This is a genomic window from [Scytonema hofmanni] UTEX 2349, assembly GCF_000582685.1.
In the GTDB taxonomy this organism is placed as follows: Bacteria; Cyanobacteriota; Cyanobacteriia; order Cyanobacteriales; family Nostocaceae; genus Hassallia; species Hassallia hofmanni.
In genome coordinates this window covers 318,993-376,663 of record NZ_KK073768.1, presented here as the reverse complement: position 1 = coordinate 376,663, position 57,671 = coordinate 318,993, and the positions used below count along the sequence as shown (strand labels likewise).

Below are 57,671 nucleotides of genomic sequence, written 5' to 3'. Positions count from 1 at the left end.
CGGTTTGCTCGATTCTCGGTCTACCTGTTGCTACTTACCAACTTACTGCCCATGATGGAGTGCGACTATCACGGGATTTAACGCTGCGTCAAGAAAGCTTTCAACGCCTTGTGCGTAAGCATGAATCTATTTTTAAAGCGCATCCAAAGATGTTCGCCAGTTTTGTCTACGAACACGCTCTAAAATCCTACGAACTCGGTCAACGTCGTGCAGCTTTCTTCAGCTTATGCTGGGCAATGCAAATAGCTCCGTTTCACACATTTACTCAATTTGCTCCACAATTTTCTCAAAGTTTCTTAAAAAAGTTGTTAGTCCAATAAAAGACATAATATTCAACTTAGCAGGGTAATTTGACACATAGCATCTCATTATTGTAATTGTTGTCAAAAATAGTTTTTTAATCACATTGAAGGAAATACAGATGCAAAAACTTGTTTCAGTAATCATACCCTGCTTTAATGCTGAAAGATGGTTGGCAGAGGCAATTGATAGCTGCTTGCAACAAACTTATGCAAACATCGAAATTATTGTAATTGATGATGGCTCAACTGATAAGTCTTTAGAGATTATCAAAAGTTATGGAAATAAAATTATCTGGGAAAGTCTGCCTCATCAAGGAGGAAATCATGCCCGAAATAGAGGCTTTGTTTTATCAAGAGGAGAGTATATTCAGTATTTAGATGCGGATGACTATATTTTGCCGGAAAAAATAGAAAGGCAAGTTCGTTTTCTAGAGGAAACCGGCGCAGATGTTGTTTATGGTGATTGGAGGCATAAACGCCATTTGCCTAACGGAACAAGTTTTTTGGATAAAATAGAGGTTCCTAAAGCACAAGCAGATATCTTAGAGTCATTACTAGCAAATTGGTGGACAGCTGTTGCTTCTTTACTTTATAAAAGAAGCGCAGTAATAAATAGTGGTGGATGGGATGAAAGTTTTCTTGCTGCACAAGATAGAGATTTTTTTATCTCAGTGGTAATGAATGATGCCAAAGTTGTATATCAACCAGGTTGCTATTCAGTTTATAGACGATACGGTAATGTAACAGTTTCTAGTTCTTCTAAAAGTCTATGGGTAAAAAGCCACTGTTTAGTATTAGACAAGGCAGAAAAAAAACTATTACAGTTGAACAAACTTTCAATGAAGTATCGCTATGCTTTAGCTAGATGTTGTTTTGAATTGAGTCGAGAATCTTTATTTGTTGACTATTCACAGTATTTACAATTATTAGAACAAGCTTTAACTATCTATCCTGATTTTAAGGCAAATAGTTCAAGACCAATTTATAAATTCGCTCAAAATATTTGTGGCTTTCGCCGAACCGAAAAAATTGCCTGTCGTTTCTTGTTTCTCAAAAGATTCGTCAATTCAATTAGCGATCGCCTTTTTGACTCTAAAAAAAAAATTAGCGTCACACTGTCGCAAAGCACAAGAACAAACTTCCTGTAAAGCAAAAATCCCACGTTTAATAAAAACTTGGGAATGTAATTATTTACGTATTTTTACTAATTAAAATCTTAAACCGACACCACCTTGTAATGACAGAGCAGTGCCACCACCATTGCGGTAAGCATCAAAGGCAATGATTGCGTTACCAAAAATCACCGTGTTGCTATTTGGGACGACGTAATCAACTCCTGGTTGCAAAGCAAAGCTGATTTTATTGCCCACCGGTGAAGGTGTATCACCACCAGCTAGCACCAAACCAGCACCCAAATAAGCGTCAGTTTGCCAATTTAAGGGCACATCGTAGGAAACAGTGGGCACAACGGCTGTACTTTGACCAATTAAAGCTTGGGCACGAAAGGAAACTGGACTTTCTAGAAGCTTGTAGCGGACAGCAAGAACTCCACCAATTTGACCACCGTCTGAAAGACCAACAGTTGGACCGACACCGATATAGCTACCATAAGCTACTTGAGCTTGTGCTGGTTGGGCAGAACTCACAAATGAACTAGCCAGAACTACTGACACTAAACACGGAAGATACTTCATTTTCCCACTCCTCATATCACTTTAGATTATCGATGTGAAGTTTGATATTGACAAGCCTTGTCTTAAAAATAGCTATCTAACTCAAGGAAAGCTATGCGAGGAAGATTTGTTAAGTTGGTTACAACAAATTTCTGATGGTACGCAGTCTCAATAAAAGATGTTGCGGAAACTGTACAACGATCGCATCTTATAGTATTCTTGTACTATTGTTCATCTGGTTTACATGCTCCACTGCGATCGCTTGATTATACACAGGCGATCGCTTTTATTCAATGGTCAATTAAGTTTGGACTTTGGACAAGAAGAGAAAACGCCTACTTTAAATATTAATTTATTCTTGCCCAGCTAGTACCTTTCCAAATACTAATAAACAAAGCACTAGCAACTAAAGCCCCCAAATTCCATTTTACAGAAGACTTAATTAAACTTAAACCTCGCGAAGACTGGGTAACTTCAGCTTGAGTTTTAATTTGTTGCTTCGCTTGAGAAACTTTAGATAATACTTGAGTTTTTAATTCCTCAGGATTCTTGCCATCTAATGAGCGTCCTTGGCTTTTGAGAAAATTATCAATTTGTTGCGGTGTGGCTTGGTTTAATTGCTTTTCAACCTGTTCAGCTTGAGATAGTTGTTGCTTGGATAAAGTGCTAATTTGAGCAGCACTTTGATTATTGAGCCGGAGAGTGTTACCAACTCCTAAAGGAATTAGTAAGAAAAATAATAATGCAAATAACAAAGTTAACCAAGATAATAACTTTAATATAGGAAATTCCCATTTGGAACGCGAATTCATTTCTCCAAAAAAAACCAGCACTAAACCGATTAACGGCACGGGTACTCGTTCAACCAGCGCTCCAAAAGTTTGAAATTCCCAAGCGGGGTTCATAAAGTTGGGTGGAACAAACATCTCAACGATGTCAAAAAATGCTAATAATAGCAGACCGTAGCCAAGCGATCGCAAAATATTCATCGACCCTTGCTGGCTAAAAGCAAACGCTTGTAACTCTTGTAACAAAGGAGTAAATCTATCACTATTTGATTTAGTCATGTTGTAAATTGTTGGTTGTTAGTTGTTATTTGTTGGTTGTTAGTTGTTGGTTGATTTTATTTGACTACTATCAACTATCCCCTAACAACTTTAAAGTTTTGGAAAGCGGGGCTGCCACCACTGATGCCAAGAAAACCAGACGTTTTCCAGTTTTTTGTAAGCAGCTTCTGGGGTAGAATTATTGACAGAAATGGACAAATGTGCCCATAAACAACGTTTATCTTCGATTGGCTTTTTGCCCAGTAACCAAGGTAATAGACGCTGTTGGGGGCGATCGTATAAAGAGCGATTTTGGTTAAACTGTTGAGAGGTGAATGTAGTGCTTCCTTGAGGATTAATACAGGCACTTAAATATGCTCGTCCTTTGTCAACCCCAAGCCCGTAATAACCTACTTTCTCTCGCTGACGCACCTCAGGAGAAGATGAAATCGAAGTGTATTTCCTAATGAGTTGGTTAACATCAAAAATTGTCACATAGCGCATTTCTATATCTAGATTCACATTTTTTTGAATATATTGATAATGCTTTTGGGCAATGAAATTAGAATCTTCTTTAGTTGATGTTGGCTGGGAATATTTTGTATTTAACTGCCATTCTGATAAAGGTACTGTTTCGGGGAAAATCAAGGGGGTAAGGGTGTATTTTTCGGTGTTGGGTTGCACAATAACTTTTCCCAAAACCAAAAAGACACTACTAAAGGTGAGAGCCAAAAGTGGAAGGCGAAATTGTTTCCAAATAATCATCACCTTATTGAGGACTTGTGCTGTTTATTTTTTGTTTCATTGATATTTAGTAAAAACCAGCAAAATAAACCAAATAGTATGACGGCAATCATCGAAAAAATTAAAGAACCATCTCCATGATGCCAATATTCAAATGCTTCCTGATTGCCTTTTGCGACTATGACACCCATGAGAGCAACGCGGACACCATTGACGACAAATCCCAAAGTTGCGGCTACTATGGGTGCAAGTATTTTTTGCTGCCGATTTAAAGGAAACATTAAAAGAAAAATTATTGCTAAACCCAATTGTTGAAATATAATTTCTATCCCAGAACAGCCACTAGCTACTTCTATACTTCCTGTTGGTAGATAAATGTTTACTCCAGAGCGAATAACTTCAAAACCTGTATACCAAAGGATAATAGCAGAAAGTTTTGCCGTGAGTAAAGTAACCTTACTAATCAGGAATGATGGTAATAGTTTGGGTGCGGCAAGAAAAGACAGTGTTAGCAATTCTCCTTTGTATTGTTTTAATCCCGGAAAGCCAGAAGCTAGCAAGGCAATACCGACGGCAACAATCAAAGGAAAGAGAAATAAAAAGCCACCAAAACTTGTTAGAGATGCACTTTTGAGAAGTAAGATTCCAATGATTGACAGACCTAAAAAGCTGGAGAAAACTCCGCTTTCTAGATTTAAGCTGTCGCGTTTTTCCCAAACGAGAGAAGAGATAGCAATCCAAAATAAAAGACTGGTTCCTAATAGGCTAGGATTGTCCGATTTCCAAATTAGGGTTATGTGAATCGCAATTAAACCGGCTGCGATCGCTAGTAGCCAGAATTGGGCATTTTTTAAACGACTGACTGGTGTCAAGTGGATGGATTTCATTTCAATGTGGCGGCAGTTTCAGCAAATATTTGATAGGTAGGCGGAACAAAACATAACTATAGGGCGTCTGGTAATGGGTAATGGCAATTACTAATTACCGATTTGCTTTTTTAAGTAATGTTTAATTCCGCCTAGCTGCTTAGGTTAGACTTTGGCAGCTTCTTTTTCTTGCTGCTGACGCTTGCGACGTAATGCTACACCAATACCACCGGCAGTTAATGAACCTAAGATAGTAAAAGGTTCGGGAACGGGTTCGGAACCACCAGGTCTGGCGGAACCTATGGTTATATTGTCAAAGCCAATCTGGTTAACAGTTCCGCCGAAATCCACGGATTTAGCAAGACCTGAAAACGATACACCAATCGGGACAAATGGGCTAAATGGTCCAGTTGGGTCAGGAGCACCGTTAAAGGGGGTTGTTGGTAAATTTAAAGTTGCGAGTATGTTCCCGCTTGCGTTGAGACCATCATATACATTGATAAATCCTGGACTATTAATCGCTGAATAGAAGAATGAAAATCCATCAGTGAATCCGTTCGCGGCGTTCAACGTTGCAGCAGGTCCATCTAGGAAGTATAGAGTCGTACTTGGACTGGGTTCACCGCCAAAATTGCCCGTGCCGCCAGCATCGGCATCGACAAGACCCAATGCATTAGGTGAGAAAGTGATGTCAAAGTCGTGGGGAGCTGTATCGTAGAAGTTCCCTACAGGATTATTGTTTCCAACTCCTTCAAAGTCAAGAACGACTACAGCTGCTTGCGCTTGTCCTGTACTAAACGCTGCTGCTCCCACAGCAGTAAATGTTGCTACGAAGCCAGCCTTAAGCAACTTCTTTCTCAGAGAAAACCCAGTTAATGTTTTCCCTGTAGAAGCCTTCAGTAATTTCTTTCTAACTTGAAATTTTGTCATTGAATTCACTCCGGTAAATTAGGTAAAGGTTGATGGTAGATTTACCTGGTAGTGAGATTCGCTTTTTATCTCAAAGTTGCACGCACAAACCACCACAAGACGCATTTACGCTGGGATAACTGAGTGCTGCTTGTCACAATAAAGCGCAGATATGACTTAAGTCTTTAATCTGGCTTTGACTTCGAGTTGCTGGCGATGTCTTCAGTATTTACTCTCGAACTGCACAGTAATCAGTCTTGCTGGTTAGGTAAAATAAATCAATTAGTAAAGGCTTGTCTTGATGGAATCTTTAAACTAGTGATTGTTACTTTTAGATATTTTCACCTACCAAAAGTTAGATTTTAGAAGGGTTGCAGGCTAAATCTAGTAGTTTGTTGTATAAAATTTATGTGAATACTCTTGAGATTGTAGGTAATTACTTACTAATGGGACTTCCAAAAAATAAAATTAGCCATAAATAGAATGATAATAATTTTTAATTCCAGGTTTTCGGCAAAGTTCCCTTGTTAACCGCTCCGTTAACGTAGTATAACAATATTGTTATAGCTTCTAAAGTGTAGTGCCTGAAACACACGTTGTTTTCTATCAAGATGAGGATGGAGAAATTCCCGTCCTTGAATGGCTGAAGCAACTTTTGAAACAAGACCGGAAAGGATATGCCAACTGTGTTGCTCGTATTAAACAGCTTGCGGACAATGGGTACGAACTCCGCCGACCTGCCGCAGACTACCTACGCGATGATATTTATGAGCTTCGAGCAAAGCATGTTCGCGTACAATACCGCATTTTATATTTCTTTCATGGACGAAATATAGCAATCCTTGCCCATGCCATTACGAAAGAAGAAGCCGCAGTACCAGATATTGATATTGAACGGGCAATAGAGCGAAAGCGTTTGTTTGTAGAGAACCCAGAAACTCATATCTATGTAGAGGAGGAAGAGGATGGCGAAAACTAACGATGCCATTAAAATCATCAATAAAATGAATGGTAACGATTCTCAGCTTCAGGAAATGATCGCAGCAGCTTCGATTAATGCAGAAGTAGCACAGCTTATTTATGAAGCAAGAATAAAAGCAGGACTAACACAGAACGAACTTGCTGCGTTAATCGGTACAAAGCAACCTGTGATTGCACGACTTGAAGATGCTGATTATCAAGGACACTCTCTTTCAATGCTCCAAAAAATTGCTCAAGCCCTCAATAAACGGGTAGAGATTATTCTGACTCCAATAGAACACGAGAAACATGTTTAGAAGCCCTACATAAACAAAGTCTGCCTACGCAGGCTAATCTGAAAAGAGGGTTTAGAATTTCATCTGGTGAGAGTAATAAAAGAGGGTTAAGCACTGAAGTGCTTACTACGAAAAAATAAAGGTGGGATATTATACCCCACCTTAGATAATCAGAACCCACACACAACTAAAGACTCAGCTGTTATTTATGATGACTACCCAACCATTTAGCTGCCGCGATTCCCAAAACGGCTGCGACGACGGGGTTGCTGAGAAACTTGAGAATACCTGGTTGCTCGGCTAGGACTTCTTTGAAGATGTCGGGATGGTTGTGATATGCGAAGGATGCGAGTTTGCTGACGTCATCAGCGCTCATGTGATTTGCGTTATGAGTGGAAAGCCCAATCTGTTGCTCTAGATGACGCTCGTCCAATCCTCTTTGCTTGAAGTGTTTGAAAAACGATCGCGCTACATCATCGCGTTCGTTGGGTTTGATTTGTGCGATCGCTTTCTGCAATTCTGGTTCCATTTGGCTGGTTGGAATGCGATCGGGATGCAAAGATTTACCAAACATCTGACGACGTTCGTCTGTAGTTGTCCGTTGGGCAAAATCGTCGAAGCTTTGATATTGCTTTGATGGATCAACTGGAGCGTCATCCAATGATTCTACATTCCCTTGAGCCAAGTCGTTCATTATTTGACGCTTGTACTGTTCGCTATTTGACACTTTATTCTCCTCCGTTAACTAAAAGCTCATGGCTTTCTTCATTAAATTTTCAAGAGCAACTAATTAACACGTATTTAAGTTGCTTATCTTTAGTAATTAGTAATCCAAAAATTTATTACCAATTACCTCAAACCAATATTGAGTAATTACGCGCTATACTCAATCTTATTAGTCTGAACATCATACTTAGTGGTCAAAATCAATTGCTTATCAGGCGCATAGACCAAAACTGTTAAGTCTTGATTTGGGAAATTCTTCCGGAAACCTTGGGCTAAAGATTTTGCTAGGTCTTTTACTTCATTAGGGCGAACTTGAGGAGAAATAACAATGCCTAGTTTGTTATTATCACGCACGTAAGCATCACGAATTAATCCCTTGGACGATTGCACAACCCAGTCAGCAAAGGTTTGTCCTGTGGGGGTATTTCCTCGCTCTAATTCGGCGTAAGCTGTACTTGTACCAATTGCTGGTTGATTTGTTGTGCGGTCAAGTTGCGCTACATTACCGTTACTGCAAGCAGTACTTATTGTCAAAACTAAAATCAAGACGAAAGCTGTCAAGATTCGGCGACCCCGCTGAATCAGAATCATTTCTTTATCCTCCCAAAAATTACATTTGCAATCAGACAAAATATAGTAATCCCAGCGTTGTTGATTGATGGGATGAATTTTGATGTAGAGACGTTGCATTGAAACGTCTCTACAAAATTTTGAAATAACGTAAAATTATTTTCATGCCCTTAATTCAGCAACACCGCGATCCCATTCAAGGTTTTTAAACCCATTTTGCATGTATAGCAACAACACTATATTTACTATTCTTTCAGGATTGCTATATTTGTTATTCTTTAACTGTTATTATTTTGCAGGTCTATTAATTACAACAATTTTCACATTAATAAATTGGATTCCTGCCGTAGAGACGTTTCGGTGAAACGTCTCTACAATAATCTATTTATCTGAAAATCGCTGTTGGGAGTAAACATTCCTTAATTTTTTAATTTAGCCTGCATATCTATCAATTACACCTTTATCCCCCATTCAAGGGGGATAAAAGGAGTGTCATGATTTACGTTTTTCAGCTATCCAGTCAGGGAATTCACCCCAATTATCCTAGAGACTTTCTGCAAAAAGCATTTTGCTTAGTCAATTGCTTTTTTGACGTCATCTTTGACGTTTTCAACACCGTGACGTACTTGGCTTTCGGCTTGCTTTGCTTTGCCTTCTACTTTATCTTCTGGATCGCCGGTAACTTTTCCTAGAGCTTCTTGAGCTTTACCTTCGATGTTTTTAGCAACTGCTTTAGCGCGATCTTCGATACTCATTTTTCTTTTCCTTAATTAGATAGTTTTTATTTCAAAGCTTGTTTGTAACTTTGAAATTGTTTATTCTTACTTCTACAAAGTAACTTAACGTTGTGACTGTAGCCTTCTGCCACAAGATATATTAGTTGTCTATGCTGAAAGAGGGAGATAAAAGAATTAACAAGAACTAAAGTACTAATAAAGCAAATAGCTAAAAAAAATATCCCCGACAACTTTTGTGAAGTCGGGGTTCTAAATAGGTGTCAGTTCCTAATTATTGACTATTAGACACGCGAAAATGGAAATGAATGTAGAGACGTAGCAGTGCTACGTCTCTTGGGATCAGATAACGCATGATTAATTTCCACATCGGTTGTCTATTAGCTATTTTAGGACTTACGCACTCGTTACGAAAAAACAAGACTTTGAGATTGCTTCCTTACGTCGATAGGGACGGAAATTCGTAGTCCGTGCGTAAGTCCTGTATTTAATAAAAAAACCCGATTATACATATAAACCGGGTTGATATTCGCTCGTATTATTTTTGTTTAATCCAGAAAACCCATTATACTATCTGGATCGTCAATCATATTTGATGCTACTGGACGATTCCCCATTGCGGAGTAAGTTTGCGAAATTACTAGTCCACTTGAAGCGATTGGACGAATCCCAGACTCGTAAATACTTTCAACGACTTGCATTGTATTGGCACCAATTGGACGAATTCCTGAAGAATTCATTGTATGAGCAACTTCCAAATGACTGGCGCTGATTGGGCGTACATTAGAAATAGCTAGTGTCTCATGAGCTTCAACATTTGGTGACTCTAGCAATACTTGCTTATCATCTTGCCCTGCTGCATCTATATTCAAGCTATTATCCTGGTTATTTTCAATTTCCACTGTCGTATCTCCCTTTAAATTGGCAGGCTTTTGCCCTTGACTGATTGTTCTACCAGTACTACTAGTCTGTCAAACTCCTAAATGACGGTTAGAGAGACGCGATAAATCGCCGTCTTTACAGAAAACTTATCCGTTAATTAGTCCTTGACAGACTACTACTAGCGCTCATGACCTAACCCACCCTCGATTGTTAAGTAAATTTTACAATAGTTAGGGTAAAATAAATTTTTCCTTAATATTTAAAGTGTAACCTTAAAAAAGTTGCTCTGGATATATTTTTCTTCAAAAGACACATATTAAAAAGAGGAGGAAAGGCGTTGTAATGACGTTCGGTTAGTACTCAACGTAAAATACAGCGCATTCGCTACCATGAGATAAGGTATTTATAGTACATTTGTATGACAGAATTTTGTCTTCAAGCACCATTTGTGCCGACAGGAGATCAACCACAAGCGATCGCCCAACTTACCACCAGTATCGAAGCTAACAACCATTATCAAACTTTACTGGGAGCGACGGGAACAGGCAAGACATTTACAATCGCATCAGTAATTGAGAAAGTCGGGAAACCCACACTGGTGCTAGCGCATAACAAAACTCTAGCAGCACAACTTTGTAACGAGTTGCGGGAATTCTTTCCCCACAACGCAGTGGAGTACTTCGTCAGCTACTACGACTATTATCAGCCAGAAGCTTATATTCCCGTCAGCGACACCTATATTGAAAAAACAGCTTCGATTAACGATGAAATTGACATGTTGCGTCACTCAGCCACGCGATCGCTTTTTGAACGTCGCGATGTCATCGTCGTTGCTTCCATCAGCTGCATTTACGGTTTGGGAATTCCTTCAGAATATCTCAAAGCTGCCATTCGCTTTCAAGTAGGTATGGAAGTTAATCAACGCCAAATTTTGCGAGATTTAGGATCAATTCAATATAGCCGCAACGATATAGAAATGGGTCGCGGTAAATTTCGCGTTCGAGGTGATGTTTTAGAAATTGGTCCGGCTTACGAAGATAGAATTATTCGCGTTGAATTCTTTGGTGATGAAATTGACGCAATTCGTTACGTCGATCCGGTGACAGGGGAAATCATTAAAAGTATAGAAGCGGTAAATATCTATCCAGCGCGTCACTTTGTCACCCCAGAAGAAAGATTAGAAATAGCTTGTGATGATATTCAAGCAGAATTAAAAGAACGCAAAGTTGAATTAGAAGAAGCAGGGAAATTATTAGAAGCGCAACGTATAGATCAGCGGACGCGCTATGATTTGGAAATGTTGCGCGAAGTCGGTTATTGCAACGGTGTAGAAAACTATTCTCGCCATTTAGCCGGCAGACAAGCTGGAGAACCTCCAGAATCTTTAATTGATTATTTTCCGAAAGATTGGCTGTTAGTAATTGATGAATCTCACGTTACAGTGCCACAAATTCGCGGCATGTACAACGGCGACCAGGCAAGAAAAAAAGTATTAATTGAGCATGGATTTCGTTTGCCTAGTGCTGCTGATAACCGTCCTTTGAAAGCAGAAGAATTTTGGCAAAAGGTCAATCAGTGTATTTTTGTTTCTGCTACACCAGGAGATTGGGAATTAGAAATTTCCGAAAATAATATAGCACAACAAATAATTCGCCCAACGGGAGTAATCGACCCAGAAATTAATGTGCGTCCGACAGAAGGACAAATTGATGATTTGTTGGGAGAAATTAAAGATAGAGTTGACCTTCACGAACGCGTATTAATTACCACATTAACTAAGCGGATGGCGGAAGATTTAACTGAGTATTTGGAAGATAATGGGATTCGGGTGCGCTATTTGCATTCTGAGATTAATTCAATTGACCGAATTCAGATAATTCAGGATTTGCGCGAAGGTAAATTTGATGTGTTGGTTGGTGTAAACTTGCTGCGGGAAGGTTTGGATTTACCGGAAGTTTCGCTGGTGGTAATTTTGGACGCAGATAAAGAAGGGTTTTTGCGTGCAGAGCGATCGCTCATTCAAACTATAGGTAGAGCAGCGCGTCACATTCGCGGCAAAGCGATCATGTATGCTGATAATCTGACAAAAAGCATGATTAAGGCAATTGACGAAACTGACAGACGGCGTGGTATTCAAACTGCATATAACAAGTTGCACAATATTACACCGCAACCGATTGTGAAAAAATCGACTAATGCGATTTTATCATTTTTGGAAGTATCGCGGCGCTTGAATGCAACTGAGTTAGAAATAGTTGATGAACATATGGATGAATTACCATTAGAACAGATTCCAGATTTGATTACTTTGCTAGAAGGACAGATGAAAGAAGCGGCAAAGAAACTGGAATTTGAAGAAGCGGGTAAATTGCGCGATCGCATTAAGCATTTGCGCGATAAATTAGTGGGACGTTAGATATTAGACACGCGAAAATGAAAATTGTAGAGACGTTCCGATGGAACGTCTCTAGGGATTCTGGATAACGCATATTTAGTTTATACCAGATGTCATATCATGACCGACAAATCACATATATTGTAGAGACGTTCCGATGGAACGTCTTTACGATGGAATGTCTTTACGATGGAACGTCTTTACGATGGTTGCAGTGTTTTTATTAATGTTAATTAGGGGGACATGATGTCAATTTTATAACTACGCCCCAGGGTAAGCGCAACCTTATAGAATTGGTATAAGGACAAAACCTCACTCTTAAAGCTTATGAACGCTATTACTTTGAATATCCCCAATCTGGGTATCGAGGGGTTTTATGAACTTTGTCAAGCTAATCAAGATTTGCAGTTAGAACGTACTGCAACTGGAGAAGTTATAATTATGCCTCCAACGTATCCGTGGACGGGTAAGAAAAATTTTAGCCTAATTGGTCAACTTGCCGTCTGGATTGAAAAAACCGGACTTGGTATCGGTTTCGACTCCTCCAGTGGTTTTACATTCCCTAATGGTGCGGTTTACTCACCGGATGCTTCTTGGGTTAGTAATGAAAAATGGGAGGCTTTAACTCAGACTCAACAAGAAGAAGAATTTTCTCCTCTCGCACCTGATTTTGTCGTGGAATTGCGTTCTAGTAGTGATTTTCTGAAAAAACTCAGAGAAAAGATGCAAGAGTATATTAACAATGGTGTTCGTTTAGGTTGGTTGCTTGACCCGAAGAATAAAACAATAGAAATTTTTCGTTTAGGGAAAGAAGTAGAAATATTAGAATCTCCTACAACTGTATCCGGTGAAGATGTTTTACCTGGGTTTGAATTGAATTTAAATAAAGTATGGTAAAAAGCGCACTCTTCTACTTTTCATTAATTTGTGTTATCCAAAACCATTGTAGAGACGCGAAATTTCGCGTCTCTACATTCATTTCCACCAAATGTATATTGTTGCAGACACTTTATTTAATTCTTCCCTGGAAGCGGATAAACCCGTAAGAACTAGTTGGTGTACCTGGTGTGATCGCATTTGGTAAATTTCCCAACTTCACAACTACAACACCATTGGTATTCGTCCCATCGCATTTGATACCGGGGTACTTAATCATCGGGTCAACACCTGGGGATAAATATTCTGCTGTATCGTCATCGCTGATATTAGTTAGGGATTCAGTTACATTATTGTTTTGCCAAATGATACCGCGATCGCCAGTTGGAAGACCAGTTGTATTTTTGGTGGGGAAACTATTAAATGCAGTCGGGATGAAAGTGGCATTTTCGGGAATGCGATCGCATATCAATACATTATTTGCGGTAGTGTCACCTGTGGATAAATAATATATGGTGTACTCGATTTCGTCACCGGGACGCACATTACCACCATTGATACCACCAATTAAATCGGGTTCACCGTTATTATCTGCATCCACCCATTTATCAGTATCAGCGGGAGTAGTCGGTGGATTGGGACTTGTGACAGTAATTTGGTTATCATCGTAGGGATTACTCACCTCGTCTTTGTAGACTGCCAGGTTATCACCGCTCCTGGTTGTCGTACTATTGTTGATACTGGTGATACGTTTGACCAGCAGCACATTGGGGTTAGAGGCAACTGCTGGAAGAATATTTGCCCCAATAAAGCTGAGAATTTCAGTGTCACCATTGTCGTTAAAGTCATCATCACCAACAATGACTAATACTTGACTGATGCGCGGTATAGAGTTATTATCCACAAAACTCACCCAGCGAGTAGAAGAATTCCCACACCCAATATTAGTAGCAGAGGAACCACATTGACTTTGGTTAACTGCTTCCGGGTCTGGGGGAGTGCCATCATACAAATTTGTAGGTTGTATGGGAATATCATTACCAATTCGATTCCCCGATGCATCAAGCAGTCGTAGAATTGCTGGAGTGCCGTTTGCAGTGCGAGTTTCTAAATCGCCAAACCAAGCACCAAAGGACTTGACAGGTTTATCAAAGGTAAAGCGGGCGGCAAAGCGGCTATTATCATTACCAGATACAATCGTCTGATTCCAAAAAGCAGGTTGATTAGCACTGTTGTATAAGCTGGTAGGACGTGGTGAAATATCCTGTAAAGCAGCACCAGTACTTAGTAATGGGGTTGAGGATGTAGTATTAGAGATACCCGCACAATTGGTTAATCCACTTATATTAACTTGCACCAACTCTACAGTCGCATTTACGCTGCTGGATGTGGCGGGATCGAGATAAGTAAAGTTGCTGACACTACCTAGTGTATTAGCGGTGCCGAACCAAGGTGTTACAGTACCACTCGACAAACCACCTGTCGCCGTGCGCCAAGCATCATCTAAAGTATCTGTAAGAGAACGAGTGGCGGTAAGATTGTTTGTGACTTCAGAACTGATATAGTTTGCGATCGCAACGTCGGGTGTACCATCTCCCAAATTGCAGAAACCAGGGGCAATGTCAAAACCAAAGTCTTTACCTGTGACATTGGCGATCGCAACTGTAGCGGTGATGTCATTCGCTGTCCCCAAGGTATATCCAGCCGGAATGTCTGTATCAGCGGTATCTACCTTGATTTTGTAAGTACCTGCGGGGACGGTAGCAAAGCTGTATTGACCGCTAGCGTTGGTAACAACAGGACTTCCAACTTGTTCACCTACATCAATAGTATTGTTAGCGTTCGCGTCGTTGTAAAGGGTGACGGTGACGTTGGCTGCTAAGGCTGGTTCGCTGTCGTTGGTATTGTTGCTGTTGTTGTCTTTGTATAGCGTACCTGAAACCGTGTACGTCGGAGGTTTATAGCCAAAGTCAACGGTGGTGATTGTTTGTGTCGCGCTGGATAAATCGACAGTTTGTCTGGTGGCGGTGGTTGCAGTGTACCCAGTGGGAACGCCCCCTGTAATTTGGATAATAAAGTCATTATGTCCTGCTCCAGTTAGAGGATCGTGGGGCAGCAACTCAGTAAAGTTGTAGTTACCGTTAGCACCAGTAGTTTGGGTAGCTAGTTGGGGGTCAGTAGCAGCCAGTACTCCATCTTTGTTGATGTCGCGGTAAACAGATACCGATACCCCTGCAATTCCTAATTCTCCAACGTCTTGTATACCGTTACCATTCACGTCAGCCCAAACGCGATCGCCAACTGTTGCATTTCCAACTACACATTCCCCAGCATCGCTAACTATAATGGTTGGTTTGGTCGTTCCTGTGTAAGTTCCATTGGCAAGGAGTTCTTGGACATTCCCACTACTAAACAATGCCCATAATCTGCCATCACCGGATTTGGCTAATTGGTGATTTCCACTGGGAGTTCCAATATTGGTGAATGTATTCGTGTTGAGGTCATAATTCCATAGATGGGCAATACCTGTGGAAGCATTTCGCGTTGTAATCCCCAGAATGATTCCCGTATCGCTAATTATGAAGTCTCCCCAATCCTCATCTGCACGAATCAGACCACCACCGGAGTTGCCAGCGATATTCAAGGGTGTAACCGTCTGAATCGTTGTGCCATTTGAACCAGCGACAAAATCAATTTTGAAGATTTCAAAATCAGGATTCAATCCAGCAGGGGCATTGCCATCCACACCGAAATAAAGAGAGCCATTATAGAAGGCAGCACCACCACTCGATAGTGTGGTAAACGTGTGTACAGATTTATAAGAACTGGGTATAAAGGATGAGAAATTATTCGTAATGAGAATGTGTTGATTTGTCAGGGCATTCCAGGCATAGAGATTATTACCATCGCCATAATAAACCAGTTTGTTAAGGTGGTCAGTTGCCATGCCGTTAATCGCAGCAACATTAAAAATACTTGTTGTCAGTAGTGCTGAGGCTCCCGTTGGTGCATGAATCACGTACAGTTGCTTAGGTATGACTGTTCCGTACACTTCTCCATAAGGACTTTGACAGTAGGTAGCCCCTCCTGCTGCTGCTGGCAATGCGTACCCCAAAATGCTGAGACTAAAGGCTAAACTAAAAGATGTCCCTGTAAAGATGGTGCTGGAGAGTAGAAGAGATGTCAGCAGCCGTGGGAATTTAAAGTACGATTTATCCTGAAAGCGATTGATCGCTTTTAAATTTTTAAATAAAGATTTCATGATTTAGTTCCAATAAAAATACATAAGTTGCAAGTAATAATGCTGATTTTCCTAAATTTGCACTAGATTCAAAGCGGATAAAAAATGGTTACGACAATAGTATTCCCACGCGAAAGGGTTAAATTTCTAAGTAAAATCACTTGATTTAAATATCATTCTTTCAGCTTGTAGAGACGCTAAATTTCGCGTCTCTACATTATTTTGTGCTACGTCCTTAGTTTTCTATTTGCAAATCCTCATCCTGACTTTCCAAAATAATTTCGACACCGCGAATATCGAATAACATCACTTCAACGCGACGATTGTAAGCATGTTCAACTCTATCTCTACCAGGTGTTATTAATTTTCTTTCCCCAAAGGAACGAAGTGTCATTCTCTCCGGTGCAATGCCTTTTTTAATGAGATAATTCCTCGCATTTATAGCGCGTCGGAATGCTAAATCTTGGTTGTAAGCATCGCTAGCACGGGAATCTGTATGTCCTTGCAGTTCAATCACAATTGTTGGATATTGCTGCATAACTGCAACGATTTTCTCTAGCACCTTTCCACTTTCAGCGCTAATAAAGTCTTTATCTAACGCATAGTGGATATTATTAGGAACACGCAGACGAATTGGTTCAACTGGTGGTTCTGGAGTTGGTTCAATTGGTGTTTCTGGTGTGGGTTCGGGTGGTTTGGGTGTTGTACAGTTGGGAACTTCTCCTGTGGGGTTTGTTAGTGAATCTTGGTTTTCTAGAAGTTGGGCATTTTTGCGAACTTGAGCCATTTCTTCCGGGTTAGTTGATGTCACCAAAGCCGAGTATGCTGGTTCTGAAGTTCCATATTTGGGATGAGTTGCGATCGCACTCACCACATCTCCCGGTTGTAAGTTCTCTAATATTGCACCAAATTTACCTTTTTCGTTTGTTTTCACCGAAGCAAGAACTTTATTTAATGCACCTTCAGCCACTTGATAAATTTGTACTTCTGAACCAGGTTCGGCAGTTCCATCAATGTGAATTTTGCCGTTGATATTTAAAAATTCTGTTGATAGAAATTCTGGTGAATTAATCGCGGCATTTCCTGTATCTAAGCGACGATTTTCTGAGTTTCTTTTGGGGTTTTTACCGTCACCTCTTTGAAAGTCTTGTACGTCAACATTTCCCCTTGTGTTTAAATCGATGCTGAGTCCTTCGATTTTGGCAAAGCGGTTATTTTCAATTAAATTGCGAACTGATGCACCCTGATGAAAGGAACCACTGGGGGGAAATGCTGTGACAACTACACCTGAACCCGCTTGGTTAGTGATTTGATTATTGCTAACTTTGTGGTCACTTCCCATCAAATAAACTGCCGCACGTCGCAAGCGTCTTCCGTTGTATCTGATGTCGTTATCTTTAATTTCTACTGCACCTTCCGGTTTGAATAGAAATACAGCACTACCATCATTTGCACAAACCAAGTTAGCACGAATCTCTGATTTATTTACTTTGCCATCCAAACGAATAGCATCTGGCATTCCCGCTAAACCGTTACCAATAATCACGTTTTCGATAATTTGCGTTTCTTCCCCCCGAAATCCGGTGATAATTCCGCTTCCGTCGTGGTAGGAAATGCGATTATTTTTGATAATTGTCCCCACTGCATTAAATACCGATACCCCAAATGCAGATGTGGTTTCCGGCATTTTTTCGTCGGGTGTTATTCCCAACCAATTGTTTTCGATAACTACATTTTTGGGTGGTTTGGTGTGGTTTTTGATGTCGCTGGATGCGATGAATATATCAGCAGGAGGAAGACTTGCAGTAAGTTGATGTTTTGAAGTAAAGCCGTATAAACTTAATCCGCGAATGGTAATATTATCTGCAACTATAGATAATCCGCGAAATACTTCTTTTCCAGGTGCCGGGGTAATTGCCACGACTGGACGTGTGGGTAATGCTGGGACGAAATCTTTAGCGTTTGCCGGTTGTGTGGTGTCGTATCCTGGTTGGGTTGTTCCATCGATGATAGTACCTTCTGATGTTAAAGCAGGTAATATCTCGGTTAGTTGGATAGTTGTTTGTCCCGCAGGTAGGTTAAATTCAATCCGCGAATTGACCCTTGCTGGTTGAATTTGCGCTTTTTCGCTCTCGCTAAGTTTATCTATTGATAGAGTATTGTTGGTGAGTGCGATCGCTTCTCGTAATGTCACACTCTCATCCGGTTTTATCTCATCTTGGTTGCTATTTACTGTTATTTTTAAAGAATTTTGAGTTTGTGCTGTAGCAACATTGGGGATGAAAGCGAATAAGAAATAAGGAAGAACAAATAAAGTAATTCGTCCTTTCATTTTGCCACTAAATACAGACCTAACCCCAGCGCTGACTTGCGTCATCGCATCCCCTTCCCTGCGAGGGAAGGGGAAATCAAATATGTTTGCATTACTTTCTTCCCTGCTAGAGAACCTACTGTGTACACACATCTCGCTCAAAACCTCACCCTCGCTTTTAGCGTAGCTAAAATCTTTCCCTCTCCTTACTAAGGAGAGGGATGCCCGATAGGGCAGGGTGAGGTTTTGAGGCAATTTTGAGTCATCCGATGACTTGTCTGTATCCCGTAGGCTAGCTACGCTGTAAGATGTCTTTTTCCCTCCCCTCGCAGGGGAGGGACGACTTTGACACAAGTCAAAGTCAGGGAGAGGTTCCTTTTTTTGATGCTTCATATCCCTATACCCTCACTTTTAGGTTGCTGCGAACTACGTTGATTTTTGTGTTTTAGGAGAGCTTGCACTACTGATTCTTTTTGCTGACTGGGTGGACGTTTTTGCAGTCCAAATCCGTCAAAGAGTTCGTTCAGCTTAACTGTCAATCCTAAGTATGCACCCCCGGCAGATCGCGTACCTGAAAAGTCCCGGTCATCGACTTTACCAAAGACGTAACCAGCAGAAAGTCGCAGATTTGGGGTGAGGTAATAACCTGTTTCCACAACAAATCCGGTTTCGATGTTGTCTGATTGACCAATCCACCTTGCCTCACCAACTAAATCCATGCTGTATCCTAAGCGGTACGTAGCTCGCATCTGTGCTAAATTTACGCTAGCGCTACCGATTAAATCGCTTGCCAAGTATGAGGTGCTGTTGCGAAGGGCATATTTACCATAGAATTCCCATTGCCAATTGGGTGCGTAAATGGCTTCGGCAGCAAAAGTATGGTCTTCGGAACCCGTGCCACTACCGAATTGAATTGTATCGGGAATCACTGAGGGATTTTTGCGATATTCGTACCGTAATAGAGCGTTAAATTTATCATTGTTGGGGTCGCGATATGCTAGACCAAATCTGAGGTTGGCAATGTCGCCTAATCCTGTTAATCTCTGGTTTGATGCATTTGCTTGTTGGTAACGAGCTAAGGCGGTGAGCGATGGTGATATTTTACCTGTTATTCCTGCGGTAATTACGGTATTTCCACCTGCGGAAGAGGTGCGATGTTCGTATTTAGCGCTTGCTTGGAAGTTGGGATTGTCAGAATATTCTAAGCCAACACTGTAACTATCGCCACCATTAAAGCCGATGGAAGAAGCTGCTTGTCCAGCGCTGAAAGGTTGGGCAAATTGCTGTCCGGTTGCGTTACGTGCTTGGAAGTTACCGAAAACGTGTTCATATGCAAGGTTGAGACGCAAACCGGGGAAAATTGTCCATTTATTGTTGAGACCGATCGCACCTTGGGTTGTGAGTTCGTTTGCTCCTCCCAATATCGAATAGCGTCCCGTAATTGTCGTGTTGCTACCGAGTTTGTGTTCTCCGTTGACGCTGAGGGATGTAATAGAATTACCTGCAAACTGTCCCCCGCTGTAAAACTGTTGCGCTAGAGAAACATTAATTCCGGGGATTACTGCCCAATTTAAGCCGAAAATGCTTCTATCGGGGTAAACGGTGTCTTTTTCGGAAGATAGGGTAAGTTCGTTTTGTGCTTGGAAGGTGAGATTATTAACAATTGGGATAGTGAGACGCGATCGCAGTTGGTCTGATTTACTGCTTAATGCACTATTGGGAATATTGTCTTTTCTATCTCGATGAATCCAGTCAAAATCAAAGATGCTACCACCGAATCTTTGTTGCACACCGGCAGATATGGTTGTCAGGGAATTATCGACTTTGCTACCAGGAACTGCTTCGATGCGGGGTGTAAATAAGTCTTGAAAGGTATTTAATGGTTGCGGTGCAATGCCAAAGTTGTCTTCGTGGTCGTATTGCAAGCGTAAATTCGTACTTGCCGACAGTTTACCCGTTAGTTGTGCGCCGTAGCGAGTCTGTCCAGGAACAAAACTAATTGTGGCATTATTAGCGAATCCGGTATCAGCAAAACGGTAATATGCACGTCCTTGTAAACCTTTGAAAATTTCTCCTTCCGCTTCCAAACGGTAAGCATCACCGCTAACATTTCCCATCAATTCAGAATTGTTACGCGATCGCGCAAATTCGGCAATAAATTTACCTTGAGAACCCAAGGAAATTAAAGCATCTGCACCAAGTAACTCAAAGTCACGTACACCTTGTTCTTCTTTTAAATAAGTTGCAGCTAACCAACTTTCATTCCTTAAACCCCGTGCAAGATTATATTGCAAACGTCCCGCATAGATATTGCTATTAGAATCTTGACTATCATATTGATAACTAGTGACAATCCGACGTACTAAGACTTCACCATTATTACCAATATCAGTTCGCAGAATCGGTTCGCGGAATAAAACTGTACCGCGATCGTAATCAATATCGTAATCAGCACCGCGATTTAATTGTTTGCGTTCCAATACAGTCCCCGGACGGTTGAGTTCTTCCAATTCCAAGAAAACATTTTCACTACCAGGAACTAAAATTCGTCGTGACAGAAAGTAAAAACCACTCGTTCCATCAGGTGCGATCGTATCACGTTGGAATCCTTGAACGTTATTACCGTAGAAACCTGTAATTTGGAAGTTTCCTAAATTATAATTTGCCTTAAAACCATGCAACTGACGGGTTACAGCACTAAACTGTTGTGAACTGCGAGCAAATTCTTCAGTATTGTAATCACCCCACATTGCATAGTCAGACGCAGCACCAGGAATCTTTGTAGAACGTTCAAATCGCAGGAACACACTATCTGTTGAAGGTGCAACAACATCAGTTTTAGAACTATCTCCATAAACTGGATAATTCTGTTCATTGGATTGATAGGTTCTAAATAAACGATTATCGCAATTACAATCCTCATTTAAAGAACGGGAAGTATTCAAAGCACCAGTAAACAACCATTCACCAATCGCACCAGTGGCAAAAATGGATGAATTGAAATCTAACTGAGTCTTCTTATCCTTATCAGGACGCAGGAAATCGCGGTAACTACCAAAATAATCAGTTCCCCTCGCACCTAAACGCAAATCAACAACACCAGTCACCAAACTTGAACGCAAAGCTGTTTCAAATTGCAATTGCGTATAAGCTTCCAAATCATTCGTAGTTGCCCGAATCCGCACAGTTTGCGCTTTCAAATCAGATTTCAGCGTTACAGTAAACTGTCCATTTTTCGCTTCCACCTGAAAACCAGGTTCATCTGGTTTAAAATCAACCCCAACAAACTCCCCAGAAGTCGCATTTAAAGTAACAATTGCATCTCGATTCGACCGATTGCCATTAGCATCAACCAATTTTCCTTTAATGGTTGCAACCGAACGACCATCCGCAGGAATACGAGCTTCAACAGTATCCAAAGTTAAAGTTGTTGGCGCACCCCTAACTTCAACTTTAATAGTAGATGAGGGTTCTTGTGTACCTGCAATCTGTGCCGTAATGATATTTTCGCCTTCTTTGAGCGAAACACCATACCAAGTCTGCGTCACTAAATTAGTACTAGGGTCAGTTTCCGTCCGTCCGATCAAGTCGCGATTTACCAACTGACCATTCACCCGCAACTCAATATTCGCATTCACGGGGAATTGTAAAACAACCGTAGCTGCGGGAATATCAGCAACCGAATCAGGAGTAGGAGTGAGGATTTTAATTTGGGGAATAGAGGAAGAAGGGGGAGAAATTTGCTTTTCTTCTCTCTTCTCGTCTGTAGGACTCTGAGTGATATCTTCTTTCTTGTTCTCAGCTAATCTCTGCAAAGCAGTAGGTAACTTGACATTCTCAGCAGGTTGAAAAGTTTGAATAGCTTGTTTTTGATTGAGTGCATTTTCCTGTCTTTCAGTCGTTGACTTACTGCTGGAATTAGTTATTACAGGTGTAAACTCAACCTCTGTAGGACTCTGCGTGATATTTTCTTTCCTGTTCTCTGCTAATTTCTGCAAACCAGCAGGTAACTTGACATTCTCAGCAGGTTGAAAAGTTTGAATAGCTGGTTTTTGATTGAGTGCATTTTCCAGTCTTTCAGTCATTGACTTACTGCTGGAATTAGTTATTCCAGGTGTAAAATCAACTTCTGAAGAAACACTCGTTTGATTGCTTGTGTCAGCTTTCTGGTCTAAAATTACCTCCTTCTGTTTCTTCTCCTCCTTGTGTTCTGCGTCTGTGTGGTTCGTTAATAAATTATCTTTTAGTATTTGATTAGATTCAGCAGTGAGCGAATTATCAGGAGAATCGAGAGATTGTGCTTTGGCAAAACCAGGAGTCAAAACCAAACTAAACGCACCAGCTAAGACACTCATAAACACAAGTTGCGATCTACTGATTTTAGCTTTCACCCCAACATCAGCAACAACACTCACAACCTGATAACGAGACAGAGGTAAACTCTCCTCTTCTTTACAATTTTGCGTCTGTGCGTAACGTTGAGATTCTTCTGTTCTGCTGTTGGAGATGCGATCGCTACACTTTGTTTTACTATTAGGTTCTTCCGATGAAATATGCAGTCTATGTATCATTTTCTTTCCTCCTGAAAAGTGGGGGTGACTGCAAAATTCATGCGTACCGTACCACCTGGCTCTAATCGCACCAAACGCGATTGGCTATTACGCTCTTTAAATTTGGTATTAGGTGCAAGAGTATAACCAGGAAGACTACTTAAATCCAAAACCCCCGTATGACTTCCCGGCAGCACATTCACTACAGAATATAAGCCATTAGGGCCAGTAGTAATACGATTGCCATCATGCATATAAATTACCGCATTTGGCACACCTGGTTCCCCTGATTGTTGTTCCCCATCAAAGTTCTTATCGACAAATACCCGACCGATAATAGTACCGCAATCCGACGTAATACCTGGTCTAATTTTTAACTCATATATCGCCGGACCATCCTTCGCAGCAAAACCATTATCAGCACGTTTCACATTGACAACTGCCGTATTCCGACCGTTGCCACGTACAGCATCGCTGGTAAGTTGTGCCGCATAGGCAATATTTAATACCAAGCCTCGGGGAACTATGGCATCAGTACGGAATGTTACCGTTGAACCTTGCCGTTCAGCCGTAACATTGACAGTTTGACCGTTGATTTCACCCCGTACTGACTTCGATAGAAAATTGAATCCCAAGGGTAGATTATCAGTAGCAACAATGCCATTTAAACCAACATCGGAAAGATTTTTGATCGACAGACGATAAATTGCCGTATCCCCAGGTTCAGCTGTTGCCCTGTCCCCTGATTTAATAATTTGTACTTGGTTGGGTTGACACATTCCCGTTGTAAACCGGAACGCTAATAAATCAAGTCCAACAGTTTCCGCATTAGGGACATAAGCTACAGTATCGGTAAAGTTTGTACCACCAGTAGTAGTAATCGGTTGCCCATCAAGTGATGTTGCCGTATAGCGAACGACACTATTTCCAATTCCACCAGTACTATCAATAATTTGTAGTTTGATGCGTCGTTGAGTGTAAATAGAATTTCGTGGTGGATTAACCACCAAAATATAACTTTTACCTGGAGCAGTTTGACCTTTCTCTGTGTCGAATAAAAAGTTATAAGTACCCCGTGGTTCTTGGTTGGTTAAGAAATACGGATTACTGTTTTCAATATTTGGTTTGAGTCCACCAGGAACACCATTATTTTGAATATCGGGTAACTCAGTTCGTGTCAGAGAAACCAAACTACCTAACTCAGTTCCCGTCGGGTCATTGGGATTAGGATCGTATAACCCTACAGAAAATCCAGTGTAATCAGGTAAAAGTTCACCACCGCATCCTAAAATTCGTCCTAGAGGGTCAACTAATGGCTGGCTAAAAGCATTTAACTGGCTCGATGTAGCTTGAAATTTTAATTTACTGGCAGGGTCGGTGTAAGAGTAAGTTGCTTGGTTATTAATTGCTGGACTGGCACTTTTATTTTCCGTTTGTTGGGCATTTGTCATGCCTGTAAAACTGTGCAAAACACTACCAATTAATATCGTTGCAGTTACTCTTCGCAACCATTTTCTGCCGAGATATCTTTCTAAATATCTTCGCTTTTGACGTTGCGGACGATTCACTTAAGATTTCTCCTTTAAAATGCCACTTAAAAAACAAAATATTTTTGTTAAATATTTTCAAATGTGCGTTGTTCAGGTTTAGGTTTTTCAGAAAAACAGTAAAATCCAAAACCCTGTAAAGACGTTCCGCCGGAACGTCTCTACGTGTATTAGACATCTGTTGGAAAAGAATGTAGAGACATCGCAATGCTACGTCTCTACATTTTCTTAACCTACTTAACCTGTACCTGATAGCTACCTTTAACAATACTCTTCGCTTCCACTGAAGGAATTTGCATCCGAATGTGTGTGTAAACACTTGCAGGTGCGGCTTTGGTTTCAACTTTACGGTTGGGGAGAGTTACTTTCACGGTTGGGTTTTCGACAAAACTGCGTCCACCATCAATGCTATAAGTAACTTTGGAATTGCTCTTAGCATCTGCACTTGTGGACTTCAACACAAATTCCATACCTTTAGGAATTGGTTGATTAATAGTTAAATTCTTAACTTGTTTGTCGCTGATATTTTCGCCACTAATTGTGTAACGCAATACATCTCCAGGCTGTACGCTTACTTGACCTTTCAATGCTTGCCAGGATTTAGTTTGCTTTCCTTTTTGGTCTTGGGCAATTACTTGTTTTTCTGCATCAAGTTGTAGTTTAACTTGTTGTTGCTTTTGGACATTTTGCGCGTTTACACCCGACTGAAATAAATTGTTAGCTGCGGGTATTTGGGCAACTAAAGGGACACTAGCAATTAATGCAACTGCTCCTAATCCTAATAGATAACTACGTTTCATGGAAAAAACCTTTTGTTTGAAGTTGGAAAATACTTAATTTGGCTTGATTGCAGACTTACTAATGGTCTTTTGGCGTTGCTGAATCGTGGTATGAATCTGCATGTAGAGACGCGACATATCGCGTCTCTACAATTCAGCACATGGCTAATTAACCTTACGTTGGAAGACAAATTTGCGCGTCTCACCAGGTGCGACAGAACCAGTTACAGTGTTGACGTACTTGGAGACATCGGTATCTGCGGTTGTACCAGTTTGGTCAATGCTGGAATTAGTACCAGTTGCACCACTGTAGAATTGAATTGTTGAAGCACCTGTATCTTGGGCTGTGCCAACAATGTTGCTAGTATCGATTTGACCGCTAACATCGTTGTCTTTTGCCCAGTTATTCTTACCATCACCAGCAGTAGTGCTGAGGGTTCCATCTTCCACAATCACTACTTTGTCAGCTTTCAGGGTGACGTTACCAGTACCAGATTGTGCTTCGGAAATATTGCTATAGCTGATTTGGTACTCAATAATGTTGCCTGGAGCAGGTTTCTTAGGAGCGGTACTAAATGTACCGTCGCTTCCTTGAACAGCAGGACCAGTTCCTGGAAGTACGCGAGATTCTTTGAGCAATTTCAAGAAGCCAGTATACACGCGATCGATGGTGATATTCTTCGGAGTTGTAGCAACGTTCAGAACAGCTATATCACCTATGAATGCTGTAATGGGTACGGGGAAGCCTTTTCCTGTGTCGGTAGATAATGGTGTACCTGTTGGTAAATTAACTTCCACACCGTAGTTTACTGTTGCACCAGGTCCAACATTGGGAACCGTGATGTATTCAGTAGTTGCATCGATGTCGGATTGGTCCGTTGTTGCTGGATCGCCATCAATGTCAAACTTAAAGATTGTTCCATCCCAGACATACTTCTTAGATTCCGAACCGTTGGTAATGGTGACTACGGTATTCACTGGTAAATCGCCAGGTGTTGCCGGTGGTGTGGGAACAAGCGAAATACTGTTGGCGACAGTACCGCTATTTTTAACTGTGTTGGTGAATGCTACTGCTGATGGGTCAATCTTATCACCTGGTTTTTTGTCGGAAGGTACGAATGAAGATTTGTTGGTGAAGTCGTCGTTGTTGCTTGTAGCACCAATTGCATCTGGTGCGCGATCAGGACCGTTTAAAACCGCAGATGGAACTGGTATTGTGAGTTCAAAGCTGTTGGCTTCACCTCCAGGTCCTGTACCACTGTTGTTGTTACCTGTATCTGTACCTGTAGCTGCTAACTCGGCAGGGGTGTCAATCAAGCCGTCGGTAATTGTCGAAGGTGTATTGGGAATACGATCACCGTCGGGATCGGTCGAACCAGGTGGAATTGTCCCACCATCGTAGTTACTTGGGTTTTGGTCACCGGATTCATCGTAAACTAGATTATTGGGGGTGGCTGGTACTCCAGATGTTTGACCGAATAACTGAGCGATGTTGTTAACTGTTAATGGCGCTGCTGTTCCAGTCTTAACTTTGACTTGAACATTAAAGCCATTGACTGTTTGTCCAGGTGAAACGGAGTTAATAACGCTTGGGTCGTTGACAAAACCGATACGGGTGACAGCACTGATAGTTGTAGGTGGTGTCAAACTCCAAGTTGCAGCATTGGCGTTGGTTCCAACTGCATCATTTGTGTATACAGCTTGCCAACCTGGAGGAGGTGTAGGTGCTACTGCAAGTTCTGTACCTGCGGGAATCGCGTCAGATACTAAGATACGCACACCTGTCAAACCATTGATTGTCGTACCAGCTAATGGTGCGGGAGTGATACCGTTTCCGGTGGGGTCATTAAGTTCGACACGCAGACTTAAACCGTAGGTGAGTGTATCATTCACAATACCATCTGCTGCTCCGGTTGGGTCATTAACAATCGTATAGTTTTGGCGAACTTTGAGAATTGTTGCCAGTGCGTAGGTTTTCACCGACTGGTTAACAGTTGATTTCTGGGTGACACTGGCTTCACGAACACCGTTAACTGGTGTACCTGCAACTTCGGGTGGGGGTGATGGATCAGAGTTATCAACGGTGTAAACGTCACCACCATTCGGGTCTCTAGCTTGGTTTTGCGCGTCACCTGGGGTATCACCAAGGGTAACGTTGATGATATCGTTAGGTTGTGCGCCAACTTGGACGATGACGGGTACGCGAACTTGAACTGAACCACCAGCAGGAATAGAACCCGTAATTAATTCACTTCCGCTAATTGGTGTCCAGTTTGCACCACCATCTGTGCTAACTTCCAAAGTGCCAGCAACACCGGGACCTGTGACTTTTGCTAAGTTAGGAATACGGAATTTGGTGGGGTCGTTACCAACGTTTGTAATTGTGTAGATATAATTAACTGTATCGCCTACTGACACTGGAGTTGCTGGAGTGGAATCTGTAATGCCCGATGCAGTAACGGTGATACCTGCTACCTCTGCCACTGTCACCACAACGGTGTTAGAGGTAGTATTTATTTTTGTGCCTGGGTCTAATGGGTCTTCGTAGGTTGCAGTCGCGGTGTTGCTAATAGATTCGCCAGCTTTGGTTCCTTCTGCTAGCACTGGCACTACAAGTTGGAATAAGCTGCTAGCAAGTAATACTACTGTGACGAATGAGCGATAGGTTTTTGATTGTTTTTGATTCACGTTTGGATTAGCTTTTTTTCTAGACTCGTTCATGTTTTTGTCACTTAATCATGAGGAAGCTCTCCTACTTTTGCCGTAGGAGTTAATGCGGATATTGCCTAAGCCTGTGAAACTAAAATTTAAAATAATATGATTCACAGGCAAGCCAAGCTATTAGCTTAAATTGATATATCTTAGGTTGAAGCTATTTGTAATGAATTAGCTTAAGACATATCTTGATTTTTTTTAGAGTTATCAAAACTCTATTTTGCTAGACATTTCCACGTTCGATGATTTTGAAAAAATAAGCTTTTGCTTTTTTATTTTCATCATTCGTGGGACGCTTATCTAATAAAATGTAAGATAAATTTATGGGAATTGTCCGGAGTATAAATACTGAAATTATTTAATTTAATGTTTCTATTTAGACTAAAAATACTTAAGTAGCAAAGCTCAATTTATCCATTGACTTCTGCCAGGGGAGAGGATTATTAGGAAGGATGTCACGAGCTAATTCCTTGCTGTTACAAGATTATTTATAATGTAAAATACAAAATTACATAAATAATACAAAAATATCTTTACAATAAGGCAGGTAAAAAATAAAACAGTCTAGCTATGTAATTGCTTACAATACACTATGCGATCGCACTCCTTAATTTGAAGGTCTGATAAAAACTATATAAAAACATTAAAAAGACTACTTACGGAGCGGTGTAAGTTTACTAAACTAAAGTGTAAATGTGTTAAATCGTATTTTGAATTTATTTTGGTGTCTGAAGTTGGGAGTGTTTAAAATAATTTTCTAGTTTTTCTCGAAAAAGAGTATTGTAACGTGAAAACCCTGATTATTGACAACTATGACTCTTATACCTTTAACCTTTACCAATTAATTGCAGAAGTCAATGGAGAGTATCCCACTGTGATTTGCAATGATAAAATTGCATGGGATGAACTCAAACAATGGGAATTTGATAACATTGTGATTTCACCAGGTCCTGGTCGTCCGGAGAACCGAAAAGATTTTGGGATCTGTGGTCAAGCTATTCAAAATGCACAGGTGCCGCTTTTAGGCGTTTGTCTTGGACATCAGGGACTTGGTGATGGGTATGGAGGAAGAGTTATTCATGCGCCAGAAGTTCGGCATGGTCGCGAGAGTAAAGTTTATCACATTGGAACCGATCTGTTTGAGGGAATTCCTTCTCCTTTCACTGTTGTGCGCTATCATTCCTTGCTGGTTTCAGATGACCTACCGGACTGTTTAGAAAAAGTGGCGTGGACGGAGGACAACCTTGTGATGGGACTGCGACATCGATCTTTGCCGCTATGGGGTGTGCAGTTTCATCCAGAGTCAATCTGTACTCAGTATGGAAAAACCTTGTTAGAGAATTTTAGAGTAATCTCTCTAAAATTTGCCCAAAAGCGAGGCAAAAGTCAAAAGAAACACTATTGGACAGGAAATAGCGGGACTGCTCCAATGCCTTCAAGTCCTTCTTGGCAAAAACAGCAGCAGAAATTTGAACTTTGTACGCGCAAGCTGAATCTGTGCCCCGATGCCGAGCAGATGTTTGTGCATTTGTTTGGCAAAGCACCAAATGCATTCTGGCTAGATAGCAGTCGTGTTGAACCCGGTCTTTCTCGCTTCTCGTTTATGGGAGATAGCAGTGGTGAAAACAGTCTCCTGATTCATTATCGGACGCGATTGCACGAACTCACGATTACACAATCTGATACTGTAACCTTTAGGACAGAGGGGATTTTCGAGTATCTCCAGCGGGAAATTAAACAGCGACACTGCCCATCTGACGATCTACCCTTCGATTTCAACTGCGGGTTTGTGGGTTACTTTGGGTACGAATTAAAGGCAGAGTGCGGATATCAATTAAACTTCCCCTCTGCCTTACCCGATGCAATGTTCCTGTTAGCCGATCGCATGATTGCGATCGATCATCAGGAGCAAACCCTCTATCTGCTCTGCCTAATTCAGGAGGGACAAACAACCGCCTCTGAAGCCTGGTTTGAATGGATCGGACAACAGATTGAACACCTTCCTCCCCTATCGCCGATTGTTCCTCTTAAGACTCAGACACCTGTTATCTTCCGATTAAGTCGGTCTAAAAAGACTTACCTTGATGATATTCAGACATGTTTGCAGGAAATTCAGGAAGGAGAAACTTATCAAGTTTGTTTGACAAACCAGATTTACACAAACACGACTCCCGATCCACTGGTATTCTATCGTTCGCTACGCCGCATCAATCCTGCTCCCTATGCTGCATTTTTGCGCTTTGGCGATGTGGCGATCGCCTGCTCGTCTCCAGAGCGATTTCTGCGTATTGATCCCCAAGGTTGGGTGGAAACAAAGCCAATCAAGGGGACGCTGCGACGAGGAGAAACACCGGACGAAGATTTTATCCTGCGTGAACGATTGCGGAACAGCGAAAAAGATCGAGCTGAAAATCTGATGATTGTGGATTTGCTTCGCAATGATCTGGGACGGGTTTGTGCAGTGGGCACTGTGCATGTTCCCAAATTGATGGATGTGGAAACCTATGCTACGGTGCATCAACTGGTAACGACCATTCGCGGACATCTACGCGCCGATATGAGCGCCATAGACTGCATTCGCAACGCCTTTCCCGGCGGTTCTATGACAGGTGCCCCCAAGCTCAGAACCTTGCAAATTATTGATCGATTAGAGCAGTCAGCACGGGGAGTCTATTCAGGGGCGATCGGCTTTTTGGGATTGAATGGTTCAGCCGATTTGAATATTGTCATTCGTACCGCTGTGCTGACTTTGGATCAAACCTCGATTGGCGTTGGTGGTGGCATTGTAGCACTTTCTGATCCCCAGACGGAGTTTCAGGAAACACTCCTCAAAGCAAAGGCATTGATTCATGCCATGACGATCGCAACGCATGGAGCCTTTGATCCCGACCAATATTGTATTCAAGGAATAGAAACAGCGGCTTTTGATATAGCAATCCCGAATCATTCATGAACACAATGTAAAGACGTTCCGCCGGAACGTCTCTACGACGGTAGGTAGGTTTTTATTAGTGTGTATTATAGGATTTTTACAGACTTGTAAACATACATTAGACATCTGGTAGAAAAGACGTAAAGACGTTCCGTCGGAACGTCTCTACAAGGGTTTCGGGCAACAGACGTAGCACTTGGTAGTCTCTACGTCTTTTCTACCAGATGTCCCCCACTCTCCTCTCAACTTTCTTCTCCCCAAGTTCGCAATTGCAAGTAAACTAACACCAACGTCACTGCTAACAATACTGTCGCTGCTGCTGCTGCGTAACCAAAATCAAATTGACCAAATGCTTCTTGGTATATGTAATAAACTAATAAATTGGTAGAATTCAATGGACCACCACCTGTTACTACATAAACTTGCTCAAAACTCCGCAATGTGAAAATTACAGTCGTCACGATCGCAAAAATTAAAGTCGGTCGCAATCCTGGCAAAGTAATATACCAAAATTGTTGCCAAGTATTTGCACCATCAAGTTCCGCTGCTTCGTAACGACTGGGAGGAATTGCTTGCAACCCTGCCAAAAATACCACCATATTGAAACCAAGTTGTTTCCAAATACTTAATAAAATTAATACTGGCATTGCCCAAAATGTATCTCCTAACCAAGGAATTGGGGATCTTCCAAGCAAATTTAAACCTGCGTTAACTGGTCCCTCGGTTTGAAATAGCCAGCGAAATCCTAAACCAGCGGCAACTAGAGAGATAATTGAGGGGAGAAAATAGGCAGTTCGGAGAATTCCCCGGAATGGCAAGTTGCGATTTAATAATACCGCCAATCCTAAGGGGATAATTACACTGGGAATGACGCTAGCGATCGCAAAATAAGACGTGTTACTTAAAACTTGCCAAAAATCGGGGTTGATTAACAAACGCCAATAATTTTTCAATCCTACCCAATAAATACCCGTGGAAGTGAAACTACCAGCCGTGAAGCTGAGAAAAAATAAATAGGCGATGGGGTAGAGAATAAAGATGAATAGTAAAATTAATGCTGGGGTGAGAAAAATCCAGGCAGCTACAGTATCGTTATCTAGAAATTGACGCGATCGCGGTGATATCATAAAAATCCTTCTAAATACTAGTTTCTTCGTTGCGATCGGCTAACCTCTTATTAGTTGCAGGAGAATTGCTTCTAAACTCTGTAAAGCTGCGTTAGTCGTCCTTTGATGCTCCTCAAAATTACGTTGGTGCTGCTCGAAACTGCGTTGGTGTTGCTCGGAATTTTCCCGCAACTCCAAGAGTACATCGTTCATAATGGCATTTCTAGCAAAAATGCTGTTAGCGGTAGAAACGAGGTCATCAAGCTGATGTTGAGTATTGGTTTGTTGTCTGGTCAAAGTGTCTAGTCGCATCGCTACAGTGTCTAGAACTGCTTCGATACGGTCTAGTCGAGAGTCTTGAGGTTGGTCAGCGTTAGTCATAATGCCTCTTAATTGTTCTATTTTTTCTGTGCGATCGCTTTTTTAATTGACAAATTTAAGCAAAAATATACATTGCGACAACCCCAAGCTCTGATGATTGCTCTTTATTACCCAAATTTTAAGGGCAAACCGTCCTGAAATACTAGCAGTTCTCCTTCTTTGATTTGCGTCCAAACTTCGTTGTCAGTGAGGGGGGTAGTAGCGATGACAGCAACGCGATCGCTTGGAGTCGTCAATTCTTGGAAATCTACAGTTACATCTTGGTCAATCAAGTGAGCCGCAGCAAAGGGCGCTTGCCGTACAATGTAACTAAGCTTGGTTGAGCAGTGAGCAAAAAAATGCTCTCCCTCAGATAACAAGTAATTAAAAGTGCCATAAAGAGAAATTAAATCAGTAATTTCCCGAAGCGCTAAATATAGTTCTTTAACGTCAGGCTGACCTTGGGGAAAGCGTTGTCTTAAGGTTTCTAGTATCAAGCAAAACGCTCTTTCACTATCGGTATTGCCGACAGGATGATAAAACCCCATACTTTGAGGGTGAAAATTAGGTAAATCTCCATTGTGAGCAAATACCCAATACTTTCCCCACAATTCCCGACGGAAGGGATGGCAATTTTCGAGGACAATTTCCCCTTGAGTAGCTTTGCGGATATGGGCAATCACATGGGTAGAGTGGATGGGATAGCATCGTACCACCTCTGCGATTGGAGAACTAACCGAGGGTTTGGCATCGATAAAAAGCCGACATCCTTTGCCTTCAAAGAAAGCAATCCCCCAACCATCACTATGGTCGTCAGTTTTTCCACCCCTAGCAGAAAATCCTTCAAAAGAAAAGCAAATATCCGTGGGGACATTGCAGTTCATTCCGAGTAATTGGCACATAGCGATCGCATCTGTGAACTATAGACATTAATACTATTAGCCTCAAGATACTTCAGGATGGCTGACGAATCTGGAGCGATCGCAACAAGTTAGTCATTTGTTAATTAAACGTGAGTTCGACGGAACTAAAAAATAGCAGGAGGTAGAGTAGGTAAATCTTTGGGGTAAATATCAAGCACCAAGCACCTCTGAGTGCGATCGCTCAAATTGTGGCTAAATTCAAAAAGAGCGATTGCTACAATATCAGACATGCTATCAATCTCCCAATTTATACAAGGGATTCAGTGGATTCAGTTACTTTTATAGTCTTGACACCCATAGCCTCAGCTGTGTTTACCTTCTCACTCAAACGTTCGTAGGGACGACGCAAACTTTTAGTCTCCACTTCCCAAATGTACCCATTAATCACTACATCCTGGGGAATTAAAGGAGAATTACGCAGCAACTCCACCTGTTTGACGCAGATTTCATCCACATCGGTAAACGTTTTAATCCACTTGGAAAAAACGCCTTTTGGTAGTTTCAACTCTGGAAGTGCAGGATCAACGCTAACCATATCTACATCTATTCCAGTATTTTTCAATACCTCTGTGAGAAAGTCTCCAGAGGCAGTCATCATGCCACATTCGGTATGGTTAACGACGATAATTTCTTTTGTGCCAAAAAACTGTGTTGTCAACATCGCCGACCGAATTGCATCATCCGTAACTAAACCCCCAGCATTCCGGAAAATATGAGCATCCCCCTCACTAATTCCTAACGCTTTCTCCACAGGTAAGCGTTCATCCATGCAGGTTAATACCCACAAACGCTTGTTGTTGGGTATACCCAACTGCCTCCGCAATGCCCATGCTTTTGTGTCTGATAAATTCTGGTCAATTTGTTGATGCAACATCGCTTGTAATCTCCTAATCGTTAGACATTAATGCCGTTAGCCCCAAGATACTTCACAACGACTGACTTAATCTGGAGCGATCGCAACAAGAACGAGGACTTTAAAATTAAATTTAGGATTGGGTTAGTTAGGGGAATTGTTTTGGCTTTAGTTTCTGGATTTTATGAATTTCAAAGGGAATTAGAATATAAATCCAAGACTATAGCGTGTCCCTTTATTAAATCTCATAGTGCCAAATTTCTTCTTCTCGCAGTACAATTCGATGTAGACTTAGACGGTGAATAAAGCCTTCCTCTTCTAATTGTCGGAGAATACGAGTGATTGTGACGCGAGTTGAACCCAATAGTTCAGCAATGTCTTCATGAGTCAGACGCATATCTATCAAACGTCCTTGTTCAACTTCACGACCAAATCTTTTAGATAACCATGTCAACAGCTTGATAAGCATAATATCAACGGTTTTATAGCCACGAACAATCATCAATTCTTCAGCTTGTTGAATGTGTGCCAGCAATACGTCTGCAATTTGATCCCACCCTTGGAAATCAAAGATTGTCACTTGCACTTTGGTGAGACACTCTATCTGATACGGTTCAACTTTTGACAAAGCTTTGCCAACAATATCTCCCGATCCCCACACTCCCAGAGTCACGCTCGTACCGTCTTCTAGATAAGTAAATGTTCGTACAACCCCTGTTTCAATTTTCCACAAAGTCTGAGTGTGTTGTGGCAACAAGGAGCGACGGGAAAAATATTGAACTGTATTCTTACTTACAGAATTTGGTGGGGCAGAGTATAAAGACATTATTGCAAATAATCCTATTATCCGATACATTAACCGTAGTATTCAAAATATATCAATTTCTGAAAGGATTTCCTATGGGGATATCGGTTGAGAATGTTTCCAAACACTACGGTTCTTTCCATGCTGTGGATTCTGTGAGCTTAGAATTTAAAACTGGCTCTTTGGTTGCGCTTTTGGGTCCGTCTGGTTCAGGAAAATCAACATTAATGCGGATGATTGCTGGACTAGAGACGCCTAGTTCTGGTGAAGTGTGGATAGTTGGTGAAAATGCCACTCACAAGCGGGTGCAAGAGCGTAACATTGGCTTTGTATTTCAGCATTATGCCTTATTTAAGCACTTAACGGTGCGGCAGAACATCGCTTTTGCCCTAGAACTCCGCAAAGCTCCCAAAAACCGAATTAAGCAGCGAGTAGAGGAACTTTTAGATTTGGTGCAGTTGAGTGGATTAGGCGATCGCTATCCTTCACAACTATCTGGGGGACAACGGCAAAGAGTAGCTTTAGCGCGTGCTTTAGCAGTTCAGCCGCAAATCTTGCTGCTAGATGAACCTTTTGGCGCTTTAGATGCAAAAGTACGCAAAGATTTAAGAATGTGGTTGCGGCGTCTGCATGAAGATGTGCATGTAACCACAGTCTTTGTTACCCACGACCAAGAAGAAGCAATGGAAGTTGCTGATGAAATTGTCGTGATGAATAAAGGTCGAGTCGAGCAAGTTGGTACACCAGCCGAGATTTACGACCAGCCAGCAACACCATTTGTGATGAGCTTTATTGGTCCAGTGAATATCCTATCTGCTAACTCTGGTATTCAAACAGACAATCATTCGTTCACTGCGAGCGATCGCGTATTCTTACGTCCTCATGACATTCTCATTCAACCGCAGAAAGTCCAAGATGCAACACCAGCCAAAGTTGACAACATAATTCACTTAGGTTGGGAAATTCGCATCGAGTTAATTCTAGAGTCTGGGGAAAGGATAAATGCTCACCTCAGCCGAGATCAGTTCAATCAACTTCCACTGAAAGAAAATCAGCGAGTCTACATTAAACCCAAGCAAGCAAGAGTTTTTCCGGCTTATGCATAGAATTGGGCATAGGGCATAGGGCAATGGGCATTGGGCAACGGGAATTAAAGACGCTCGATTTTTGATACGCGTTCTATATCTAATAGCATTCTTTCCATACCCCATGCCCTATGCCCATTACCCCATTGCCCCATTGCCCCATGCCCCATGCCCCATGCCCCATGCCCCATTCCTAAATTCCCGCACCATCGAGAAAGTCTTCGATTACCGAATCTGTATTGCACTTACTGTTATCAGTTTGTCCGTTATCTACTTCGATGACGGACATATGTAATTCAGTTTCCATCTCGATAACTTGTTTCTCTAGCTTTTTGACTCGTTCAAATAAAGCGCGTATTACCTCAGCTTCGACATCCCGGACTTTATTATGAGCCAAAGGATTAACACTTGTGTTGTCTTGACGAGTTACACGTCCGGGAATTCCCACTACAGTCGTGTTACTGGGCACATCTCGCAGTACGACCGAACCTGCGCCGATGCGGACATTATCACCGATTTGAATGTTGCCTAATACCTTTGCGCCTGCGCCGACAACCACATTATTTCCCAAAGTGGGATGGCGCTTGCCGCTTTCTTTCCCGGTACCGCCAAGGGTGGCACCTTGATAAATTAGGGCATTATCGCCGATAATGGCTGTCTCACCAACGACTACTCCCATACCGTGGTCTATAAAAACACCCTTGCCAATGGTTGCTCCTGGGTGAATTTCAATTCCGGTAAAAAACCTACTGAGATGGGAAATAAATCGAGGTATAAAGGGCATCCCTGTTTTATACAGCCGATGCGCGAGGCGATGAAGCACTATGGCTTGAAGTCCGGGATAGCAAAACAACACTTCCAGCCAGTTACGGGCAGCTGGATCGCGGTCATAAATCGTTCGCAAATCAGTTAGTAGCATAAGAAGTTTGGATCTTTGTTACGAAGGTATGTAACATGAAATACCTAAATAATTAATTCCCCAGATAGGAATTATATTGGATAATCTACGGTAGTCCGATAGATTTCAAGTATATAATTTCATGATAATTGGGATGCTATCACATTCGTCAGTTGAAGAAAAATTAAGCTCGCCGCTATATATCTCAAATCTATCGAGAAACCGTAATATATTGAGTAAAAACTTGAATAGTCCAAATTACGCTCTGTTGGATCTGTCTTCTAAAGTCGAATATGCTCTGTTAGCACTTTTAGAACTGGCGAGTCATCATGACAAAAAAGTTCCTCTGACGATGAGCGAGATTGTTGCCAAGCAACCGATTCCAGAACGCTATCTCGAACAAATTCTTACTAGTCTGCGACGTGCGGGTGTGATTAAGAGTCAACGCGGTTCTAGGGGAGGCTTTCTTTTAGTTCGTGAACCTTGGCAAATTACCTTGCTGGAAATTGTGACTTTGGTGGAAGGCGATCGCAAACCGAAAGAAAGTTCTGAACCCCCCACTCTAGAAAAAAATCTGGTGCAAGACATTTGGCTACAAGCTAACAATGCTGCGGTTGAAGTTTTGAAAAGCTATACACTCCAAGACATGTGTCAAGAACGAGATCAAAGGATACAGCAGAATCCGATGTATTACATTTAGCGATCGCAGCTTTATATGCAGCAATCCTGTGGCGAAGCGTTTAGAAAATAGCGCAGAGTCCAAGTTATTATGATATAGCCTAGCGCTTTAACTAATCTGTAAATTTATTTACAGCAAATTTCCCGTTTAGGAGATACATGCATAAAACCCAAAACCTTGTAGAGACGTAGCAGTGCTACGTCTTTGCGTGTATCTACATCGTAATTGAGGTAAATTAATTACATATATAAAACCCAAAACCCTGTAGAGACGTAGCACTGCTACGTCTTTGCGTGTATTCGATTAGAGTGCAAATGGAGATTTAATTTTTTCCTCATATCATGTCCGGTAGCTTACCCATAATTCATCAAGAACCCCACCCGCCTGTGGCACCCTCCCCGCAGGCTCTTAGGGTTGGGGAGGGGTTCTTTTATTATGGCTGTTTGACCGGACATGATATCATACCTTGTTAACAGAATCCCCGTTTTTTTTCACCAAAACAGTCAAGCACATACAACTAAGAATTAATTTAGTTAGACTTAAAGCTTCACTTTTCAAAACAATAAAAGCACCTAATCCCATCAGTACAAAAGGCACAATATAATTGCCATAACGAGTTATCAAGTGAGCTATTGTACTCTGATAAGTTAATTTTTCGGCTAAATAACACCAAACACCTAAAAAGACAAAAAATAAAATAATATTTATTAATAAAGTGACAAAACTGCTGCTAGCAAACAACGGCATATAAACACTGATATTGTCACTACCATTAGCAATAGTCACAGCCGCTACACTATAAGTCTGGGGAGCAAGAAAACTAGTAATATTTAAATCATCAAATTCTTCTATTTCCCCCTTTTCTTCCGTCGATGCATCTTCAGAATTAACCAAACTACTAATACCTATTGCCATTGGCATCAAGCCTAGCAATCCAATCCAGTGTGGCGATAAAATCAACCCCCCAAAGAAACCAGGAAGACTAAAAATTACCAGCACCGTAAAACCTAAATACTGACCAATAACAATATGACGACGACGAAAAGTAGCATTCACCTGCGAAAAAAACAATAACAAAATCACAATATCATCAATATTAGTAGCAGTAAACGCCGTTACCCCAGTACCAATTGCAGCAACTAACTCATTCATTCTTCTCTTACTCTTTCTTGGTGTCCTTGGTGCCTTCTCTTCGAGACGCTTCTCTGCGAGAGGCTCCGCCAACGCGAAGGCGGTTCGTTTAATCTAGTATATAAATAACATTTTCCGACAATCCAGCATGAATCAGCTTAGGACAGCTTTTATAGAAGGGATAATCGCCTTCTTTGCCACTAATATCGATGACATGGTAATCCTGCTGCTATTTTTTTCACAGATAAATGCTGACTTTCGTCGCCGACATATCTTTTTTGGTCAATACCTTGGTTTTGTTGCCATCATCATCGCTAGCTTACCAGGATTTTTCGGTGGTTTGGTAGTGCGGCGAGAATTAATTGGATTACTCGGCATACTACCAATAGTAATTGGTCTTAAGCAACTGCTGAATCAGCAAGAAGAAACTACAGAAATTCAGACAGTAACCAGTGATTTCAAGCAGTCTTCATACAGAAACCCCATAATATCTTTTATATTGAGTCTTTTGCATCCTAATACATATAAAGTAGCGGCAGTAACCATTGCCAATGGTGGTGATAATATCAGTATTTATATTCCCTTATTCGCTGGTCATAATTTTGCCAGTCTGGGAGTGATTTTGAGTGTATTTTTTGTCATGGTAGGGGTTTGGGGCTTGATTGCTTACCTATTAACACTTCATCCTACCATTGCTGATATTTTAACTCGCTACGGTAACTTTCTTGTCCCCTATATCTTAATTTGTTTGGGACTTTTTATCATGTATGAAAGAGGTACATTCAATCTATTACCGTGGGTGAAAGCCTAACATTTTGGGTTGTTGGTTGTTGGTTGTTGGTTGTTGGTTGTTGGTTGTTGGTTGTAAAAAAGTACTCATAACAACTACCCACCATCCACCATCCACCATCCACTATCCACCATCCACTATCAACTATCCAATATCCATTACCCTTGATAAACTAACTTCCAACTAACCATCATCAATATTGTGTAAATGATAAACCGAAGTGGGCGTTGAGGCGCGATTTGACAGATTTTAGCGCCTAGTAATACTCCTGGAACTGAGCCTATCCAAATCGGTACTACCAGACTCCAATTAACTGTTCCCAAAGTGAGGTGTCCGAGGGAGGTAAAAAACAATAAAATCGCGGCTTGTGAAATGTCTGTACCCACCAATTTACGAGCATCAAGGCGAAAAAAGCCAATCAATACCAGTGCAAACATTGAACCGGAAGAAACACTAGTTAAACCGACCAAACAGCCTAAAACTGCTCCTATTGTCATCGTCAGAAAACGACCTAAGTTAGTTTTTAAGTCAAACTTTGGCAGTTCGGGTAGCGTAAACTTGGGGAAAAAAGTCAAAAGTAGCAATTGTACGAGTGCTAAGACGGTGACTAACAGAATCATCACCCCAAGCAAGCGCAGTAAAATATAATCCAGGCTAGATCCACCATTACGCCTAATTAAGTGCAAAATCCCCACCCCAAACAGCGATCCTGGGACACTTCCAAATGCCAGCCATTGGACAACTTGCATGTCAAGGGTTTTCTGTTGATAGTGCTTGATACTGCCAACCATCTTCATTAGTGTCGCAGCCACGACATCAGAACTAACAGCCACCGAAGGCGGAACTTGGAATACAAAAATCAACATTGGGGTGATGAGAGATGCTCCGCCAATTCCTGTTAAACCAACGATGATGCCAACAAAGAAGCTTAACAGTGGTAGTAATAAATAGTTCATACTCCTATCCAATATCCAAAATGGGGGTTTTCAACTGTGGTAATATAAACACCACAAATTTTTGTGTTTCTAATTGGATGAGAAACACAAAGGTTATTTAGCGAAGGCTTTGGGGATTTAAGATCCTGACCAAAAAAGCCGTTGGAGTGAGTTTTTTAGCGCGATCGCCGAAGGCGGGGCTTCGCCCATCGCATTTTTCCCTTGTTGAGCAGGTTTTAACTGCCAATGGGATGCTTCTCCTGCTGACTTTTCTAGCATTTTACAAGTAAAACACTAAAATCCTACTGACTTACCGTATTTTAATCATAATCATAAGCAAACGTCTAGTCCCCAGTGTTGTAGATTACCCAACTACATGGATGAAACATGCTGTGAAACTAGATACTAGGTTAAGCCTAGTAACAAAAAATACTAAATTCTTTATTGGTAATGGAGTGTTACGTTATATATAAATTTTGAAGATAGTTTTAAAATAAATGTAATCAAATGCCATGCAAAAAACCCAACTTTTTCTGCATGATGAGTTGAAACGCATCTAAGAATTGTTTACCTCAGTCCAAGGACATATTTAAGATGGAAAAATTAGAAGACGTCAAAAGCGATCGCCAACAACAAAAATCGCCTTTGAGCTTTATCAAAAAACTGTTGATTGCTCGTTGGCGTTCTTTGCTAATTTTATTTATCGGGATTTATTTACCTTTGCAAATCTTTGGGTTACTTGCCTTACAAGTATGGCAACATGAAGGTGGGTTTCCGTGGGATGTGCCGATATTGATGGCAATTCACAAAACAGCACAGCCCCAGTTAGATATTTTTGCACTGTCACTAACTAAGTTTGGGTCGTTTTGGACTGCAATACCGATTTTTAGTGCGATCGCACTGGTGTTATTGTTATTGAAGCGTTGGCGATCGCTAGCTTATGTACTCACCACCGTATTAGGAAGCGCGTTCATCAACCGCACAGTTAAGGAATTCATGCATAGAGTCCGTCCTGACTTGTGGCAGTCAAGCGTTCATGAACTCAGTTATGCTTTTCCTAGTGGTCATGCGATGACGAGTATGACACTAATAGCAGTTTTGGTAGTTTTGGCTTGGAATAGCCAGTTGCGCTGGTTAGTTTTGATTTTCGGTAGTTTATTCGTTGTTGCGATCGGCTGGACGCGACTTTACCTTGGCGTTCACTTTCCTAGTGATATTCTTGCAGGATGGATGGTTGCATTAGCCTGGGCAATTGGGGTAAATCTGATTATCAAACCACATTTGACTAAAGCAACCGATGTGAACAAACCAACAGTACAGGAAACATCATTACTTCCGGAAGAAACACAGTTATAGCGATTTCGATAGTTGTAGGACTTACGCAAGATGACCAAAAAACGAACCGCAGAGGACGCAGAGAACACAGAGGAATAAGAGTTTGAGAGAGTTTTTGCGTAAGTCCTGAGTTTTTGGTTGTTGGGCATGGAGCAATGGGCACGCTCGCAGTGAGAATTAAAGAAGTTCAATAAAGCAAGTGCTTCAAGAAGGCAGAAGGCATTCGTGCTGAGGGCAGAAGGAACCAATTGGGAGGGGATTGTGACCCCTCCCAATTGGAGGCTCCCAATATCGTTGCATTTGGGAGGGGCTTCAGACCCTTACTCCTTTCAGTCGTGGGCAGAGGACACTTATACATTCCTTCTGCCTCCTGCCTTCTGCCCTCTGCCTTTCCCGGTGAATAAATACAATTCTTTCCATGCCCTATGCCCCATGCCCACTAACCACTAACCACTATCCCTTATTAGTAGGTGCATTGGTGATTCGTGTATCTACGATCGCTTGCGACACATTCGGGATAAACCAGTTTACTTCACCTGGTTTCAATACTTGAGTACCAGCTTGATTGAATTCAATTGCCCCGGTATCTACATTTGTCTTCAATACTAAGTTAGTTCCATTGGGAACTTTGACGACAACACCACCAATCAAGTCTTGATTTTGTCCACCAGGAATGAGGGCAACAGCTTTGATATCGCTGGGGAGAAAAACTCCTTTGCAATCCCATTTATCTTTTGTTGTCTTACCATCAGCTAAAAAATACAGTGAAGCTCCGGAGGAGTATTCATCTTCGTCCAGATTTGGTTCTGGTCCATAAATAGCTAAAGTTTTTCCTGTCTCATTACGACATTGCCCCCAGTTAATGCCTGACTCAAAGGCATATTTTTGAAATTCTAACTCATTGATTTTCTGATCAATTTCCTCAGTTGTGAAACCTTCTACAGCCGCATGTGCTTCTTTAAGAGTCTGCAACTGACTAATCTCTTTAGTTAGTGCGATGTAGTCAGGATTTTTGGTAAATTTTGGCGCATCTGCTAATGATGGTGGAGCAAACATTAGATTTACTAAAACTAGCACCACAATCAAAATGTATTTGAAATTTTTCATGATTCTTTGCCCCTAATTCTATAAATTACAGCTTTTAAATGTCCTACATAATTCTCGACATCATGGAGGCTATCAAAACCGAATTTTTGTCAAGAATGCTTTTTTGCTACTTAACAATTCATGTTTCACCTTACCATTTGAGCTTTATTTTTGCAAGTTTCGCACAAACAAAATCAAAATTTTCCTTTTATACTGTTCTATTAATGTTATTCTTATTAGCTCAAATAGCTTCTATATAATCAATCCAGGCGATGGCATGAGTTTGCACTACCTAAATCATATTTTTACAAAAGTAGTATTTGCTACTGCTTTCAAGAATAAATAACTATTGAAACTTGACTCAATTTAATAGTCAGTATTCCGATGTAACTTGGGGGGATTAACTATTATTTAATAGTCAGTATTCCGATGTAACTTGGGTAGATTAACTATATATTTGGAAAAAACTAAATTTTTTTTACCAATACTTGATTATAAAAAACATATCATGTAGGATGAATCTGTCTTGATAAATAGAAATAATGAGAAAAATGATTCTTTAGATAGATTTATAATAAATCCAAGTAAAAGTCAGAAATTGAATAGAAGAAAGTTTCTGCCTTGGATCTATCTATGAATTGCATGTAACACAATCAATACATGCGTCATTTTTCACTACATTTTTTGTAAAAGGAAAATCAAATTGCATCTACCTAGTACACACGGCTTTAAGCCGAATGACCAATATTTACCAGAAGTTCTAGTTGAACCTTTCCCTGTTATTACAATTACGAAAAACAAGAGCATCAAATATCGGCTTAATCGTTGGCTATATTTGTCAAAGGGATCTGGCTAAGTTTTCTGATTGGTTTAATTGGGCTAGTTTTTGTCAGTATGAACATCAACCAATTTGCCAGTCGCACCGCTTCTGATTGATCCTCACATTGAGAAGCAGAGAAAATTAGGAAAAACAGCATTTAATCATTGTAAGTAACCATCATGAGTTGGCTAATTAGTACATTATTTATTGGGATTTCTGCGGCTTTTGCAACAACTTTTGATGACAATTTATACTTGACTGCCTTTTTCGGAAAAGTCAATCGCACCTTTCGTCCCAAGCATATTGTTCTCGGTGAATTTCTTGGATTCACTGCATTAGTTTTTGCGAGTCTCCCTGGTTTCTTTGGGGGTTTAATTGTTCCAGATGCCTGGATTGGATTGCTAGGTTTGCTTCCCATCGCGATTGGGATCAGTAATTTAATGAGTCGAGAAGAAGAGGGATCGGTGCAAACTGTGTCAGTTTTAAATTCTTCTGATAAACTTCAGCACCGTAATCAATCACTATGGGCAACTATACGCGATCGCCAAACCTACCGCGTTTCCGCTGTCACCATTGCAAATGGAGCAAACAACATTGGAATCTACGTACCGTTGTTTGCTAGTAGCAATCTCCATAGTTTGGGGATCATTGTGTGTGTTTGCTATTTGACTATTGGACTGTGGTGCTTCCTCTCTTACCACATGACTCGTAATCCGCTCATGACTCCCCTTCTAGCTCGCTATGGTCGGAAAATTTTTCCGTTTGTATTAATCTACTTGGGACTTTCCATCCTAATTAAAAGTGGAACGTACCAACTTTTGCCTGGTTTTGGAATGTAAAATTTTCAACTTTTAGGGAAGTCCTTTACACACCAATTCAAAATTCACGCATTCAAAATAGTTCTTGACTTTTGACTTCCCACATCCACGCATCCATCTTGAAATGTTCTGAGCGCTCTTAAAGCCGACGTTGAGACTTTCCTAGGACTTACGCATGGACTACGTATTTCCGTCCCAATCGACGCTTCGGTTGCAATCTCAAAGTCTTGTTTTTTCAAAGGCTGAGTGCGTAAGTCCTATTTCCGTAAAATTCACGCATCAAAAATTAATATGAACGAGTTAGTTACTGCACTCTTCACAGGGGTAACAGCCTTCAGTGCTACCAACATTGATGATATGCTTCTCCTAACGCTGTTTTTTTCACAAGTGAATGCTACATTCCGTCGCTGGCATATCGTTGCAGGTCAATATATAGGCTTTGCAACACTAATAATGCTTAGTATTCCCGGTTTCTTTGGCGGTTTAATCATACCGCGTCCTTTGATTGGACTATTTGGCTTACTGCCGATATTAATCGGTATCAAATGCTTGCTTAATTTTGAAGCAGCGGAGGAAGAGGAGGGAGAAACAGCGCATAACAACTCGTTTCTTGGCAAGTTAATCAATCTGCAAGTTTACAGTGTGGCAGGGATCACGGTTGCTAATGGTACTGACAACATTAGTATCTATCTGCCTTTGTTTGCTAGCAGTAGCTGGGAAAGTCTGCTGGTAATTCTAGGCGTATTTTTTCTGTTGGTAGGAGTGTTGTGTTATGCCGCACATAAGTTAACCCACAACAAAGCGATCGCAGATGTTCTAACTCGCTACGGCAATAAGTTTATGCCTTTTGTCCTAATCGGATTAGGTGCTTTTATTATGGTAGATAGTGGTACGTTGACTCTACTAAACTTATTTAATAGCGAAATCTCGCTTTCTTTGTGACCATTGCCCACAAAAATCATCGGCTGGTGCAGAAAGTGACAAACAATCATTTTTTGTGTCCAATAATACTTTGTCTTCACCCCCTGCCATTTAAATTTAAATAAAGCATAAAAAACTATTTCGGTCTTGTTATATACATTTTAAAACAGAGGAAAATAAAATTTGAATATCCTAGAATTTTCTTTACTAGTTTGGATAGGGTCATTTAGCGCTGGTTTTCTGGGTGCGCTGACTGGGTTAGGGGGTGGAGTAGTAATTGTTCCTTTATTAACTTCAATGTTTGGCGTTGATATCCGCTATGCCGTTGGTGCTTCACTGGTGTCTGTAATTGCGACTTCTTCCGGTGCTGCATGTACTTATATAAAAAAAGGCTACACTAATTTGCGCTTGGGTATGTTTCTGGAGGTAGCAACAACAATTGGTGCGATAGTTGGGGCTTTAATTGCTAGTTTTATTTCTGTCAAAGCGCTGACCATTGTGCTGGCGATCGTTTTAATTTATTCAGCATACCTTTCACAACAACCTAGACCAGAAAATCTCGAAACTGAGTCAACTGACTTTCTGGCAAACCATCTGAATCTCAATGGTACTTACCCAACTCCTGATGGATTGATGTCTTATCAAGTTCAATCTGTGCCAGCGGGGTTTAGCATCATGTTAGTAGCTGGAGTGCTTTCTGGTTTACTTGGCATTGGTTCGGGAGGATTCAAAGTATTAGCGATGGATCAAGCTATGCGTCTACCCTTCAAAGTTTCCACCACTACCAGCAATTTCATGATTGGTGTGACAGCAGCTGCATCAGCAGGGGTTTACTTAGCACGGGGTTACATCGATCCAGGATTGTCAATGCCAGTGATGTTGGGGGTACTACCTGGTGCTTTTTTAGGTGCAAAAGTTCTAATAGGTGCTAAAACGCAGATTTTGCGAATTATCTTCAGCCTTGTGCTGGTGGTAATGGCTTTGAAGATGGTCTACAACAGTCTATTAGGGGGGCTGTAAAATGTATAAATTTAATTCGTCGGGCTGGGAATGGAAATCATCGGTGCAGTCAAAGGTTGAAGTAGTTGCACTACCTTTGCATTCAGAACCAGATTCTGATATTCAAGAGTTAACAGAACGCGCTAACAAAATAACTCGTGATATTGATAGTAATAGCATCACGAAAACATCAAGTGAGCAGCAACTAGAAAATCTACTTAGCAATCTTCTCAAATATGGTGTTCTCATTGCTAGCGCTGTAGTTTTACTAGGCGGTATTCTATATTTAATTCGCCACGGTGCTGAACCTGCTGGATATCAGTTTTTTAGCGGAACCCCACCTGAATTTTGCTCTCCTAGAGGTGTGGTAGAAGCTGCTTTTTCAGGTAGCAGTCGTGGGATTATTCAACTTGGACTGCTGCTATTAATTGCGATTCCCATAGTTCGTGTGATAGTTTCCCTTTTTGCTTTTGTTCGCCGACGTGATTTGATTTACATTATTGTGAATTTGTTCGTCTTAGCGGCTCTAACTTACAGCCTCATAGGTGCTTATTACTAATACTATAGGAATCATATTTGATTTTTGAAAAAATCTAAGTATTTGTAGGGTGTGTTAGGCGTAAGCCGTAACGCACCAAAGCCTTAAGAATGGTGCGTTACGCTGTCGCTAACGCACCCTACGTATCTTTTCTAGTCCTATAGTTATATAAGTCTTCAGTTAAGGGGTGCGTTGTGTTTTGCTAACGCACCCCAATTAATATATTATTAAACTTTCACATTGGGTTGGTTATGACCCAAGTAAAAGTTGGTTAATGGAGCTTATATTTTGTTGAAGCTGCTGTGCTAAATAATTTTTGACTAAATCAACAGTTTCCAGGGGAAATACTCCGATAAAAACAGCACACATTAAGCTGAACACACCAATAATTAAAGCTAAAAATCGACCAAAACAGCCAGGATTAATTTCAGCAAAAAACAATTTTGATTGTCCAATAACAGAAATTGTCAGGAAAACTATTCCCAATATCAAAAAGAAAGTAGTTAAAGGGGAATTAGTCATATTATTAAGTTCATTCATCATTTTTATTATAGCTATTACCTCCGAGGGGAAAAGGTGAAAGGTAAAGAGATTTTTAATATGGGGAAAGGTAGAAAATTGATTTTAAATGTTTCGATGTGGAAATATTTCGGGTAAGCAGACCTGGTGGCGATCGCACATAGTGAGAAGGCATTTAATTTTATTCAATTTGAGCAGATTATTGTTGTAAATTTGGCAAATAGCGCAATCTCGATATTTAGATTTTGTCAATTTGCAAATTTTGATAATTTTTGCGGTAATAAGTTTGATATTCTTCTGATAGAAGTGGTTCCCACCAATCGCGGTGAGTGAGATACCATTCAACGGTCAGACGTAAACCTTGTTCTACTGTTACTGATGGTGTCCACCCTAATTCAGTTTGCAGTTTATTACTATTAATTGCATATCTTCGGTCATGTCCCAATCTATCTTTAACAAAAGTAATTAACTTTTGGGAAGGATGCATCGGCAAATTAGGTGCTAATTCATCCATTAATTGACATAGCATCTGCACAAGGTTGATATTTTCGACTTCGTTATTGCCACCGATATTATAAGTTTCTCCTGGTGTGCCGCGCTGAATCACTACTTCTATTGCACTACAATGGTCGTTGACATAAAGCCAATCTCGCACGTTTTTACCATCACCGTAAACTGGTAAAGCTTTACCCATCAGAATGTTGATGCACATGAGAGGAATTAACTTTTCTGGAAACTGATAGGAACCGTAATTATTGGAACAATTGGTAATGATTGTTGGAAGTCCGTAAGTATGGTAATATGCTCGAACTAAGTGATCGCTGCCAGCTTTAGAAGCTGAATAGGGACTATTGGGAGCATAAGGTGTAGTTTCGCAAAAAGCTGGGTCATTTGGTGCTAAACTTCCATAAACCTCATCTGTGGAAACGTGTAAGAAACGATAGGTAGAAGGCTTTTCGTTTGTTTGCCAATGTTGACGAAAGGCTTCTAGTAAAGTGAAAGTTCCCACTACATTAGTTTGCACAAAGGCACCGGGACCGAGAATTGAGCGGTCAACGTGAGACTCGGCGGCAAAATGGGCTATTATGTCGATATTTTCGGTTTGGAGTAATTTGTCAACTAGAGTGCGATCGCATATATCCCCTTCCACAAAGCGAAAGTTCTCTTTGTCCTCCAATGAAGTTAAATTACCACGATTTCCTGCGTAAGTTAGTGCATCTAGCACCACCACTCGATCATCTGGATAATTTTTACACCAGTGATGGACAAAATTCGAGCCAATAAATCCAGCACCACCTGTCACCAATAACTTACGACTCATCAAACCTCCTGTATTTAACTTTTGCAAAGTATTCACAGAGTGTAGGGTATGGCTGAGTGAACGAATCGCACCCCACGTTTAAAAACGATTTACTTGAAGTATTGACGCTGTATTTCTTGCGCTGGGCATCTCGAAATACATCTTTTTTTTTACTGGGCTTCTCTACGAGACGCTCCGCGAACAGATCCAGAACGCGCATTTTTTTATTTCTATACCCTACACCCCACACCCCATACCCTACACCCTTTTCTTTGTGATTACTGGCGTTGCATCAAAGTCCAAATAATTATACTCTGTCTTCAGACAGACACACCTTCGGCTGAAACACAGCGACCATAAAAACAGAAGTTTTTACAGCATAACTATGACTTCAACGCTATCTGCGCCTAATTCTATCGAATCGTTGCTGGGTAAAGAAGCAGAAAACCTGCTGACATTTAAGGCAAAGGTTTCGTCAGATTTATTGCATTTACCAGGACCGGACTTTGTAGATCGAGTTTGGATAAATAGCGATCGCAATCCCCAAGTTTTGCGTAATCTGCAACTATTATATTCTACAGGTCGTTTAGGAAATACCGGTTATCTGTCTATTTTACCAGTAGACCAAGGTATCGAACACTCTGCCGGCGCATCTTTTGCGCCTAATCCGATTTACTTCGATTCGGAAAATATTATCAAGCTAGCTTTAGCTGCTGAATGCAATGCCGTAGCTACCACTTTAGGAGTATTGGGCAGCATTTCTCGCAAATACGCTCACAAAATTCCTTTTATCGTCAAACTCAACCACAACGAATTGCTAACTTTCCCCAATCAATTCGATCAAGTTATGTTTGGTGATGTCGAACAAGCTTGGAATTTGGGCGCCGCTGCGGTAGGTGCGACAATTTATTTTGGTTCAGAACATTCTACCAGACAAATTCAAGAAGTCAGCCACGCATTTAAACACGCTCACGAGTTGGGGATGGTAACAATTCTTTGGTGTTATCTGCGTAATAACGCTTTTAAACAAGACAAAGATTATCATCTTGCGGCTGACTTGACAGGACAAGCGAATCATTTGGGTGTCACCATTGAAGCTGACATCATCAAACAAAAGTTACCTGAAGTTAACGATGGTTACGGTGCTGTTGCTAAAGCCACAGGTGAAAGTTACGGTAAAACCAATGAAAAGGTTTACACCGACTTGACAACCGACCACCCTATAGATTTGACTCGTTACCAGGTATTAAATTGCTACTGCGGACGTGCTGGACTGATTAATTCTGGTGGTGCGTCTGGTAAAAGCGATTTTGCTGAGGCGATTCGCACGGCTGTAATTAATAAACGTGCCGGTGGTACGGGTTTAATTTCTGGACGCAAGACATTCCAACGTCCTTTTGAGGAAGGGGTGAAGTTGTTTCACGCGATTCAGGATGTTTATTTGTCGAAAGATGTAACAATAGCGTAGAAGGGCAAAAGGGAAAGAATAAAAAACTTTCCCTTTTCTCTGCTTGGGATAACCTGATTAAAAACAACAACTAATATCATGTCCGGGCAATCTACTCATAATTGATGAAGAACCCCTCCCCAACCCTCCCCGCTTGCGGGGAGGGTGCCACAGGCGGGTGGGGTTCTTTTACAGATGCAATAACTTCTTCAAAACCCAAATGCGATTCCCATTGAGTCTACAATATAAAAAAGCAAATTATCTGTAATCTCTATGGAAAAGCTCAATATTAAAGAAGAAGCTCGAAAGCTAATTGATAAATTACCTGCTAACTCAACATGGGATGACCTCATGTATGAGATTTATGTTAGGCAAGTTGTTGAAGCTGGACTTGCTGACAGTCAAGCTGGTAAAGTAATTTCTGCACAGGAAGTTAGGGCAAAATTTGGACTACCAGAGTGAAAGTTTTTTGGACAGAAACAGCCGTTGAAAACCTATCTGCAATTTATACTTACATTGCCCAGAATTCACCTCGGTACGCAACCAGGATTATTGACCGTATAACCAAACGTTCGCAGCAGGTTGCGAATTTCCCTCTATCTGGTCGAATTGTACCAGAGTTTGAAACAGAGCAAATTCGGGAAGTCATTGAAGGTTCATATCGAATTATCTATTACATCAAACCCGAACAAATTGATGTACTTGCTGTTATACATGGTTCACAGGAAATTACACCAAGTATAGAATGAATAGCGATCGCACTCCACAAAAACTTAAACGCGTAGACGCAACGCGGCTTGTCGTTAGACATCGCACTCAACTTGTAATCAATCACGGGCGATCGCATCTATAATTTACTTGTAGCCTTTCCTAATCATCAAATTCCTCGCGCCGTGGAAACCCCTGCATTTATGCATGGGGGTAAGGTGCAGGCGATTTCAATCGCAGTCCCCCTTGCGGGGCTGGATAAGTAGAGGAGTAGTACTTATCCACTTCCCTATATGCCGGGAATCGCCTTGCTACTCCAGTAATGTGAGCTTCGACAATGTTAGAGGTCGGTAACTATCCAAACGACACTGGTTTAACCCCGTTAAGCCTGTTTAATCGTTCAGTTCTAGAGCAAGGAACTAGCTACGCATTCCTTGGTAGGTCTTTAACTCTTGCCTCTAACGTAGTTCAGTTAAGAACTTAGTCTGGTCAGATTAGGGCTTTTTGAAGCCCCCGGCTTTAGCCGTGGGGTTTCTGACACAAGCTATATCAGAGCAAGCTCACTTGCTTTCTTCAGACTCAGCAAACTGGGCGTTTATTGCTCAAATACTCTTTAAACCATTTAAGATAATACCATCTTTAGCTCGCATATAAAGCACTGGTGTGGCAAAGTCAGGCTTATCGAGTCCGATTTCCATAGAAATAGCATTGCGGGTTGTCTGGATGGCTGCGTCTACAGGGTAGCCGAGTGCAAGGGTGCGGTAAAATTTGTCCGCAAAAAGCTTGGCAGTGCGGTCAAAGATAGGATATTGCATCGCTACTACTGCGGGTATTCCCCGACGCACGAGGTTTGGTGCTATACCTGCAAATACTTGCTGGTCAGACATTCCCGTACCTTCACAGGAATTTAGGACAGCTAATCCCACCTTCTGGTTGCCTAAAAAGAAGTTGGCGAAATTTTCATCATCTAAGAGTTTGGCTTTGCCATTGTTATCTACTAGGGCAATAAAGCCTTTATTGTTTTCAAAGATACCATGACCGATGAAGTGAAAGACATTGTAAGCCTTTTCGCACAGCTTTTGGTCGATGTTGCGGATGGTGGCTGCTTCTAGCACATCTAACTCAATTAGTCCAGCGTCTATGTGTTTTTCCAGTGCTTCCCGGATTAGCTTTGCTTCGGTGTCAACGTCCAAGGGACGCATGTCAGTGGGACTGGAGATGACTAGCAAGATTTTCAGCGGGAGGGTAGCGGTTTGGAGGTCGCGCTTTTGGAGGGGAACGTCAATATAACGAGAGAGCGCGGTTTGGGTGTTGTTTGCTAAAAAGGTGTTGGTTGCCTCATCGTAGAGGAATTCCCACGGGAGCGCGGCTAGTTCTGGGGAGTCAAACACCAAGCGCAAGCGTACAGCGTAACCATTTGCTTGTGCGCCTGCTATTGTAGCACGCAATTGACCGTGAATTTTGGGGGGGAAAAGTGCTTGGTAGAGTTCGTTACCTAGTCCTTTGAGTAAATCGGCATCTTTAACTTGATGTTCAATCAGTTTCAATGTCTGCTTAATTCTGTTCATCTCCAACCGCAATTCACCCGACTCGTCACCTTGTTCTGAGGAAGCGCGAATTTTGTTGTCTTTGTTAACTAATATTTGAAAATCGTGGTAATTCATGGTAGTTTGATTTTTAAGTGAATTATCTTTCGCCTTAGACAGTTCGTCTTGTAGGGGTGAAGTTGGGGAATTAAGTTTTTGTTCTGCTTCCACGGGTTGCAGATTGACATCATCAATTAGCCTGCGGACATCGACGCTTTCATAGCTCTCCTCGCACTCAATCTGATATCGACCAGCTTTCAAGCGCTTATACAAATTATCCAGAGGGTAGGAATAAGGTGTGAGACTGCCTTCACAATCTTTGCAGTTACAGGGAACTAGAGTGTTATACTGCAAACGCTCAAAAGAGTTGTGGATTTTGTCGAGTTCGTGAGTGACGACTGCGAGCAATTCTTTCTTGCGATTTCCGGCTACACGGATTTTAATTTCTTTTTGATTGTAGTCTTCAATGACTTCGACGCGAGTTTGGTCTTTGTTAAGGACAACACCGCTTTTCCAAACGAGGTTTTGCTGTTCAATCCAAGGATGTGTCTCAACAATGAAGCGGGTGAGCATACCCTTGGGCATAAAATCGTATTTGTAGCGCAAAATTAAATTATGGGATTTCTCCCAGATGTAGTCGGGTTGGTTGATATCGAGTAGTTGCGGTGCAATATAGTTGCCGGCACTATAAGGAATTGGGTAGCAAAGTTTAAACCGGATCATTAGTTGCAGCAGTTCATCTTGCATATCAGCATATTCGCTGTCCTGCCAGATATCAGAAAGATTCTCTTTGGTAAAACGTCCCAGATTTTGCCTGACGGTTTTATTGTCTAATACTTTGTAGACAGCAGTGGTTCCCCATTCCGGTTTCAGGATGATGTAATGTTTAAGTGTAGGATCGTCTTGGAAGTGAAGACAAACACCGAGGTCGTGGAGATAGCGACTTAGCCGTAGCATATCTTTACGGTCTGTTAAATGATTGACTCGGCAAAGTTGGCAGTATTCTTCTACATTAATATAGTTGCGGGAGTCGTTTTCTAAGGCAGAACGGACTCTAACCCAGACTTTGGGCAAAGGTATATTGATGTGGGGAAGGTTGCTGATGTAAAGTTGAATGGCATCTTTTATCTCTGATAAACCACGATTGGTGTCTAAGTTAGTTGCCAGAACTTCTTTTAAATTAGTAAATTCTCCTCGCAAGGATCGCTCGCTTATTTCACACTCACGGTCTTGTTTTTCGTTTTTGATGATGAGAACTGGACTCTTGTCACTCAACAGTTCCACAACTTTCAACCACCAATAAAAGTCAGTGTTTTCTTTGCGGTTATCTGCCACTAAAGCATAAAGGGAACGTTCTGTCAGAAAAAACTGGTGGGTTTGGTGGTAGATTTCCTGTCCCCCAAAATCCCAAATATTGACGCGAAAGTCTTTTCCGTTGGGGAGTGTGAAGTCCCAGCGGATGACCTCAATGCCTTCGGTTGATTTCTCATCCGACTGGAGTTTGTAGCTTTCGTTTTCAATTTTCTTTGCCAAAGAAGTTTTACCGGCTCCTCCTTCACCAATAATTAAGAATTTTGCTTCGTAGATAAGTTCAGTTTCGTTGGGATCTTGCACTCGGAAATAGAAATCGAGAATTTCGCTTACATCCCCAGGATTTTTAGACAAATCCTTTGCTCCCAAAATCTCAGGTGGAATGGGGATTGGGTTTCTACGCAAATCCAGATATTCGAGTTTTTGGAGTTGTCCAAATTCCTCTGGCAGACTGCTCAGTTGATTGTCGCTGAGGTCGAGCGATTGTAAATTGGTGAGTTGTCCAAATTCCTCTGGCAGACTGCTCAGTTGATTGTCGCTGAGGTCGAGCGATTGTAAATTGGTGAGTTGTCCAAATTCCTGTGGCAGACTGCTCAGTTGATTGTCGCTGAGGTTGAGCGATTGTAAATTGGTGAGTTGGACAATTTCCTGTGGCAGACTGCTCAGTTGATTGTCGCTGAGGTTGAGCGATTGTAAATTGGTGAGTTGTCCAATTTCCGGTGGCAGATTGCTCAGTTTATTTCTGCTGAGGTTGAGCGATTGTAAATTGGTGAGTTGGACAATTTCCTGTGGCAGACTGCTCAGTTTATTTCTGTTGAGGTTGAGCGATTGTAAATTGGTGAGTTGTCCAATTTCCGGTGGCAGATTGCTCAGTTGATTGTCGCTGAGGTTGAGCGATTGTAAATTGGTGAGTTGGACAATTTCCGGTGGCAGATTGCTCAGTTTATTTCTGTTGAGGTTGAGCGTTTGTAAGTTGGTGAGTTGGACAATTTCCGGTGGCAGACTGCTCAGTTCATTGTAGCGGAGGTCGAGCGTTTGTAAGTTGGTGAGTTGGACAATTTCCGGTGGCAGACTGCTCAGTTCATTGTAGCGGAGGTCGAGCGTTTGTAAGTTGGTGAGTTGGACAATTTCCTGTGGCAGACTGCTCAGTTGATTTCTGGTGAAGTCGAGCGTTTGTAAGTTGGTGAGTTGGACAATTTCCTGTGGCAGACTGCTCAGTTGATTAAAGCTGAGGTCGAGCGATTGTAAGTTGGTGAGTTGGACAATTTCCTGTGGCAGACTGCTCAGTTGATTTCTGGTGAAGTCGAGCGATTGTAAGTTGGTGAGTTGGACAATTTCCTGTGGCAGACTGCTCAGTTGATTAAAGCTGAGGTTGAGCGATTGTAAGTTGGTGAGTTGGACAAATTCCTGTGGCAGACTGCTCAGTTCATTGTAGTAGAGGTTGAGCGATTGTAAGTTGGTGAGTTGTCCAAATTCCTGTGGCAGACTGCTCAGTTGATTAAAGCTGAGGTCGAGCGATTGTAAATTGGTGAGTTGTCCAAATTCCTGTGGCAGACTGCTCAGTTGATTGCTGCTGAGGTCGAGCGATTGTAAATTGGTGAGTTGTCCAAATTCCTGTGGCAGACTGCTCAGTTGATTGCTGCTGAGGTCGAGCGATTGTAAATTGGTGAGTTGTCCAAATTCCTGTGGCAGACTGCTCAGTTGATTGCTGCTGAGGTCGAGCGATTGTAAATTGGTGAGTTGTCCAAATTCCTGTGGCAGACTGGTTAAGTTATTATCAATAACCTGAAGTACTTCCAGATGATTAAGTAATCCAATTTCCGCAGGTAAAACGCTCAGGTTGTTCCCGATAGTACCGACGATATCACCGTCTTGATCATATTTGTATTTGCCGAGAATCAGCTTTTTGAGTTGAGTCAGCTTACCAATAGATGCCGGTAAAGCTGTCAAGTCTTTGCCAGAGAGGTCTAATTCGGTTGCCCCTTCTGTGGCAGCTTGTTCAATTAGCTGTAGCAGTTCTTTCTCGGTCATGAGTAGTTAGGAGGAGGGGAGGAGGGGGGGAGTGGGGGAGTGGGGGAGGGTGCGTTATCACTGATATCTTACAGCATTCTCGATTAGCACCATCGCTCGCCCTGAAATAAATTTCGGGCTAATAGCTAAAGTCCATTGAAATGGACTAAAATCGTTGTTCAGTCTTCTTTAGAAGACTTTAGCTATTAGCCTCAGAATTCATTCTGAGGCGGTTGTTGGGATTGGTATAATATCTCTCTGAGCTATAACAAAGTTTAACATATCATTTATGGTTTGAGGTGCTGTGCTTTTGGCGGGAATACACAAGGGTGGTTTTATATTTGATTTAATTTATCTACTTTGTACAGCTTTGCATAAATTCGTAGCGTTTTTCAACGCAGAGGAGCGCAAAGGTAAGCGCAGAGTAACGCAGAGTAATAAAAGAAGCCCCGACGATTAAAATCGCGGCTACACAAACAAAGTCCGCCTGCGCGGACTAATATGAAAATGGGGTTTCATATTTAATCTGGCGAGTAATAAAAGAAGCCCCGATGATTAAAATCGCGACTACACAAACAAAGTCCGCCTGCGCGGACTAATATGAGAATAGGGTTTCATATTTAATCTGGCGAGAGTCTTTAAAGGAGATTGGAGAGTCTTTGATACTCGTTGATGAGTCTTTGAAGGAGATTGGAGAGTCTTTGATACTCGTTGATGAGTCTTTGAAAGAGATTGGAGAGTCTTTGATACTCGTTGATGAGTCTTTGAACTAGATTGGAGAGTCTTTGATACTCGTCGATGAGTCTTTGAACTAGATTGGAGAGTCTTTGATACTCGTTGATGAGTCTTTGAAGGAGATTGGAGAGTCTTTTATACTCGTCGATGAGTCTTTGAAGGAGATTGGAGAGTCTTTTATACTCGTCGATGAGTCTTTGAAGGAGATTGGAGAGTCTTTTATAGCGGTTATCAGTTGGGTGCAATACATCAAAGAATTAAGGAAACGCAGATGTACGCAGATGGACGCAGATAAATCTGTACTTGATTCAAACGAGAAGCGCTATATACTCGTCGATGAGTCTTTGAACTACGTTCCCCTCCTTCCCCTTACTTTTGATATAGATATGTAACATTACCACAGGAAGACGATCGCATGACAAGAATTTCTTAACATTCAAGCGTTTGGACTAAAAATGAGAGGGAAATTCGCCAATGTTATCATTCAACAAAATATTTAATCAATTGCGTCGTACAATAGCGATCGCATTTTTAGCTGGTTTAGTCTTCTTAACTAGTTTACCCGCTTCTGCTCAAGCAGAAAGCGCTAATGATTATATCGAGAGCGGTAAGCGTGCAGCAGAAGTCATTCCCAAGGATTTGGGAACTGGAATTAGACAAAAAGATCCCGTGGAAATGCTGAAGCGTTTTGGCTCAGAACTAACCAACAACCCCCTAAAACGCTCTTTAGGTGCAGAAGATTACGAACGTAGCGAAATTGAGCAACAACTCGCTCGCAATAAAGCGCAACGTGGAGATTATTAGGAAAGGGTAGGAATTAATCCTGCTTCAAGGCTATAGTGTACACACAAATCGGAAAAACCTCACCCTTGCTTTTAGCTACGCTAAAATCTTTCCCTCTCCTTGGTAAGGAGAGGGA

Annotated in this window: 49 protein-coding genes (1 of these 49 only partly in view); 20 read left to right on the top strand and 29 right to left on the bottom strand. The window is 41.4% G+C overall.

What is annotated here, in order from left to right; translation table 11 throughout:
* Positions 1-320 carry the 3' end of a glycosyltransferase family 2 protein gene (locus TOL9009_RS0106745; RefSeq protein ID WP_029632049.1) on the top strand. Its footprint begins 571 nt before the window's first position, so 320 of the gene's 891 nt are visible here — the last part of the coding sequence; its start codon lies beyond the left edge, outside the window; it ends in the stop codon at positions 318-320.
* Between the two features lie 101 nt (positions 321-421).
* On the top strand, positions 422-1,450 hold the full coding sequence (locus TOL9009_RS0106740) for a glycosyltransferase family 2 protein (RefSeq protein ID WP_029632047.1): 1,029 nt from the start codon (positions 422-424) through the stop codon (positions 1,448-1,450).
* Positions 1,451-1,510: 60 nt separating this feature from the next.
* Here TOL9009_RS0106740 and TOL9009_RS0106735 read toward each other — a convergent pair whose 3' ends face one another.
* Positions 1,511-1,996, bottom strand: coding sequence for a hypothetical protein (locus tag TOL9009_RS0106735; protein WP_029632044.1), 486 nt, complete (start codon positions 1,994-1,996; stop codon positions 1,511-1,513).
* A 198-nt stretch (positions 1,997-2,194) separates the two neighbouring features.
* Here TOL9009_RS0106735 and TOL9009_RS49085 point away from each other — a divergent pair, with 198 nt between their 5' ends.
* Positions 2,195-2,326: a hypothetical protein gene (locus TOL9009_RS49085; RefSeq protein ID WP_260675856.1), complete on the top strand. Its 132-nt coding sequence runs from the start codon at positions 2,195-2,197 to the stop codon at positions 2,324-2,326.
* Here TOL9009_RS49085 and hpsJ-A read toward each other — a convergent pair.
* The 4 genes from hpsJ-A to TOL9009_RS0106715 all read right to left on the bottom strand — a co-directional run bounded on the left by hpsJ-A (position 2,323) and on the right by TOL9009_RS0106715 (position 5,561).
* On the bottom strand, positions 2,323-3,042 hold the full coding sequence (gene hpsJ-A / locus TOL9009_RS0106730) for an HpsJ-like protein, cyanoexosortase A-associated (protein ID WP_029632043.1): 720 nt from the start codon (positions 3,040-3,042) through the stop codon (positions 2,323-2,325). The two genes, TOL9009_RS49085 and hpsJ-A, sit on opposite strands and share 4 nt — an antisense overlap.
* A 90-nt stretch (positions 3,043-3,132) precedes the next feature.
* Positions 3,133-3,786 carry a cyanoexosortase A system-associated protein gene (locus TOL9009_RS0106725; RefSeq protein WP_029632041.1) on the bottom strand — a complete coding sequence of 218 codons (654 nt, stop codon included), beginning with the start codon at positions 3,784-3,786 and terminating at the stop codon, positions 3,133-3,135.
* The gene (crtA, locus tag TOL9009_RS0106720) at positions 3,786-4,652 is read right to left on the bottom strand and encodes a cyanoexosortase A (RefSeq protein ID WP_029632039.1); all 867 of its coding nucleotides are present in this window, start codon (positions 4,650-4,652) and stop codon (positions 3,786-3,788) included. Before crtA ends, TOL9009_RS0106725 begins: the two co-directional genes overlap by 1 nt.
* A 144-nt stretch (positions 4,653-4,796) precedes the next feature.
* Positions 4,797-5,561 carry a PEP-CTERM sorting domain-containing protein gene (locus tag TOL9009_RS0106715; protein ID WP_051502825.1) on the bottom strand — a complete coding sequence of 255 codons (765 nt, stop codon included), beginning with the start codon at positions 5,559-5,561 and terminating at the stop codon, positions 4,797-4,799.
* Positions 5,562-6,120: 559 nt separating this feature from the next.
* Here TOL9009_RS0106715 and TOL9009_RS0106710 point away from each other — a divergent pair.
* On the top strand, positions 6,121-6,519 hold the full coding sequence (locus TOL9009_RS0106710) for a type II toxin-antitoxin system RelE/ParE family toxin (protein ID WP_029632035.1): 399 nt from the start codon (positions 6,121-6,123) through the stop codon (positions 6,517-6,519).
* Positions 6,506-6,817 (top strand): helix-turn-helix domain-containing protein, encoded by a 312-nt coding sequence (locus TOL9009_RS0106705; RefSeq protein WP_029632033.1) that lies wholly within the window; start codon positions 6,506-6,508, stop codon positions 6,815-6,817. Before TOL9009_RS0106710 ends, TOL9009_RS0106705 begins: the two co-directional genes overlap by 14 nt.
* 181 nt (positions 6,818-6,998) lie before the next feature.
* On the opposite strand, the gene TOL9009_RS0106700 is transcribed toward TOL9009_RS0106705, so the two are convergent.
* The 4 genes from TOL9009_RS0106700 to TOL9009_RS0106685 form a co-directional block, all read right to left on the bottom strand.
* A complete protein-coding gene (locus TOL9009_RS0106700; protein ID WP_029632031.1) occupies positions 6,999-7,523 on the bottom strand; it encodes a hypothetical protein in 525 nt (174 codons plus the stop codon).
* A gap of 146 nt (positions 7,524-7,669) precedes the next feature.
* The gene (locus TOL9009_RS0106695) at positions 7,670-8,113 is read right to left on the bottom strand and encodes a hypothetical protein (RefSeq protein WP_029632029.1); all 444 of its coding nucleotides are present in this window, start codon (positions 8,111-8,113) and stop codon (positions 7,670-7,672) included.
* A gap of 551 nt (positions 8,114-8,664) precedes the next feature.
* The gene (locus TOL9009_RS0106690) at positions 8,665-8,847 is read right to left on the bottom strand and encodes a CsbD family protein (RefSeq protein WP_029632027.1); all 183 of its coding nucleotides are present in this window, start codon (positions 8,845-8,847) and stop codon (positions 8,665-8,667) included.
* Positions 8,848-9,374: 527 nt separating this feature from the next.
* A complete protein-coding gene (locus TOL9009_RS0106685) occupies positions 9,375-9,773 on the bottom strand; it encodes a hypothetical protein (protein WP_029632025.1) in 399 nt (132 codons plus the stop codon).
* Between the two features lie 353 nt (positions 9,774-10,126).
* Between TOL9009_RS0106685 and uvrB the strand changes: the two genes are divergently transcribed.
* Together uvrB and TOL9009_RS0106675 are read left to right on the top strand one after the other, a co-directional pair.
* Positions 10,127-12,124: an excinuclease ABC subunit UvrB gene (gene uvrB, locus TOL9009_RS0106680; protein WP_029632023.1), complete on the top strand. Its 1,998-nt coding sequence runs from the start codon at positions 10,127-10,129 to the stop codon at positions 12,122-12,124.
* Between the two features lie 306 nt (positions 12,125-12,430).
* The gene (locus TOL9009_RS0106675; protein WP_029632021.1) at positions 12,431-13,000 is read left to right on the top strand and encodes a Uma2 family endonuclease; all 570 of its coding nucleotides are present in this window, start codon (positions 12,431-12,433) and stop codon (positions 12,998-13,000) included.
* A 112-nt stretch (positions 13,001-13,112) separates the two neighbouring features.
* On the opposite strand, the gene TOL9009_RS49080 is transcribed toward TOL9009_RS0106675, so the two are convergent.
* The 6 genes from TOL9009_RS49080 to TOL9009_RS0106645 form a co-directional block, all read right to left on the bottom strand.
* Positions 13,113-16,241, bottom strand: coding sequence for an SdrD B-like domain-containing protein (locus TOL9009_RS49080; protein ID WP_029632019.1), 3,129 nt, complete (start codon positions 16,239-16,241; stop codon positions 13,113-13,115).
* Positions 16,242-16,455: 214 nt separating this feature from the next.
* Positions 16,456-18,552, bottom strand: coding sequence for an OmpA family protein (locus TOL9009_RS0106665; protein ID WP_029632017.1), 2,097 nt, complete (start codon positions 18,550-18,552; stop codon positions 16,456-16,458).
* A gap of 368 nt (positions 18,553-18,920) precedes the next feature.
* On the bottom strand, positions 18,921-23,102 hold the full coding sequence (locus tag TOL9009_RS0106660) for a TonB-dependent receptor (protein ID WP_242055065.1): 4,182 nt from the start codon (positions 23,100-23,102) through the stop codon (positions 18,921-18,923).
* On the bottom strand, positions 23,099-24,532 hold the full coding sequence (locus TOL9009_RS0106655) for a DUF11 domain-containing protein (RefSeq protein WP_084763345.1): 1,434 nt from the start codon (positions 24,530-24,532) through the stop codon (positions 23,099-23,101). The genes TOL9009_RS0106660 and TOL9009_RS0106655 overlap by 4 nt, the downstream gene beginning before the upstream one ends.
* Positions 24,533-24,861: 329 nt before the next feature.
* Positions 24,862-25,428 carry a DUF11 domain-containing protein gene (locus TOL9009_RS0106650; protein WP_029632011.1) on the bottom strand — a complete coding sequence of 189 codons (567 nt, stop codon included), beginning with the start codon at positions 25,426-25,428 and terminating at the stop codon, positions 24,862-24,864.
* Positions 25,429-25,572: 144 nt separating this feature from the next.
* Positions 25,573-28,128, bottom strand: a complete 2,556-nt coding sequence (locus TOL9009_RS0106645; RefSeq protein ID WP_051502823.1) for a DUF7925 domain-containing protein — start codon at positions 28,126-28,128, stop codon at positions 25,573-25,575.
* A gap of 781 nt (positions 28,129-28,909) precedes the next feature.
* On the opposite strand from TOL9009_RS0106645, the gene pabB reads away from it, so the two are divergent.
* Positions 28,910-31,075, top strand: a complete 2,166-nt coding sequence (pabB, locus tag TOL9009_RS0106640; protein WP_029632008.1) for an aminodeoxychorismate synthase component I — start codon at positions 28,910-28,912, stop codon at positions 31,073-31,075.
* Between the two features lie 221 nt (positions 31,076-31,296).
* On the opposite strand, the gene TOL9009_RS0106635 is transcribed toward pabB, so the two are convergent.
* The 6 genes from TOL9009_RS0106635 to TOL9009_RS0106610 all read right to left on the bottom strand — a co-directional run bounded on the left by TOL9009_RS0106635 (position 31,297) and on the right by TOL9009_RS0106610 (position 35,122).
* Positions 31,297-32,181, bottom strand: a complete 885-nt coding sequence (locus tag TOL9009_RS0106635; RefSeq protein WP_029632006.1) for a carbohydrate ABC transporter permease — start codon at positions 32,179-32,181, stop codon at positions 31,297-31,299.
* Between the two features lie 39 nt (positions 32,182-32,220).
* Positions 32,221-32,541: a hypothetical protein gene (locus tag TOL9009_RS0106630; protein ID WP_029632004.1), complete on the bottom strand. Its 321-nt coding sequence runs from the start codon at positions 32,539-32,541 to the stop codon at positions 32,221-32,223.
* A gap of 107 nt (positions 32,542-32,648) precedes the next feature.
* Positions 32,649-33,422 (bottom strand): class II glutamine amidotransferase, encoded by a 774-nt coding sequence (locus TOL9009_RS0106625; RefSeq protein ID WP_029632003.1) that lies wholly within the window; start codon positions 33,420-33,422, stop codon positions 32,649-32,651.
* A gap of 125 nt (positions 33,423-33,547) precedes the next feature.
* On the bottom strand, positions 33,548-33,673 hold the full coding sequence (locus TOL9009_RS49075; RefSeq protein ID WP_260675855.1) for a hypothetical protein: 126 nt from the start codon (positions 33,671-33,673) through the stop codon (positions 33,548-33,550).
* A gap of 17 nt (positions 33,674-33,690) precedes the next feature.
* Positions 33,691-34,317: a beta-class carbonic anhydrase gene (locus TOL9009_RS38405; protein WP_038296211.1), complete on the bottom strand. Its 627-nt coding sequence runs from the start codon at positions 34,315-34,317 to the stop codon at positions 33,691-33,693.
* 217 nt (positions 34,318-34,534) lie between these two features.
* A complete protein-coding gene (locus TOL9009_RS0106610; RefSeq protein ID WP_029632001.1) occupies positions 34,535-35,122 on the bottom strand; it encodes a Crp/Fnr family transcriptional regulator in 588 nt (195 codons plus the stop codon).
* A 74-nt stretch (positions 35,123-35,196) separates the two neighbouring features.
* Between TOL9009_RS0106610 and TOL9009_RS0106605 the strand changes: the two genes are divergently transcribed.
* Positions 35,197-36,207: a sulfate/molybdate ABC transporter ATP-binding protein gene (locus TOL9009_RS0106605; protein WP_029632000.1), complete on the top strand. Its 1,011-nt coding sequence runs from the start codon at positions 35,197-35,199 to the stop codon at positions 36,205-36,207.
* A 172-nt stretch (positions 36,208-36,379) separates the two neighbouring features.
* On the opposite strand, the gene cysE is transcribed toward TOL9009_RS0106605, so the two are convergent.
* Positions 36,380-37,105: a serine O-acetyltransferase gene (gene cysE, locus TOL9009_RS0106595; protein ID WP_029631999.1), complete on the bottom strand. Its 726-nt coding sequence runs from the start codon at positions 37,103-37,105 to the stop codon at positions 36,380-36,382.
* A gap of 223 nt (positions 37,106-37,328) precedes the next feature.
* Between cysE and TOL9009_RS0106590 the strand changes: the two genes are divergently transcribed.
* Complete coding sequence (locus tag TOL9009_RS0106590; protein WP_242055066.1) at positions 37,329-37,784, top strand: RrF2 family transcriptional regulator; 456 nt, start codon at positions 37,329-37,331, stop codon at positions 37,782-37,784.
* Between the two features lie 438 nt (positions 37,785-38,222).
* Here TOL9009_RS0106590 and TOL9009_RS0106585 read toward each other — a convergent pair whose 3' ends face one another.
* On the bottom strand, positions 38,223-38,915 hold the full coding sequence (locus TOL9009_RS0106585) for a cadmium resistance transporter (RefSeq protein WP_029631997.1): 693 nt from the start codon (positions 38,913-38,915) through the stop codon (positions 38,223-38,225).
* A gap of 127 nt (positions 38,916-39,042) precedes the next feature.
* Between TOL9009_RS0106585 and TOL9009_RS0106580 the strand changes: the two genes are divergently transcribed.
* Positions 39,043-39,705, top strand: a complete 663-nt coding sequence (locus tag TOL9009_RS0106580) for a cadmium resistance transporter (protein WP_029631995.1) — start codon at positions 39,043-39,045, stop codon at positions 39,703-39,705.
* Positions 39,706-39,842: 137 nt separating this feature from the next.
* Here TOL9009_RS0106580 and TOL9009_RS0106575 read toward each other — a convergent pair whose 3' ends face one another.
* Complete coding sequence (locus TOL9009_RS0106575) at positions 39,843-40,640, bottom strand: sulfite exporter TauE/SafE family protein (RefSeq protein ID WP_029631993.1); 798 nt, start codon at positions 40,638-40,640, stop codon at positions 39,843-39,845.
* Positions 40,641-40,757: 117 nt separating this feature from the next.
* Complete coding sequence (locus TOL9009_RS46960; RefSeq protein ID WP_186227497.1) at positions 40,758-40,898, bottom strand: hypothetical protein; 141 nt, start codon at positions 40,896-40,898, stop codon at positions 40,758-40,760.
* Between the two features lie 315 nt (positions 40,899-41,213).
* On the opposite strand from TOL9009_RS46960, the gene TOL9009_RS0106565 reads away from it, so the two are divergent.
* Positions 41,214-41,975: a phosphatase PAP2 family protein gene (locus TOL9009_RS0106565; protein WP_029631991.1), complete on the top strand. Its 762-nt coding sequence runs from the start codon at positions 41,214-41,216 to the stop codon at positions 41,973-41,975.
* A 432-nt stretch (positions 41,976-42,407) separates the two neighbouring features.
* On the opposite strand, the gene TOL9009_RS0106560 is transcribed toward TOL9009_RS0106565, so the two are convergent.
* On the bottom strand, positions 42,408-43,061 hold the full coding sequence (locus tag TOL9009_RS0106560) for a hypothetical protein (protein WP_029631989.1): 654 nt from the start codon (positions 43,059-43,061) through the stop codon (positions 42,408-42,410).
* 978 nt (positions 43,062-44,039) lie between these two features.
* Between TOL9009_RS0106560 and TOL9009_RS0106555 the strand changes: the two genes are divergently transcribed.
* From TOL9009_RS0106555 to TOL9009_RS0106540, 4 genes are all read left to right on the top strand, one after another.
* Positions 44,040-44,699 carry a cadmium resistance transporter gene (locus TOL9009_RS0106555; protein WP_029631988.1) on the top strand — a complete coding sequence of 220 codons (660 nt, stop codon included), beginning with the start codon at positions 44,040-44,042 and terminating at the stop codon, positions 44,697-44,699.
* Positions 44,700-44,969: 270 nt separating this feature from the next.
* Positions 44,970-45,620, top strand: coding sequence for a cadmium resistance transporter (locus TOL9009_RS0106550; RefSeq protein WP_029631987.1), 651 nt, complete (start codon positions 44,970-44,972; stop codon positions 45,618-45,620).
* A gap of 162 nt (positions 45,621-45,782) precedes the next feature.
* Positions 45,783-46,619 (top strand): sulfite exporter TauE/SafE family protein, encoded by an 837-nt coding sequence (locus TOL9009_RS0106545; protein ID WP_029631986.1) that lies wholly within the window; start codon positions 45,783-45,785, stop codon positions 46,617-46,619.
* A gap of 1 nt (position 46,620) precedes the next feature.
* The gene (locus TOL9009_RS0106540) at positions 46,621-47,157 is read left to right on the top strand and encodes a DUF1634 domain-containing protein (RefSeq protein WP_029631985.1); all 537 of its coding nucleotides are present in this window, start codon (positions 46,621-46,623) and stop codon (positions 47,155-47,157) included.
* A gap of 228 nt (positions 47,158-47,385) precedes the next feature.
* Here TOL9009_RS0106540 and TOL9009_RS0106535 read toward each other — a convergent pair whose 3' ends face one another.
* Together TOL9009_RS0106535 and rfbB are read right to left on the bottom strand one after the other, a co-directional pair.
* Positions 47,386-47,658: a hypothetical protein gene (locus tag TOL9009_RS0106535; protein ID WP_242055068.1), complete on the bottom strand. Its 273-nt coding sequence runs from the start codon at positions 47,656-47,658 to the stop codon at positions 47,386-47,388.
* A gap of 235 nt (positions 47,659-47,893) precedes the next feature.
* Complete coding sequence (gene rfbB / locus TOL9009_RS0106530; protein WP_029631983.1) at positions 47,894-48,976, bottom strand: dTDP-glucose 4,6-dehydratase; 1,083 nt, start codon at positions 48,974-48,976, stop codon at positions 47,894-47,896.
* Positions 48,977-49,340: 364 nt separating this feature from the next.
* Between rfbB and TOL9009_RS0106520 the strand changes: the two genes are divergently transcribed.
* The 3 genes from TOL9009_RS0106520 (at position 49,341) to TOL9009_RS0106510 (ending at position 51,151) form a co-directional block, all read left to right on the top strand.
* Entirely contained in the window at positions 49,341-50,423 is a 1,083-nt protein-coding gene (locus TOL9009_RS0106520) for a class I fructose-bisphosphate aldolase (RefSeq protein ID WP_029631980.1), read from the top strand.
* 252 nt (positions 50,424-50,675) lie between these two features.
* A complete protein-coding gene (locus TOL9009_RS0106515; RefSeq protein ID WP_029631978.1) occupies positions 50,676-50,864 on the top strand; it encodes a hypothetical protein in 189 nt (62 codons plus the stop codon).
* Entirely contained in the window at positions 50,861-51,151 is a 291-nt protein-coding gene (locus TOL9009_RS0106510) for a type II toxin-antitoxin system RelE/ParE family toxin (protein ID WP_029631976.1), read from the top strand. Before TOL9009_RS0106515 ends, TOL9009_RS0106510 begins: the two co-directional genes overlap by 4 nt.
* A gap of 561 nt (positions 51,152-51,712) precedes the next feature.
* Here the strand turns inward: TOL9009_RS0106510 and TOL9009_RS38395 are convergent.
* Positions 51,713-56,038: a leucine-rich repeat domain-containing protein gene (locus TOL9009_RS38395; protein WP_084763145.1), complete on the bottom strand. Its 4,326-nt coding sequence runs from the start codon at positions 56,036-56,038 to the stop codon at positions 51,713-51,715.
* 1,188 nt (positions 56,039-57,226) lie between these two features.
* On the opposite strand from TOL9009_RS38395, the gene TOL9009_RS0106495 reads away from it, so the two are divergent.
* The gene (locus TOL9009_RS0106495) at positions 57,227-57,556 is read left to right on the top strand and encodes a hypothetical protein (protein WP_029631973.1); all 330 of its coding nucleotides are present in this window, start codon (positions 57,227-57,229) and stop codon (positions 57,554-57,556) included.
* Positions 57,557-57,671: the final 115 nt, after the last annotated feature.

Excerpts from the sequence above, each read along its gene's own strand:
- TOL9009_RS0106740 (WP_029632047.1), top strand. The coding sequence starts at position 422 with ATGCAAAAACTTGTTTCAGTAATCATACCCTGCTTTAATGCTGAAAGA.
- TOL9009_RS0106735 (WP_029632044.1), bottom strand. The coding sequence starts at position 1,996 with ATGAAGTATCTTCCGTGTTTAGTGTCAGTAGTTCTGGCTAGTTCATTT.
- hpsJ-A (WP_029632043.1), bottom strand. The coding sequence starts at position 3,042 with ATGACTAAATCAAATAGTGATAGATTTACTCCTTTGTTACAAGAGTTA.
- TOL9009_RS0106725 (WP_029632041.1), bottom strand. The coding sequence starts at position 3,786 with ATGATTATTTGGAAACAATTTCGCCTTCCACTTTTGGCTCTCACCTTT.
- crtA (WP_029632039.1), bottom strand. The coding sequence starts at position 4,652 with ATGAAATCCATCCACTTGACACCAGTCAGTCGTTTAAAAAATGCCCAA.
- TOL9009_RS0106715 (WP_051502825.1), bottom strand. The coding sequence starts at position 5,561 with ATGACAAAATTTCAAGTTAGAAAGAAATTACTGAAGGCTTCTACAGGG.
- TOL9009_RS0106705 (WP_029632033.1), top strand. The coding sequence starts at position 6,506 with ATGGCGAAAACTAACGATGCCATTAAAATCATCAATAAAATGAATGGT.
- TOL9009_RS0106695 (WP_029632029.1), bottom strand. The coding sequence starts at position 8,113 with ATGATTCTGATTCAGCGGGGTCGCCGAATCTTGACAGCTTTCGTCTTG.
- TOL9009_RS0106690 (WP_029632027.1), bottom strand. The coding sequence starts at position 8,847 with ATGAGTATCGAAGATCGCGCTAAAGCAGTTGCTAAAAACATCGAAGGT.
- uvrB (WP_029632023.1), top strand. The coding sequence starts at position 10,127 with ATGACAGAATTTTGTCTTCAAGCACCATTTGTGCCGACAGGAGATCAA.
- TOL9009_RS0106675 (WP_029632021.1), top strand. The coding sequence starts at position 12,431 with ATGAACGCTATTACTTTGAATATCCCCAATCTGGGTATCGAGGGGTTT.
- TOL9009_RS49080 (WP_029632019.1), bottom strand. The coding sequence starts at position 16,241 with ATGAAATCTTTATTTAAAAATTTAAAAGCGATCAATCGCTTTCAGGAT.
- TOL9009_RS0106665 (WP_029632017.1), bottom strand. The coding sequence starts at position 18,552 with ATGAAAGGACGAATTACTTTATTTGTTCTTCCTTATTTCTTATTCGCT.
- TOL9009_RS0106660 (WP_242055065.1), bottom strand. The coding sequence starts at position 23,102 with ATGATACATAGACTGCATATTTCATCGGAAGAACCTAATAGTAAAACA.
- TOL9009_RS0106655 (WP_084763345.1), bottom strand. The coding sequence starts at position 24,532 with ATGACAAATGCCCAACAAACGGAAAATAAAAGTGCCAGTCCAGCAATT.
- TOL9009_RS0106650 (WP_029632011.1), bottom strand. The coding sequence starts at position 25,428 with ATGAAACGTAGTTATCTATTAGGATTAGGAGCAGTTGCATTAATTGCT.
- TOL9009_RS0106645 (WP_051502823.1), bottom strand. The coding sequence starts at position 28,128 with ATGAACGAGTCTAGAAAAAAAGCTAATCCAAACGTGAATCAAAAACAA.
- TOL9009_RS0106635 (WP_029632006.1), bottom strand. The coding sequence starts at position 32,181 with ATGATATCACCGCGATCGCGTCAATTTCTAGATAACGATACTGTAGCT.
- TOL9009_RS0106630 (WP_029632004.1), bottom strand. The coding sequence starts at position 32,541 with ATGACTAACGCTGACCAACCTCAAGACTCTCGACTAGACCGTATCGAA.
- TOL9009_RS0106625 (WP_029632003.1), bottom strand. The coding sequence starts at position 33,422 with ATGTGCCAATTACTCGGAATGAACTGCAATGTCCCCACGGATATTTGC.
- TOL9009_RS49075 (WP_260675855.1), bottom strand. The coding sequence starts at position 33,673 with ATGTCTGATATTGTAGCAATCGCTCTTTTTGAATTTAGCCACAATTTG.
- TOL9009_RS38405 (WP_038296211.1), bottom strand. The coding sequence starts at position 34,317 with ATGTTGCATCAACAAATTGACCAGAATTTATCAGACACAAAAGCATGG.
- TOL9009_RS0106610 (WP_029632001.1), bottom strand. The coding sequence starts at position 35,122 with ATGTCTTTATACTCTGCCCCACCAAATTCTGTAAGTAAGAATACAGTT.
- TOL9009_RS0106605 (WP_029632000.1), top strand. The coding sequence starts at position 35,197 with ATGGGGATATCGGTTGAGAATGTTTCCAAACACTACGGTTCTTTCCAT.
- cysE (WP_029631999.1), bottom strand. The coding sequence starts at position 37,105 with ATGCTACTAACTGATTTGCGAACGATTTATGACCGCGATCCAGCTGCC.
- TOL9009_RS0106585 (WP_029631997.1), bottom strand. The coding sequence starts at position 38,915 with ATGAATGAGTTAGTTGCTGCAATTGGTACTGGGGTAACGGCGTTTACT.
- TOL9009_RS0106580 (WP_029631995.1), top strand. The coding sequence starts at position 39,043 with ATGAATCAGCTTAGGACAGCTTTTATAGAAGGGATAATCGCCTTCTTT.
- TOL9009_RS0106575 (WP_029631993.1), bottom strand. The coding sequence starts at position 40,640 with ATGAACTATTTATTACTACCACTGTTAAGCTTCTTTGTTGGCATCATC.
- TOL9009_RS46960 (WP_186227497.1), bottom strand. The coding sequence starts at position 40,898 with ATGCTAGAAAAGTCAGCAGGAGAAGCATCCCATTGGCAGTTAAAACCT.
- TOL9009_RS0106565 (WP_029631991.1), top strand. The coding sequence starts at position 41,214 with ATGGAAAAATTAGAAGACGTCAAAAGCGATCGCCAACAACAAAAATCG.
- TOL9009_RS0106560 (WP_029631989.1), bottom strand. The coding sequence starts at position 43,061 with ATGAAAAATTTCAAATACATTTTGATTGTGGTGCTAGTTTTAGTAAAT.
- TOL9009_RS0106555 (WP_029631988.1), top strand. The coding sequence starts at position 44,040 with ATGAGTTGGCTAATTAGTACATTATTTATTGGGATTTCTGCGGCTTTT.
- TOL9009_RS0106550 (WP_029631987.1), top strand. The coding sequence starts at position 44,970 with ATGAACGAGTTAGTTACTGCACTCTTCACAGGGGTAACAGCCTTCAGT.
- TOL9009_RS0106540 (WP_029631985.1), top strand. The coding sequence starts at position 46,621 with ATGTATAAATTTAATTCGTCGGGCTGGGAATGGAAATCATCGGTGCAG.
- TOL9009_RS0106535 (WP_242055068.1), bottom strand. The coding sequence starts at position 47,658 with ATGACTAATTCCCCTTTAACTACTTTCTTTTTGATATTGGGAATAGTT.
- rfbB (WP_029631983.1), bottom strand. The coding sequence starts at position 48,976 with ATGAGTCGTAAGTTATTGGTGACAGGTGGTGCTGGATTTATTGGCTCG.
- TOL9009_RS0106520 (WP_029631980.1), top strand. The coding sequence starts at position 49,341 with ATGACTTCAACGCTATCTGCGCCTAATTCTATCGAATCGTTGCTGGGT.
- TOL9009_RS0106515 (WP_029631978.1), top strand. The coding sequence starts at position 50,676 with ATGGAAAAGCTCAATATTAAAGAAGAAGCTCGAAAGCTAATTGATAAA.
- TOL9009_RS38395 (WP_084763145.1), bottom strand. The coding sequence starts at position 56,038 with ATGACCGAGAAAGAACTGCTACAGCTAATTGAACAAGCTGCCACAGAA.
- TOL9009_RS0106495 (WP_029631973.1), top strand. The coding sequence starts at position 57,227 with ATGTTATCATTCAACAAAATATTTAATCAATTGCGTCGTACAATAGCG.